This is a genomic window from Streptomyces ruber (assembly GCF_014648075.1).
GTDB classification, from domain to species: domain Bacteria; phylum Actinomycetota; class Actinomycetes; order Streptomycetales; family Streptomycetaceae; genus Streptomyces; species Streptomyces ruber.
Map to the genome: position 1 here is coordinate 619,010 of NZ_BMQK01000001.1, position 54,549 is coordinate 673,558.

Below are 54,549 nucleotides of genomic sequence, written 5' to 3' on the forward strand. Positions count from 1 at the left end.
CGTCGTAGAGGATCTTGTCGTATATCTCGTCCGAGCAGACGAGCAGGTTGTGGCGGCGGGCGATGTCCGTCAGCCCCCGCAGCACCGCCTCGTCGTACACCGCGCCCGTCGGGTTGTTCGGGTTGATGATGACGATCGCCTTGGTGCGGTCGGTGACCTTCCGCTCCACGTCGGCGAGGTCCGGCATCCAGTCGGACTGCTCGTCGCAGGTGTAGTGGACGGCCGTACCGCCGGAGAGCGAGACGGCGGCGGTCCACAGCGGGTAGTCCGGCGCCGGTACGAGGACCTCGTCGCCGTCGTCCAGCAGCCCCTGCATCGCCATGACGATCAGCTCGGAGACGCCGTTGCCGATGTAGACGTGCTCGACGTCCGTCTCGATGCCGAGGGTCTGGTTGTGCATGACGACGGCACGGCGCGCGGCGAGCAGGCCCTTGGCGTCGCCGTACCCGTGGGCCGAGGACACGTTCCGGAGGATGTCCTCCAGGATCTCGGGCGGGCACTCGAACCCGAACGCCGCCGGGTTCCCGGTGTTCAGCTTGAGAATGCGGTGCCCGGCCGCTTCCAGCCGCATCGCCTCCTCGAGCACCGGACCCCGGATCTCGTAACAGACGTTGGAGAGCTTTGTCGACTGGATGACCTGCATGTCCGCGAGCTTACGACCCGGTAGCGGATCAGGCCCCGTGTTTTGCGCCACTGGGACCCCGGGGCCCGGCCGTCACGCCGGTCCGTGACGGCGCACCGCCCGCCCCGCCAGCACGTCCGTCCGGCGCCCGTCCTCGATGACGAAACGGCCGTCGACCAGCACGTACGGGATGCCGGTCGGGAGCGTGCGCGGCGCGGCGAAGGTGGAGCCCGCCGCGACCGTCGCCGGATCGAAGAGCACCAGGTCGGCGCGGTACCCCTCGCGGACCAGCCCGCGGTCCGGCAGCCGCAGCCGGGCCGCAGGACGCCCGGTCAGGTGGGCGACGCACTCCTCCAACGACAGCACGCCCAGCTCCCGGACGTAACGGCCGAGGTAGTGCGGGAATGTGCCGTACGCCCGCGGATGCGGCTTGGCGCCCCGGAGGATGCCGTCGGAGCCGCCCGTGTGCACCCGGTGGCGCATGATCGCCCGGACGTTCTCCTCGTGCCCGACGTGCTGGAGGATCGTCGGGCCGAGCCGGTCGGCCAGCAGCAGCCGGCGGGCGGTGGTCCACGGGGCCTCGCCGCGGGCGTCCGCCGACTCCTGGACCGTACGGCCCACGTACGGGGCCAGGGACGGGTCGGTCACGCCGGAGATCTCGATCGTGTCCCACTCGATGGGCACGCCGTGACAGCCGTCCGCGCCGACGACCTCCAGATGGTGGCGGATCCGCTCGGCGGTGCCCTCGTCGGACAGCCGCCGCAGGGTCTCCTCGGGTCCGCCCTCGCTCGCCCAGCTGGGCAGCATCGCCGCCAGGGTCGTGCTCCCGGGGAGGTAGGGATAGGTGTCCAGGGTGATGTCGGCGCCGGCGGCCAGCGCCTCGTCCAGCAGCGCCAGCAGCTCGGGCGCGCGCCCCTTGTTCACGCCGAAGTTCATGGTGGCGTGGGTGAGATGGAGGGGGCAGCCCGCCTCGCGGGTCACCTCGATCATCTCCCGGTACGCCGCCAGGGCGCCCGCCCCGTACGAGCGGTGGTGCGGGGCGTAGTAGCCCCCGTACCGGGCCACCACCCGGCACAGCTCGGTGAGTTCGGCGTCCTTCGCGTACATGCCGGGCGTGTACGTCAGCCCGGACGACATGCCGACCGCGCCCTGCTCCATCCCCTCGGCGACCAGCCGCCGCATCCGCTCCAGCTCCCCGGCCGTGGCCTCGCGGTCCTCCCAGCCGACGGCGAGCGCGCGGACCGTGCCCTGCGGGACCAGATAGGCCGCGTTGACGGCGATGCCCCGGCCGTCGAAACCGCGGTCGAGCCGGTCGAGGTACTCGCCGACCGACCGCCAGTCGAAGTCGATGTCGTCGCCGTACTCGTTCCAGCCGGTGATCGCCCGGCGGACACTGTCGAGAGTGCGGTCGTCGACGGGCGCGTACGACAGTCCATCCTGGCCGACGACCTCCAGGGTGACCCCCTGGGCGGCCTTCGCGCTGTGGTCCGGGTCGCGGAGGAGGGCGAGGTCGCTGTGGGCGTGCATGTCGATGAAGCCGGGGGAGAGGACCAAGCCCTCGGCGTCCAGCTCCCGCACCGCGGCCGGGCGCTGGCAGCCCGCCGCGGCGGCCTCCTTGACGATCGACACGATCCGCCCGCCGTCGACGACCACGTCGGCGCGGTACGAGGGGGCGCCGGAGCCGTCCACGACGTCGGCGTCCCGGATGACGAGGTCTTCCACAGCTGCCTCCGCTTCCTTGGTGCGCTCAGAAGAACGTACGGATGTAGTCGACCACCGTGCCGTCCGCCTCGACCAGAGGGATCAGCTGCCACTTGTCGAAGGACGTGCACGGGTGCGACAGGCCCAGGGACACCCAGTCGCCCACCTCCAGGTCCGCCTCGGCGGTGGTGGCGAGCCAGGCGTGCTGATCGGACAGGGAGGTCACCGTGATGCCCGTGGCGGGCCGTTCGGGACCGCCGGGGCGACGCACGGTCCGGGCGACCGGCAGGTCCAGGTCGTACGCCGCGTCCCGCTTGCCCGCGTTGACGAAGGCCTGTTCGGGCGAGGGCCGCGACACCACCTGGGTCCACAGGCGGAACGCGGGCTGGAGGGCGCCCTCCTCGGGCACCCGGACGAACGGCGTGACCCGGCCGTAGTAACCCTCGTCGTGCGAGACGTACGCGCCCGAGCGCAGCAGCTTCAGCACGGGCAGGGACAGCTCCGGAAGCCCGGCGAACACCTCGGCCACCGCGTCGAACCAGGCGCTGCCGCCCGCGCTGACCACGATCTCGTCGAGTCCCGTGCCCGCGAACCGGCCCGCCCGGTCGAAGTCCTCCGCCAACGCGGCCAGCCGGCGCAGCCACGCCCGTACCCGCTCCGGGTCGGCCTCCGGCACCTCGCCCTCGTACCCGGCCACGCCCACCAGCCGCAGCGTCTCCGCCGCCGCCACCGCGTCGGCCACCGCCGCGCACTCCGCCTCCGTACGCACCCCGGTGCGCGCCCCCTCGCCCGCGGCCAGTTCCACGACCACGTCCAGCGGGCGGGCGCCCGGCGCGGCGGCGGTGTCCCGCAGCGCCGCGTCCATCAGCTCGACACCGCGCACCGAGTCGACGTAACAGACGAGCCGGAAGTCCGGATCGGCGGCCAGCTCGGCGCCGATCCACCGGAGCGCGGCCGCGTCCACCACCTCGTTGGCGAGGAACACCCGGTCGACGCCGAACTCCCGCGCCACCCGCACCTGATGGGGCACCGCCAGCGTGATCCCCCACGCGCCGCGCTCGATCTGCCGCCGGAACAGCTGCGGGGCCATGGAGGTCTTGCCGTGCGGCGCGAAGGCGAGCCCGTGCCGGGCGGCGTAGCCCTCCATCAGGGCCAGGTTGTGCTCCAGGCGCTCGGCGGAGAGGGCGAGGACCGGGGTGGTGAAGCCGCCGGTGAAGAGGTTGCGGCGCTCGGCCGTCAGCTCGCCGACCGTGAGCCCGGCGGCGTCGGGAGGGAGTCCCTTGAAACGGTGGCCCACGGGCTCGGCGGCCAGTCCCGCGAAGGGGGCGGTTTCCGTAGCCGTACCTGTAGCCGTGCCCATGGAGCCTCCCTGATGCCGTTGCGTGTATCGCAATGGGCGTTGTGCACTGCGCTCACGGCTGTCTAACATCCCCGCTGACACCGGGTCAACGGAAGGGACACACGGCATGAGCCAGAGCGTCGACCGCGCGCTGAGCATCCTGCCGCTGCTCGCCGAGGGGCCCGCCGACCTCGGCCGGGTCGCCGACCGGCTCGGCGTCCACAAGTCGACGGCCCTGCGCCTGCTGCGCACCCTCCACGAGCACGGCCTCGTGTACCGCCAGCCCGACCAGCGCTACCGCCTCGGCGCCCGCCTCTTCGCCCTCGCCCAGGAGGCCGTCGAGAACCTGGACGTCCGCGAGATCGCCCACCCCCATCTCGTACGCCTCAACGAGGAGTGCGGGCACACCGTCCACCTCGCGGTGTACGAGGAGGACGAGGTCCTCTACATCGACAAGGTGGAGAGCCGCTATCCGGTGCGGATGTACTCGCGCATCGGCAGGCCCGTCGCGATCACGGTCGCCGCCGTGGCCAAGCTGCTCCTCGCCGACCTGCCCGAGGACCGCCGCCGCGCCCTCGCGGAACGGCTCGACTACCCGATGTACACCGCCCGTTCGACCCCCGACGCGGCCACCTTCCTGGAGGAACTGGCGAGGGTGCGCGAACAGGGCTGGGCCACCGATCTCGGAGGCCACGAGGAGTCCATCAACTGCGTCGGCGCCCCCATCCGCGGTGCCGACGGCCGGGTGGTCGCCGCGATGTCCCTCTCCGCCCCGAACGTCGTCGTCACCGCCGACGAACTCCTCGCCCTGCTCCCGCTGGTGCGCCGCACCGCCGACGCCATCGGCCGGGAGTACTCGGGCACGACCCCGGCAGACACCCCCCATGACTGAGGAAGCCGCATGACCGACAGGACCGACGTGACCGCCAAGACCGCCCTCACCCCGAAGACCCACACCGTCCCGCCCGCGAAGTTCTCGCACGGTGTGCGGAAGGGGAACATCCTCCAGGTCGCCGGACAGGTCGGCTTCCTGCCGGCCGAGGAGGGCAAGCCCCCGACGCCCGCCGGCCCGACCCTGCGCGAGCAGACCCTCCAGACCCTCGCCAACGTCAAGTCGATCCTGGAGGAGGGCGGCGCGACATGGGACGACGTGATGATGATCCGCGTCTACCTCACGGACGTCGACCACTTCGCGGAGATGAACGCGATCTACAACGAGTACTTCGAGGAACAGCACCTCACCGCTCCGCCCGCCGCCCGCACGACCGTCTACGTGGGCCTGCCCGCGGGCCTCCTCATCGAGATCGACGCGTTGGCCGTACTCGGCTGACTCCCGGACAACACACACGGTGCGGCGCCTCCTCGGCGCCGCACCGCGCCCCTCCCTGCCCGAAAACCCGAAAACCCGAAAGCCCGGAAGCAGCACGGATCCACGCGGAGGACCTCGGATGTCCAGCTCGCCCCGTTCGCTCCACTTGCTCGCCGCCGACACGGCCCCCGAGGCCCCACCCCACACCGGCGGCCTGCTCACCCTGATCGACGGCACCGCAGGTCTCCTCACCGTCGCCGCCCTCGGCATCGTCCTTCTCCTCGTCCTGATCATCAGAGTCAGACTGCAGCCCTTCGTGGCCCTCCTCGCGGTGTCCATAGCCGTGGGCCTCGCGGCCGGCCTGTCCGTCACCGAGCTCTTCGGCACCGTCCAGCGCTCGGACGCCGTCTCCACCATCGAGTCCGGCATGGGCGGCATCCTCGGCCACGTCGCCATCATCATCGGCCTGGGCACGATGCTCGGCGCGATCCTCGAGGTCAGCGGTGGCGCGGAGGTACTGGCCTCCCGGCTGCTGGGCCTGTTCGGGGAGAGGCGCGCACCCCTCGCCATGGGCCTGACCGGCCTGATCTTCGGCATCCCGGTCTTCTTCGACGTCGGCATCTTCGTCCTCGCGCCGATCGTCTACGCGGCGGCGAAACGCTCCGGCAAGTCGGTCCTGCTGTACTGCATGCCGCTCCTGGCGGGCCTGTCCGTCACCCACGCCTTCCTGCCGCCGCACCCCGGCCCGGTCGCCGCGGCCGGACTCCTGCGCGTGGACCTCGGCTGGGTGATCCTCATGGGCATCGTCTGCGGCATCCCTGCGGTGGTGGCCGCCTGGGTGTACTCCGCCTGGATCGGCCGGCGGATCTTCGTCGCCGTACCGCAGGACATGGTGGAGGCGGCGGAGGAGGCCAAGCAGGCGGTCGTGGACGAACAGCGCGCGGCCGGAGTGGAACCCGCCGAGAAGCCGGTGCCGCTCGGCACGGTCCTCGCCATCATCGGTACGCCGCTGCTCCTGATCCTGGCGGCGACGTTCTCCTCGATCGCGCTCGATCCCTCCACCCTCCGCTCGGTCATCGAGTTCTTCGGCAACCCGTTCGTGGCGCTGACGCTCGCCCTCTTCCTCGCCTACTACCTGCTCGGCATCCGCCGTGGCTGGTCCCGCAAGTCGCTGGAGACCGTGTCGACCTCGTCCCTGAAGCCGGTCGGCAACATCCTGCTGGTGGTCGGCGCGGGCGGGGTCTTCGGCGCGGTCCTGAAGGCCAGCGGCATCGCCCAGGCCCTGTCGGACACCTTCAACGACGTCGGCCTGCCGGTGATCGTCCTGTCGTACCTGATCTCGGTGGTCCTCCGGGTGGCCCAGGGCTCGGCGACGGTCGCGATCGTGACGACGGCCGGCATCGTGGCCCCGCTGCTCTCCGAGGGCGACTACTCACAGCCCTTCGTCGCCCTGGTCATCATGGCGATCTCGGCCGGTTCCATCTTCGCCTCGCACGTCAACGACGGCGGCTTCTGGATGGTGGCCAAGTACTTCGGCATCAGTGAGCGCGACACCCTCAAGTCCTGGACGGTGCTGGAGTCGGTGCTGTCGGTGGCGGGGTTCGCGGTGGCGGCGGTGCTGAGTCTGTTCGTGTAGACGTGTGCGGGGTCCGTGTAGGCGTCTGATAACGAAGTCGGGGTTGGCTGTGTACGGCACAGGAACGTCGACCATACTGCCCGCTGTGGAGCAGCGCATAGGTTCGAGCAACCAGCCCCTGGACGCCGCATCGGTCAACGCCGCGTCGGTCAATCCGGCGTACATTCCCGGGCTCACGTCACCCGTGCCCGCGAAGCCGGAGAAGGCCGGGGACGTCGAGGACAAGGGCTCGCCGGAGACGGCGAAGCCCGCCGAGGAGCCGGAGACGAGACCGGACGCGGAACCGGACGAGCAGCCGACCGAGAAGACGGACCGGACCGACGAGGGTCAGGAGGCCTCTGACGGCCCGGTCGACGGTCCGGTCTTCGAGGCCGCCGACCGCCGCGCGAGGATCGTGGCCGACCACACCGGCGTCCGGCTCGCCCTGGACGACCAGGAGTGCGAGTTCGGCTGGGACGAGGTCGGCGCCCTGGAGACGGAGACCTCGCGCTTCGGCAAGTTGTTCACCGTGACCGTGCACACGTCGGACCGCCGCTGGTACCCGATCGAGATCGAGGCGACGTCCCGCGCCCGCTTCAAGGAGTGGGACGCGCAGCTGGACGAGGTCCTGGACGCGTACTTCGAGGACGGCGAGACCGGCGACGACAGCGACGCCGGCACGGAGAAGACCACGGACGGCACGGAGAAGGCCGAGGACGACACCGTGAAGACCACGGACGACACCGTGAAGACCACGGACGACACCGTGAAGACCACGGACGACACCGTGAAGACCACGGACGACACCGAGAAGGCCACCGGAGCCGACAAGTCCGGTGAGTCGGGCCAGGACGACGACCGGAGCCGAGCGGAGCGCTAACGCTCCGCTGCGGCGGTGAAGCGGTTCAGCCCGAGCACGGCGAGGAGCTGCAACTTCTCGTGCCCCTCGGTCCGCGGCGGAGCGGTGAGCACGAGCAGGGTCTGGGACTGGTCCTCGGTGAACAGTGCCTGGCAGTCCAGTTCGATCGCGCCGAGCTCGGGGTGGATCAGCGTCTTGTGGTCCTCGAACCGCTGTGCGACCTCGTGCCGTTCCCACAACGCGGCGAACTCCTCGCTCGCCGCCTGGAGCGTCCGTACGAGCTCACCGGCCCGCGACCGCGGGCCCCGCAGCCCGTGAGCGGCACGCAGGTTCGCGACCTGGGCGCGGCTCTGCCGGTCCCGGTCGGCCTCGGGATAGAGCAACCGCTCCGCCGGATCGGTGAACCAGCGGTAGACCGCGCTGCGGGCCGGACCCGTGTGGCTCGACGCGTCGCCGAAGAGGGCGGCGGCCATGCCGTTCTGCACCAGCGTCTCGCCCAGGTCGGTCAGGACGAGCGCCGGGGTGTCGGTGAGCCGGTCGAGGACCCGCAGCAGGGCGGGGGCGACATGGGCGGAGGCCGACAGCGGCGTCGGCGCGTTGTGCCCGGCGACCCGGTACAGATAGGCGCGCTCGTCGCCCGTCAGCCGCAGTGCCCGGGCGAGCGAGGCCAGCATGTGCTCGCTGGGCTGCGGGCCGCGCCGCTGCTCCAGCCGTGTGTAGTAGTCGGTCGACATCACGGCGAGGGACGCGACCTCCTCGCGTCGCAGACCACGGGTCCGCCGGCGCGCGCCTGTGGGGAGGCCGACGTCCTCCGGCTGGAGCGCCTCGCGGCGGCGGCGCAGGAAGTCGGCCAGTGCTGCACGGTCCATGGAAGCGATTCTGCCCCGGCGCCGGCGGGCGAGCCAGGGATCACCGGTCCCCCGACAAGCGGTCTCTGCACCCGCGGCGGCGGGCCTGTGACGCTCGATCCATGAACATCTCCGGAAACACCATCTTCGTCCCCGGCGCCACCAGCGGCATCGGTCTCGCCCTCGCCCTCGCGCTGCAGGCCAAGGGCAACACGGTCATCGTCGGCGGACGGCGTACCGAGCTGCTGGAGCGGATCGCGGCCGAGCACCCCGGCATCGGCACCGTACGGGTCGACACCACGGACGCCGCGAGCATCGACTCCGCCGCGAAGCAGGTGCTGGCGGACCACCCGGACCTCAACGTACTCGTCACGATGGCCGGCGTGATGCGCGTCGAGGACTGGCGCGATCCCGCGTCGTTCCTCGCCTCCGCCGAGTCCACGGTGACGACGAACCTGCTCGGTCCGATCCGGCTCATCGCCGCGTTCGTCGGGCACCTGCAGGCACAGCCGGACGCCACGATCATGACGGTCTCCTCGGGCCTGGCGTTCACGCCGCTGAAGGCCACGCCGAGCTACAACGCCTCCAAGGCCGCGATCCACATGCTCAGCGAGTCCATCCGGCTCCAGCTCGCCGGCACCTCGGTGAAGGTCGTGGAACTGGAGCCGCCGGCCGTCCGCACCGCGCTGCTGCCCGGGCACGAGGACAACGAGCAGGCCATGCCGCTCGACGAGTTCGTCACGGAGGTGGTCGGCCTGATCGAGTCCCGGCCCGACGCCAGGGAGATCCAGGTCGAGCGCGTGAAGTTCCTGCGCTACGGCGAGGCCCGCGGCGACTACGACCAGGTCGTTGCGGCGGTCAACGGCGCCGACCCGCACGGGAAGTAGCCGGCCCCGCGCCCCTTACCGGAAGGGGCGCGGGGCTGTGTCGGAGCGACCGGCCACGACGCACCCGCGGTCGAACACCGAACCCGGCGGAGCGCTAGGCGCAGTACTGCGCCTCCTTGCCGATCGCCCGGTACATGCAGTCCGCGTTCTCCAGCAGCTGGAGCACCGCCTCCCGGTTCCGCGACGTCTCCCGCTCGATGACCTCGTCGGGCGGGTAGAAACCGCCGCCGGAGGCGGACGACGGGTACATCTCGAAGGTGTAGGCGAAGATCTTCTGGTTGCCCCACAGCCAGTCGTCGATCGTGCCGTCGGTGATGTAGAGGTCGCTGGACTGCTGCGGCGTGTACCCGTTGCTGGCGGCCATCGACCGGCCGACCGTCGCGAAGGCGTTGCGGTCGTCGGCCGTCATGCCGGTGGTGGTGTCGGAGTAGGTGTGACCGAAGGGCCACAGCACCAGCTCGCTGTAGGTGTGCCAGTCGATGCTCGCCCTGATCTGCTGCTTGCCGCCCACGACCCGGCTCCGCACGAAGTCGGCGACGACCTTGGTCTCGGGCGCGGACTCGGCCGCCGCACCGCGGTACGTCTCGGAGGACGCCGACCCGGACGAACCGCCGCAGCAGCCCCACCGGTAGCCCCAGTTGCGGTTGAGGTCGGTGCCTACGTACGACGAACCACTGTTGGGCTGGCGGTTCTTGCGCCACGAGCGGTAGGAGCCGGTGGCGATGTCGTACTCGCCGCCGTCCGGGTTGACGTCGGGGATGACCCAGATCTCGCGGTTGTTCACCATGCTGGTGATCCGGGAGTCGGACCCGTACCCCGCCCCGAACTCGCGGAGGAGGTACAGCGCCATCTCCACGGTGAGGTGTTCGCGGGCGTGCTGGTGGTGGGTGAACATCACCTCGGGCTCGGACTCGTCCGTTCCCACGTTGTCGCTGATCTTCACCGCGATGATGTCCCGGCCCTGGTACGACGTGCCGATCACGCGCTTGCTCATGATGTTCGGGTACGCGGCGATCCGCTGGTTGATCTCCGCCGTCATCTCGGCGTAGTTGTGGTAGCGCGAGTCGGCCGAGGGGAAGTCGAAGGGCCGTACGTCGTCCTCACCGGCCGACGACCGGTCGGGCGCCGCGCCCAGGGGACTGACGTCGTACCCGAGCCGTCGCAGCTGCTTGATCTGGTCGGCGCGCCCGGAGACGACGACGGTCTCCTCGTCGGCCTCGTCGACGGTGACCCCGGCCTGCTGGATCGCCGTGCGCGACGCGGGGCTCGTCCGCGCGTGGATCTCGTACTGGCGGACGTCGTCCGCCGAGGCCGCCGGCCGTCCGGCGCCGGACGCGGTGGCGTCGCCGGCCGTGGTGGCGGCCAGGGGGCCCGCGAGGGCGAGCGCCAGCAGGCTGGCGAGCACGGTGGTGCCGGCTCTGCGGCGCGGGGTCGCGCCGCGCAGGGCTGCGCCGCGGATGCGGAGTCGCATGAAGTCTCCTATAGGAGCGGGGTGGTCGTTCAGGAGCGGGGGTGGTCGTTCCTACGACGTGCGCGGAGCCGCCGCCGGCCGTGGGGGAACCGGCGGCGCCTCCCGTGCGGGTGGCGCTCATGGTGCTGGCGTGCCATGTACAGGTCAAGGGGGTGGGTCCGGCCATCCTGTCCTGTGTGCATTGCGCACTGATCGGCGCACGCCCCCTTGTGCACCCGCGCGGTATGCGCTTTCTTGATCGGCATGGCGGAGACGACCGGAGAAAACGCAGGCAGCACGGGCAGCCGCCCCGGAACGACGACGAGCGGGAACACGGACGTCCGTCCCCGCAAGTCCAGTTGGAAGTACATCGGCCCGGGCATCGTCGTGGCCGCCACGGGCGTCGGCGCGGGCGACCTCGTCGCGACCCTCATCGCGGGCAGCAACTTCGGCTACACGCTCCTCTGGGCCGCGGTCATCGGCTGCGTCGTCAAGATCTCCCTGGCCGAGGCGGCGGGCCGCTGGCACCTGTCCACCGGCCGCACCCTCTTCGACGGCTGGGCGAGCCTCGGCCGCTGGACGACGTACTTCTTCGTGGTCTACGCGGTGATCTGGGGCTTCGTGTACGGCGCGGCGGCGATGTCATCGAGCGCCCTGCCGCTCCAGGCCCTCTTCCCCGGCGTCATGGACCTGGAGTGGTGGGGCATCCTCTGCGCGCTGGTGGGCCTGGTCTTCGTCTGGTTCAACCAGTACGCGGTCTTCGAGAAGGTCATGACGGTCCTGGTGGGCGTCATGTTCGTGGTGACGGTCTACCTGGCGATCCGCGTCACCCCGAACCTGGCCGACGCCTTCGCCGGCCTCCTCCCCGTCCTCCCCGACGAGAAGGACTCGATCCTCAACACGCTCGGCCTGATCGGCGGCGTGGGCGGCACCATCACGCTCGCCGCGTACGGCTACTGGGTCAACGCCAAGGGCTGGACGAACACCGGCTGGATGAAGGTCATGCGGCTGGACAACCGTGTCGCCTACATCACGACCGGCGTCTTCGTGATCGCGATGCTGTTCGTCGGCGCGGAACTCCTGCACTCCGCGAACATCGCCATCGCGAGCGGCGACAAGGGCCTGGTCCAGCTCGGCGACATCCTGGAGGACGAGTACGGCACGGCGACGGCCAAGTTCTTCCTGATCGGCTTCTTCGCCACGTCCTTCACCTCCCTCATCGGCGTCTGGCACGGCGTGAGCCTGATGTGGGCGGACTTCTGGGCCCGCTACCGCCGGGCCGGCGCCGGGACGACGGGCGGGAAGGCCGCCCCGGGCGAGAAGGCCGCCCCGGGCGAGGCGGCCGCCTCGGGCGAGGAGGTCGCCTCGGGCGCGCGGGAACGGTCGTGGCCGTTCCGCGCGTATCTGCTGTGGCTGACCTTCCCGCCCATGGTCCTGCTCTTCCAGGGCCAGCCGTTCCGCCTCGTCATCATCTACGGCGTCCTGGGCGCGGCGTTCATGCCCTTCCTCGCCCTCACCCTCCTCTGGCTCCTCAACTCCGACCGCACACCGAGGGAGTGGCGCAACGGGCTGCTCAGCAACGCCATGCTGGGAATCGCGGGGCTGTTGTTCCTGGTCCTGTGCGTGAAGCAGGTGTGGGACCAGCCGTGGTCGGAGTTCTTCTAGCGGCGGTTCCTAGCGGAGCTGCTCCCACTCTTCGCTGAGTGCGATGTCACGGAGCTGGGCCAGGGTGAGGGCGGGGGTGTCGCGGGTCGGGGCGGTCACCTGGGAACCGGAGTTGAAGGCACTGACCACGACGCGGAGTCCGTCGGTACGCATGGTGTCGACGGTCCACATGATGAGTCCTGTGGCCTTGTCGTCCCCGGGACCCTGCTGGGTGGTCAGCTTCGTCCCGTCGGGCAGGACCTCGGCGCCGGAGCCGAAGAGCTGACGGGAGGTGTCCAGCATCGGGTCCGAGGAGATGATGTCGGGCTGCACGTTGACCTGTACGAGGGTCTCCCCCTTGCCGTCGTCGACCACGACGTAGGCGTACTCGGAGGCCTGACCTCCGTCCGCGACCACCTCCAGACCCCGGGGCATCAGCCTGGCGAGCGTCTCGCCGACGCGGGTGCCGTCGGCGGCCGGAGGCGCCTCGGAGCCGGTGTCCGAAGGGTTCGGAAGGGCGTCCGCGGCCGTACGCCAGGCCGCGTCGGTGACGATTCCCCTCAGCTCGTCCGGGGACAGCGGAGGCTCGGGCCGAGTGATCGGGGAGTCCTTCTCGGCCTCGGCGTTCCACTCGGTCACCGTGATGTGGTGGCCCTCCGGGGTGACCAGGTCGGCGAGCCACCGCTTGGTGTCCACGCGCCGGTCCGGATACTCGTACCCCTGGAACAGCTGGAGCATCGAACCATCGGGCAACCGGGTGGTGGAGCAGCTGTCGTGCGGGACGAGCCGCTCGTCCGGGCAGGTGATCAGCTCGCGGGCGGTGTCGCTGCCCGGTTCCACCCGGCCGAGCCCGACGGAGACCGCTCCGCCGCCCTCGCCGTCGTCGTACACGAGCCGTGCGTACGGATTGTGCTCCGATCCGGTGCCCAGCGCCTCTTCTCCGCTGACCTTCCCGTCGGGCAGCAGCCCCTTCAGCGTACGGAGGAGCTGGTTACCGGAGATCGGCTCGGCCGGAGCGGCGGACGCGGAGGCGGACACGGACGGTGCGGGCGTCGGGTCGGCCGCCACGGACGCACCGCCGCCACCGTCCCACGGCACGAGCAGGGTGCCGCCCACCCCGACGAGCGCGACACCGGCGACACCCCCCGCGACGACGGCCCGGCGCCGCCGCAGGAACTTGCGTCCGCGCACCTCGCCACCGGCGACCAGGGCGACCCGGTCGGCCTCGAAGGTGCCGCCGGCCTGACGCAGGGCGTCGCCGAGCCGGTCCTCGAAGGGGTCTTCGTGCTGTTCTACGGGCATGGCGAACCACCGTTTCCGGAAGAAGCGGACAAGTGTGAAGGGCGAATCGAGTCGTCGTTCAGGGAGCCACGTACACGGCCAGGTCCTCGCCGAGCAGCTCCCGCAGCCGGGCGAGGGCACGGACACACCGCGTCCGTACGGCGGCCGAGCTGGCGTTCATGACGTCCGCGGTCTCCTGGACGGAACGGTCCTCCCAGTAGCGCAGGACGATCACGGCCCGGTCCTTGGCGGGCAGTTGGGCCAGTGCCTGGACGAGGGTGAGCCGCAGGGACGTGTCGGCGTCCGCGCCGCGCCGGTCGGGAACGTCGGGGAACGTGTCGGTGGCCCGCTCGGAGGACCAGCGGCGCCGCCGGTGGGCGAGGAAGGTGCGGGTGAGCACGGTCTGCGCGTACCCGGCGGGGTTCTCGGCCCGCGACACACGCCCCCACTTCACGTACAGCCGTCCGAGGGTCTCCTGCACCAGGTCCTCGGCGAGATGGGTGTCCCCGCCGGTGAGCAGGCAGGCGGACCGGTAGAGATGTGCCGCGCGCGCCGCCGCGAACTCCGGATAGCCGTCCGCGCGGACGTGTCTCATGTGTTCCCCCTGGGGTCGGCCGGGCCTCGTGGTGCCGGCTCCACGTGACGTCACTTGATTGATGCGGTGGGTCCCCGGGAATGTTTCATCGCCGTTCGAGGGATACGGTGCGGGGTGCACCTCCAGGAACACGAGACCACGAGACCACGAGAAAACGAGGGGACGACGATGCAGCAGCCCGGACCCGGCGACCAGCCCCCGGTGGCACCGCCCGGCTTCGGCCCCCCGCCGCAGATGTACGGCGCGCCGCCCGCCCCGCAGTACGCGCCCCCGCCGTACGCCCCGCCTCCCGTTCCCCCCGCTCCCCCCGTTCCCCAGGGCCCGGAGTTCCTGGCTGTGGACCGCCACAACTCGATCGTGGTGGACGCCGCGGGGGTCGCCTTCGAGGATCACGGCCGCGGCATCGAGTTCTCGTGGCACCAGGTCCGCAGCATCCACTACCGCCCGGGAGACGACGGCAGGAGCCTCGTGATGGGCGTCGTCCACGTGGACGGCCCCTTCTACGAGTGCGTGGTCGACGCCAAGGGCCGGGACCGCATGAACGAGTGGATCGGCCGGCTTCTTCCGGTGCTCCAGTTCTACCGCCCGCTGAGCTGACCGTGGCTGTGGCCGCTCGGGGTCAGTTCGAGGCGGTCGGCGTCGAAGTGTCGACGGCCACCGAGAGGGCCAGGAGACCGAGCGCCGTCCCCATCACGTAACGCTGTGCCCGGAGCCAGGAGGGGCGGCGGGCCAGGAAGAGGGCGATGGCGCCGGCCGCCAGCACGATGGCCAGGTTCACGGTGAGCGCCACCACGATCTGGACGGAGCCGAGCAGCAGTCCCTGCATCAGTACGTGACCCCCGTCCAGGTCGATGAACTGCGGGATGAGGGAGAGGTACATGATGGCGATCTTCGGGTTGAGCAGGTTCGTCATCAGCCCCATCACGAAGAGCCTGCCCGGGGTGTCGTGCGGGATGTCCCTGGGCGCGAAGACGGAGACGCCCCCGGGCTTCAGGGCGCTCCAGGCCAGGTACGCCAGGTAGGCCGCGCCGGCCAGTTTCACGGCCACGTACAGCTCGGGTACCGCGATGAAGAGCGCCGTCAGCCCGAGGTTCGTGGCCAGCAGGTAGAACAGGAAGCCCACGGCGACACCGCCGAGGGACACCACTCCGGCACGCCGTCCCTGGGTGATGCTCCGGGAGACGAGGTAGATCATGTTCGGGCCGGGGGTGAGCACCATTCCCAGGGCCACCGTCGCGACGCCCAGCACTCCGCTCAACTCGACCATGGATCCCCACCGTTCGTCGTGTCGTCCCCACCGTGCGCCGCACCGCCATCCCTCGGAGCAATGTGAGTGTAGGGGCACTCAACTCTCGGTTCAATTGCTCATTTGCCCTCGGTGCAATTCTGTGCTGAGATGCCGCCCGCGCAGGTCGTACGGGAGACGTACGGGAGAAGAGAGGAGGCGTCGTGACGGACTACCGGAGCGTCGCCGACGCGGTGGCGGAGGACATCAGGGCGGGCCGGCTCGGGGTGGGCGACCGGCTGCCCACCCAACGGGAGTTCGCCCGCCGGTACGGCATCGCCAACTCCACGGCCACCCGCGTCTACCAGGAACTCGCCCGGCGCGGTCTCACCACCGGTCATGTGGGCCGTGGCACATTCGTGCGGACGGCCGCCGACACGCCCGCCCCCGCGCTCTCCGAGCCCGTGGACAGCCGGGTCGACCTGACGCTCAACCACCCGGTGGTGCCGGAACAGGCCGGACTGCTCGCCGCCGGGCTGGAGCGACTGGTGCGCCCCGACGCGCTGGAACCGGTACTGCGGCCGGTCGGCCCGGACGGCACCGCCACGGCACGCGACGCCGCGGCCGACCTGCTCGCGCGGGGCGGCTGGCGCCCCGACCCGGCACGCGTGCTGTTCGCCGGGAGCGGCCGGCAGGCCATCTCGGCCGTCGTCGCCGCGCTGACCCGCCCGGGTGCGCGCGTCGGCGTCGAGGAGCTGACCTACCCGGTGCTCAAGGCGATCGCCGCCCGGCTCGGCGTCACCCTGGTCCCGCTGGCCATGGACGAGGCCGGGCTGATCCCCGAGGCCGTGGAGGAGGCGCACCGGGCCGGCCCGCTGCATGCCGTCTACGTTCAGCCGACCCTGCACAACCCGCTGTCCCTCACCATGCCCGACGGCCGGCTGGACCAGCTGGCCGACGTCCTGCTGAGGCGGAGCATCCCTGCCGTCGAGGATGCGGTCTGGGCCTTCCTCCGGGACGACAGGCCACCGCTCGCCGCCCGCGCGCCGGAGCGCACGATCCTCGTCGACAGCCTGTCCAAGCGACTGGCCCCGGGGCTGTCCCTCGGCTTCGCGGTCGCCCCGGCCGCCCTCGCGAACGATGTCGCCGCATCGCTGCGCTCGGGCGGCTGGGTGCCCATGCGGTTCCCGCTGGAGGCGATGTCCCGGTGGCAGGCCGACGGCACGGTGCGGAAGCTGGTCGGGGCCAAGCAGCGGCAGGCCGCGGCACGGCAGGAGCTCGCCGAGCTCCACCTCGGCGACTTCGTGACGCGCACCGCCCCCGTCTCGTACTACCGCTGGTGGGAGCTGCCCCGCCCCTGGCGCGCCGACACCTTCGTCGCCGCAGCGGCACGGCACGGCATCGCGGTGACCCCGGCCGCGGCGTTCTCCACAGGACGGCACCGTGCTCCGCACGCGATCCGGCTCGGCCTGGCCACGCCGAGCACGGAGACGCTCACCCGGGCCCTGACGACTCTCACCGACCTCGCCAGGTCGACCCCGGACGACCTGGCCGAGGACTGAGGCGGCGGCTGCCGCCGGGAGAGCGCAGTACGTATGTAGTGCAGCTCAACGAAGCTGAAGAACGTCTCACTCGTCCTTCTTGATCGGGTGCGGCACTGGTGCTCGGGCACCGTGCTTGGCGAGGACCCGACGTGCCGCCTTCGGCGGTCGGCAGAGAGAGGGCGTACGACAGTGACCGCGCGCCGGGGTGGCCGCCCGCGGTCTCGCCGCCACGCGGGAACGGCCGCGCTGGCGCTGCCCGACGAACTGCGCCGATGGGGCGGCCCGGTGAGGTCCGGGTCAGCGTCGGGACACGGCCCGACGGCGAACGCGTGGTCTCCATCACCGGCGAGGCGGCGACGGCGTTCCGGGCAGAGCTGCACGTGTGACGGTCAGAGCAGGTGGTCGGCCTTGCCCGCCTTGATGTCGAGGATGAGGGTGCGGAGGGCTTCGCGGGTGTCGGTGAGGTAGGTGTGTTCGGCGCCGGCTATGGCGATGTAGGCGTTGCCGTGGGGGTCGGTGCCGAGGCGGAAGCAGGAGTTGCCTTCACCGCAGAACGGCTCCTCCCACACGATCGTGTTGTGGTTCACCGGCTGTCTCCTGCGGGCGGGTGCGGTCAGAGCAGGTGGTCGGCCTTGCCCGCCTTGATGTCGAGGATGAGGGTGCGGAGGGCTTCGCGGGTGTCGGTGAGGTAGGTGTGTTCGGCGCCGGCTATGGCGATGTAGGCGTTGCCGTGGGGGTCGGTGCCCAGCCGGAAGCAGCTGGCACCCTCACCGCAGAAGGGCTCTTCCCACGTGATCGTGTGGTGGTTCACCGGATGTGTGCTGTGGACGGGAGCGGTCATAGCAGGTGGTCCGCCTTACCCGCTTTGATGTCGAGGATGAGGGTGCGGAGGGCTTCGCGGGTGTCGGTGAGGTAGGTGTGTTCGGCGCCGGCTATGGCGATGTAGGCGTTGCCGTCGGGGTCGGTGCCGAGGCGGAAACAGTTGTTGCCCTCACCACAGAACGGTTCTTCCCAGACGATGCGGTCGGTCACGGAGTCTCCTACAGTTCACGAGCGATTCTACGGATGACGTCGCGTGACGCTTTCGAGCTCATTGCTGCGGCGTCCATCCAGTCCAGGTGCGCACGGTACTTGTTGAGCTGGGCCTCAGCATGACTGAACTCCGGTCCATGCGCCGAGTCCAGCTGTACGGTGTCGAGCTGGGGTACAGGGCCATCCGCGTAGAGCAACGCGTGCCCGGCGCCGGGGAAGTCGCCTTCGGACGCTGGGATTACGCGGATTTCGACACTCGCCTGTTCGGACTGACTGGCCAGGTGATTGAGCTGTTCCCTGGTCGCGTCGGAACCGCCGTACGGCATGCGTAGCGCGGCTTCGTGGATGTAGGCGACGTATGGCAACGGCTCATGCCTTTCCAATACCCGCTGACGCTCCATGCGGTGGGCGACACGCAGTTCGATCTCCAGGCGGCTCAACGGCGGCAGCACCGCGGTGAAGACAGCGCGGGCATACGCCTCAGTCTGCAGGAGCCCCGGAGCGTGCATGACCTGAGCGGTTCGAATGCGAACGGCGTGCCACTCCAGCTCGGCGATGTCCAGGAGCCCTGACGGCAGTGCACCCCGGTGCCGCTCCCACCATCCCCGCTCTCGTCCGCGCGCCATGTCCGCCAGAGCGTCGACATAACGTTCGTCGGCACAGGCATAGTTGCAGGCCAGTGTGCGAACGCGCTCCGGAGAGAACGGCCGGATGCCCGACTCCATATTGGACAGCCGAGTTCTGTCGATCCCCAGAAGACCGGCGGCGTACTCCGTGGTGACGCCTGCTGCCAGCCGCATCTTCCGTAGCTCGGCGCCGAGTCGCTTCTGTCGTTCGGTTGGAGTCGTTCTGGTGGGCATAGCGACAGTTTGCCCGCGTGGGCGTGAGCCCGCTGGCCCCGTTGGGGGTAATTGTCTCCGAGGTGATGGACACAGTGACTCCCGTGCCCATACGTTCAGTGCCGCACCAGCTACACACAGCAGTTGGCAGTGCATCGCGCGAGCCCGCCCGCAAGCTCCTCCCCTGGGAGGGGTGGGCCCGTGCCAGGGAGACAAGCCACCAACCGCTGCCCACCCCACTCACCGATTCACTCATCGATTCGGAGTACGCCATGTCCGAGCCCCCGACCTGGCAGTGCAACCTCCAGCTCACCAACGACCTCAAAGCCCCCCACATCGCCCGCCACACCGTACGGACCGCACTGCGTGGCCACGCAACCCCACCGGACCTCACCGACACGGCCGAACTCCTCACCTCCGAGCTCGTCTCCAACGCCGTGAAACACTCCGACGGACCGGTCACCGTCCGCCTCCGTTCCCTTCCGGAGGGCATCCGCGTCAACGTCCTGGACAACCACCCGGATCTGCCCGAGCCCTTGCCCCGTACCACCGACCAGTCCTTCGGGCGCGGCCTGTACCTCGTGGAGGCCCTGGCGGACGCGTGGGGGCGGTACCCGGTGACCAGCCACTTCCGTATGCCGGGCTGGAAGGTGGTGTGGTTCGAGCTGGCCGCGCGCGAGTGAGCGGCCACCTGTGGTCACCCGGCCGTCCAGTCAGTTGCCAGGCCGTCGTTACCCTTGGGGTCGTTCCAGGCCAGGGGGGGACTGTGGGATTGAAGCGGCACCGGCACTACGGACAGCACCTGCTCATCGCGGTCGTGGTGCTGCTCATCGTCCTCACCGCCCTGCCGGTGCACCTGCTCCTTCTCGCGGGAGCGCAGGCGCTCGCCAGTGCTCTGATGCTCGTCGCGGGTGTCGCCGTCGTCCGGCACGCCCGGGGCGGGCTGTGCGAGGAGTGCGTCGCCGGGATGCCGCTGAACGCATCCGAACTGGCCGACCGGCGACGCCCACTGCTACGGGCCGTGCACCGGCTGGACAGCCGTTCCGCGTTCGTCCTGTATTGCGCGCTCGTCTGCGTCCCTCCCGCTGCCGTACTGCTGACCGAGCCGGGCGGCATCGCCCACAGGTTCTCCTCCGAGGCCGGCCTGCTGCTCACCCTCCTCACCTACGTGTCCACCCTGACGCACGCGCGGTACGCGCCCTGGTGCCCGTACTGCGACGAGGGCCAGGAGGACGACGACACCGCCCCGGCTGCGGTGCCGCCGGCTCCGCGTACCGTCTGAGAGAGCCCTCACGCCGCCGGCACCTGTCCGGCCTCGTCGACGATGCCGCTGTCGATGAGGGCGACGGAGGTCACGGCGGTGCCGGCCTTCCCCCAGGCGCCGTCCTCCACGAGGACCGTGCGCTCGCCCAGAAGGCGGGCCGTGCTCCTGTCGAAGATCCACTCAGTGCGTTCGCCATCGTGCACTCGGGCGACGGCCACCCCGTGGCGCCCGGCGGCGTCCACGGCGTCGGGGACGACGTCGACTCCGGGAATGAGAGCTGCGGCCCGGTAGAGCGCCGCAGCGGTCTCAGGGGGAGTCACTACGTTGCGCAGAAGATCGCCGATCGTGACGAAGGCCTGCTGGTCCGGTCCCGTCGTGGAGTCCGAACCGGGTCCGTGCTCTTTCTCGGCGGCATCGCGGATCAGCTCGAACAGGGCTTCGGGATCAGTCGGCAGGGCAGCCAGGAAGTCGTACGTCGGTGAGTTGAGACGGCCTCTGCCCGGAGTGCCCGGCAGCAAGCTGTCGACGCCACGCTTGCGCTGCAGGGTCGGCTCACTGCCGTCCACCGACGTCCACTGCTCCACGCTCTCGACCTCGCGCAAGAGGTCCATACCGCCGGCCTTGTTCTCGGACAGCACCGACGTATGGCCGACCGTCTTGACGTACGTGTACTGCCCGGCGTGCACCTCCGCCCGCGGCGTCGTGGCGGCTGCCAGGGCAGCTCTCTCCAACAGCTCGACCGACGCCGCCGAGGCGGGTGGCACGTCGTGCGGAGCGTCGACAGCTCCGGAGCCGAGACCGATGACGACGACGGCCGCGCCGACGGCCACTGCCGCACCCAGCGCCAGAGCGGTACGCCCCCTCAGTCGCAGTGCCGGCCGGGAGGAGCGGGATCGCGTCTGCCGATCGATCTCGCTCAGCAGGTGCTCACGGCGGGCTGCCAGGCGCCTCGGTGCCGGCTCCGGGCAGGGAGCCGGGGGCATGAGCCGGCTCGCCTGCTCGCGTTCGGCCTGTTCCCGCTGCTCCGGACTCATCGTGAACTCCTCCTGTGAACAGCGCGGGCGGCGGCCACCCCGCCCGCCGAGTTGTGTCCGCTGCCGGTCCGCGGTTCCGCGCCGTGCGGGTCCGACGCCAGCTCCTCCTCAGCGAGCCTGCGCAGTCTCTCTCTCGCTCGTGAGAGCCGGGAACGTACGGTGCCCACGGGGATCCCCAGCGCCTCGGCAGCCGCCGCGTACCCGAGACCGGACCAGACGACCAGCGTGAAGACCTCGCGCTCGGTCCGCTTCAGACGGTGCAGCGCCCGGGCCGCCGCGGCCAGCCGCTGAGCGTCAGCCATCTGCCCGACCACCTCGTCCGAGAAGTCGGGCGACGCCTCCGGAGACGGAAGACGGGACATCGCCTCCCGGTGCCGGCGTGCCGCCCGGGCGGTGTTGCGCATCACGTTGGTCGCGATGCCCAGGAGCCACGCCCGGACGCTCCTGACCTCCTCGTGCAGCTTGTCCCGTAGCCGCCAGGCCTCCAGGAAGGTGAGCGACATGACGTCCTCGGCGAGGGCCCAGTCGCCCGTCGTCCGGATCGCATGGGCGTAGACGACGCGCGCGTGCTCGTCGAAGATCTCGGCGAACGCCGCCCGATCGCCCGACCGGACCCGTTCATGCAAGGGGGAGTCCACAGTCATGAGTGTCCGCACGGCTTCAGCGGTTCCACATGTCCGTTACTGAGATGTAGCAGTGCCTGTACGCACACTTCGTCAAGGTGCTCGTCGTTCCAAGCACCCGTGCCCGTAACGCAGTTGAATGATCCCGGACTCACTCTGTGTGGACGCGCTCCGTACCTTCTGTGAGTCGATCAAGAAGATTCGGTGTTGGGCGGGCGGCGCCGTGGATATGGTGCTCGTGCAAGACGATGCGAAAGCTCGTCACAGGGGCGTACAGGGACGTACGAAACTGGGACGGACCCGAGCGAGACCAGGCAAGACCAGGCAAGACCGAGCGCCGCGCGGGCGGAACGTGAGCCCGCGCGAGCGACAGGGGCGATCTGAGGCGGTGGTCGACCACCCCGCCGCGGTGAGAAGTGGGTGGTGTGCACGGTGCCGACCGCGATAGCCGTCACCAGTTCCGATCTGGTGCTTCCGCCCCTGGACCGGCAGACCCCTCCCGCCGTCGTCCAGCCGCAGGACACCCTGGAGGGAACCCTCGTCTCGATGCACGCCCTGGTCGAGCAGCACGGGTACGTCATCGCGCTGTACTCGCCCTCCGCTCAGCGGGAGGCCGGGCGGCGGCTGCACACCGTACGGTCCGTGCTCGAAAGCGACCGGATCGCGCTGGTCGGGATTGATCTGCCACCGCTCGGGATCGCCCTGCTGGCCCAGCAGTTACGGCAGCTGTCCGCCTGTGACTTCAGTCCGGGCGTGCTCGCCTCCTCCGTGCGTCTCCTCGCCCACTACATCTACTCCGGCGCCCTCCTCGGCTCGGTCGCCAAGCTCGACCGCGTGCCGGTGTCCCTCAAGTCCCACGCCAAGTCGTGGATGCCCGGCGCCCAGTTCGCCGTACTCGCCAATCCGCGCCCCCAGCTGGTACGCGTCGGGGAGGGCGAGCTCACCGGCCCCGAGTTCGGTACGCGGCTGTTCGTCGCGTCCGGGCAGGCGCCCTCCGACTGGGTGACCGCGACCCTCGCGCCCGCCTGGAAGGCGCAGGGGGTGGCGAACGTCCCCCTGCCCGACGGATCCGCGCGCTGGTGGGGGACCGGGAAGCTCGTCGAGTTCGCCGCCGGGCTGACCGACGTGGCCGTGCTCTACCAGCTCGTGTCGTCCGTGCGCCGCGAGCGCTGCCACTGGTGCGGCCTCGAACTCATCGGCGACCGCTGCGGGTTCTGCGCGGCGCCGCTGACCGACCTCCCGCCGCCCACGGCGACCTCCACCGCCCCGGCCTCCCGTACGGCGGTACGGGCCCTGCCGCGGGGCGGCACACCATGATCCGCCCGCACCGCACCCCCCGCTCACGTGCCACGACCCGTCCGTCCCCGCTCCCCTCGAGGTTGTCCGCGTCATGAACTCACGCCAGCGCCGCGGCGTCGTCCTGCTGGTCCTCTCGGCCCTGTGCGCCCTCGGAGCCTTCGCCGGGGTGCTCTCGGTGATCCGCGACGTGAACGGGAAGGTCGGGCCGGAGGTGGACGCGTACCGGCTGAAGAGCGACGTCGCGCCGTACGAGGAGCTCACGGCCGCCCGGTTCGAGCGGGTCTCGATGCCGGAGCGGTGGCTGTCCGCGACGGCCGTCACCGACCTCGCCGACATCCGGGGGAAGATCGCCGTGACGGAGCTCAAGAAGGGGTCCCTGCTGCAGCGCGACATGATCGTCGACCGGCCCGAGCTCCAGGCCGGACAGCAGGAGATCGCCATCATGATCGACGCCTCCACCGGTGTGGCGGGGAAGATCAACCCCGGCTCTCGGGTCAACATCTTCGCCACCTTCGCCGCCGACGACAGCACCACCGGCGCCGACCAGTCCAAGCTGATCGTCGCCGGGGCGCGCGTCATCGACGTCGGCGAGCTGACCGCCCTGGAGTCCGGCCGGTCCAGCAGCGAACGGCGCCGTACCGCCACCGAGGCCGTCCCCATCACCTTCGCCCTCGGCACGGCGGACGCCCAGCGCGTCGCCTACGCCGAGTCGTTCGCCGAGCACGTCCGCCTCGCCCTGGTGGCGGGCGGCGACGACACCGCCGTGTCGCCCGGCGACCGCACGTACACCCTCGACGAGGACAAGTAGGAGGCCGCGCATGACGCCTGTCCGTCACGTCGCCGCGGGGATGCGCCCATGACCGTCCGCATCCTCCCCGCCGTCGGGGACATCGATTCCGCCCGCGCGCTGACCACCCTGCTGAGCCAGCTCGCGGACACCGAACCGGCGCCCCCGGTCCCGGACGCGACCGCCCTGCTCGACACCCTCGCGCGCCTCGCCGCCGAGTCCCTGGACGAGCTGCCCGAGGTCGTCCTCGTGCACGAGCGGATCGGCCCCGTGCCCGCGCTGGACCTCATCCGCGACCTCGCCATGCGCTTCCCCGCGGTCGGCGTCGTCCTCATCACCGCCGACACCAGCACGGGCGTGCTGACGGCCGCCATGGACTCCGGCGCCCGCGGCATCGTCACCCTGCCCCTCGGCTACGACGCCCTCGCCGAACGCGTCCAGGCCGCCGCCACCTGGGCCGCCGGCATGCGGCGCCACCTCTCCACCGGTACGCCCGAGCTGTACTCCGGGCCGGGCGGCACCCTCGTCACCGTCACCGGCGCGAAGGGCGGCGTCGGCACCACCGTCACCGCCGTCCACCTGGCCCTCGCGGCCCGCGCCTCCGGCCGTACGGTCGCGCTGCTCGACCTGGACCTCCAGTCCGGCGACGTCGCCTCCTACCTGGACGTCCAGTTCCGCCGGTCCGTCGCCGACCTCGCGGGGATCACGGACATCAACCCGCGCGTCCTCCAGGAGGCGGTCTTCACCCACGACACCGGCCTCGCCCTCCTCCTCGCCCCCGCCGAGGGCGAACGCGGCGAGGAGGTCACCGACCGGGTGACCCGCCAGGTGGTCAGCGCCCTGCGCGCCCGGCACGACATCGTCGTCGTGGACTGCGGCTCCCAGATGAACGCGGCGACCGCGGCGGCCGTCGAGATGGCCGACCAGGCGCTGCTGCTGGTCACCCCGGACGTCGTCGCCGTCCGCGCCGCCAAGCGCATGGTCCGCCTCTGGGAACGGCTCCAGATCCGCAAGGCCGAGGAGACCCTCACCGTCGTCAACCGGCACTCGCGCGGTACGGAGCTCCAGCCCCCGCTGGTGGAGAAGGTCACCGGGACGAAGGTCGCCCGCGTCGCCGTCCCCGCCGCCTTCAAGGAGCTCCAGCCGGTCGTCGACGCGGGACGGCTGCACGATCTGGAGGCCCGGTCCACCGTCAAGCAGGCCCTGTGGTCGCTGGCCGGAGAGCTCGGTCTCGTCAGGACGCAGGAGGGCGGGAGCGGTCACGGCCGGCGCCGCAAGCCGTCCGCGGACCGGGGCGCGCTCGTCCTGCGCCGCCGGGGCGGCGACCGCGGCTCGGTGACCCTGGAGTTCGCGGGCATCTTTCCGCTGATCCTCGTGGTGATGGCGATCCTGTGGCAGTGCGTGCTGTACGGCTACACGTACTCGATCGCGGGCAACGCGGCGGACGAGGCGGCGCGGGCGGCGACGGCGGCGTACGCGGTCGACGGTGACGTGGCGGGCGCCTGCGCGTCCGCCGGGAGCGCGCACCTGCCGGGCGCCTGGACCGCCGACATCGACTGCGGCGCGGAGGGCTCCGTCATGACGGCCACGGTCAGCGCCGACGTCCCGCTCTTCTTCCCCGGCTTCGACCCGGGCTGGCCGCAGGTCGAGGGCCGGGCGGGCGCCGCCCTGGAGGGGAACGCCCGATGAGGGGACTGCTCGAGCGCGCCCGGCGGCGGTCCCGGGACGACCGTGGCGTCTCCATGCTGGAGTTCGCGGGCTTCCTGCCGATCCTGCTCGTGGTCGGCATGGCCGCCATCCAGCTCGGGCTCGTCGGATACGGGATCAACCAGGCCGGCACGGCCGCGCGGGCCGCCGCACGGGCCGAGTCCCTGGAGCCCGGCACGGGCGCCGCGGCGGGCCGGGCGGCGGCCAGCGGTTGGCTGGACCCGGATCCCGCGGTCGCCCCGGGCGGCGGAGGCGGCGACACCACCACCGCCACGGTCACCGTGACCGTCCCCTCGGTCATCCCGCTGTTCGAGGTCCCCGCGATCCAGCGCAGCGCCACCATGCCCAACGACGACTGAGCCCCCGTACGTGAACGTCCGAGAGGAGTTGACGAAGAGATGAGCCTGCGATCCCGCATCGCCGCCCCCGAGAAGGACCGGGGAACCGACCGCGAGGACGGACACCTCGTGCCCGTCTACCGGGCCAAGCTCCTTGAGGAGATCGACCTCGCCGAGATGTCGGGCCTGGCGGCCGGCGAGCGCCGGGCCCGGCTGGAGCGCGTCCTCGGCCACATCATCAGCCGCGAGGGACCGGTCCTCTCCTCCGCCGAGCGCTCGCAGCTCATCCGGCGCGTCGTGGACGAGGCCCTCGGCCTGGGCGTCCTCGAACCCCTCCTCGCCGACGCGTCCATCACCGAGATCATGGTCAACGGCCCCGACTCGATCTTCGTGGAGCGCGCCGGCCGGGTCGAACAGCTGCCGCTCCGCTTCGCCTCCACCGAGCAGCTCATGCAGACCATCGAGCGCATCGTGTCGACCGTGAACCGGCGCGTGGACGAGTCCAACCCCATGGTCGACGCCCGCCTGCCCACCGGCGAGCGCGTCAACGTGATCATCCCGCCGCTCGCCCTCAACGGCCCGACCCTCACGATCCGCCGCTTCCCGCGCGCGTACACGCTGCCGGAGCTGATCGGCCTCGGCTCGCTGGACGAGCAGATGCTGATGCTGCTCGCCGCCTTCGTCCGGGCCCGCTTCAACGTGATCGTCAGCGGCGGTACGGGCACCGGCAAGACCACCCTCCTCAACGCCCTCTCCGGACTGATCCCGTCCCACGAGCGCATCGTCACCATCGAGGACTCCGCCGAGCTCCAGCTCCAGCAGGACCACGTCATCCCGCTGGAGTCCCGGCCCCCGAACGTCGAGGGCAAGGGCCAGGTCACCATCCGCGACCTAGTCCGCAACTCCCTCCGCATGCGCCCCGACCGCATCATCGTCGGCGAGGTCCGCGGCGGCGAGACCCTCGACATGCTCCAGGCCATGTCGACCGGCCACGACGGCTCCCTCGCCACGGTCCACGCGAACTCGGCGGAGGACGCGCTGATGCGCCTCCAGACCCTCGGCTCCATGTCCGAGGTGCTGATCCCCTTCGAGGCGCTCAAGGACCAGATCAACTCCGCGGTCGACGTCGTCGTCCAGCTCACCCGCTTCGCCGACGGCTCCCGCAGGATCACGGAGATCGCGCTGCTCGTCTCCCACGGCCGCGAACAGTTCCGGATAGCGACGGTCTCCCGCTTCGTGCCGCAGCCCCTCGGCCCCGACCGCGTCGTCCACGGCCGCTTCGAGCACCTGCCGGTGCCCCGCCCGGTCGCGGAGAAGCTGTACGTGGCCAACGAACCGCTGCCGCCCGCGTTCGGCGTCGCGGAGGCCATCGACGTACTCGCCACCAGGCAGGCTCTCGGATGACCACGAACACCACGCTCCTCGCCCTGGGCGCCACCGTGCTGTGCCTGACCCTCGCGGTCGCGGGCGTGCACACGTACGCCTCGGGCCGCGCCCACCAGCGGGCGCTCGTCGACCGGCTCGCCGGGACCGCACCGGCCCGCACGGGCGGCGGGCGCGTCCGCCGCTTCCGGGCCGTCGACCGCCGGCTGCGCCGCACCCGCCTCGGCCGTACGGTCCACCTCCGGCTGTCGGCCACGGGCCTGGACCTGACGGCGGGGGAGTTCGTGAGTTACGTCGCCGCGGTCGTCGTCGCCCTGTGGCTGATCGCCGCCGCGGCACTGGCCCCGTTCTTCGGCCCGATCGCCGCGGCGGTCGGTGTCTGGGGCGCGGCGATCTTCCTCAACTGGCAGCGCCAGAAGCGCATCGAGGCCTTCATCAACCAGCTCCCGGACGTGGCCCGCCTCCTCGCCAACGCCACGGCCGCCGGTCTCGCCCTGCGCACGGCCCTGGCGATGGCGGCCGAGGAACTGGAGGCCCCGGCGGGCGAGGAGCTCGCGCGCGTGGCCGACCAGCTCACCCTGGGCCGCTCGGTGGACGACGCGCTCGGCGAGCTGGCCGAGCGCCTGCCCTCCCGCGAACTGGCCGTCCTCGTGACGACACTCGTCCTGTCCAACCGGGCGGGCGGCTCGGTGGTCGGCTCCCTGCGCAACCTGACCCAGACCCTGGAGGACAGGAAGGAGACCAGGCGCGAGGTCCGCACGATGCTCTCCGAGGTCAACGCCACGGCCTTCACGGTCCCGCTGCTCGGCCTCGGCTCCCTCCTGCTGATCAACACCTCGAACGAGGGCGCGCTCTCCCGGGTCACCGGCTCTCCGCTCGGTCAGGCGCTGGTGCTGCTCGCCCTCGGCCTCTACACGGTCGGCTTCTTCGTCATCCGCCGCCTCGGCAAGATCGAAGTGTGAGAGGGGAGGCCGGAATGGACCTGCTGCCCGTACTCCTCGCCCTGCTGACGGCCGTCTCGGTCGCGGGCGTCCTGCTCGGCATCCGCATGATCCGGGCCGAGGCCAAGCTCCCCGGCGACCTGGCCCTCGCGCTGGAGGTCGGCGCGACCCGCGTCTCCAAGGCGGACTCGGCCGTCGACCGCCTCGGCATGCGCTTCGCGCCGTACGTCCTCCGCCTGATGGGCCCGCGCCGCGTCGAGGCCAAGCGCCGCCGCATCGACATGGCGGGCAACCCGGGCGGCCTGACCCTGAACCGCTACGCGGCCCGCCGCGCGGTCTACGGCTTCTTCGGCGTTTTCATGGCCCTGGTCTTCCTCACCAACGACTCACCCCTCCTCGCGGCCCTCACGCTCGCCTTCGGCCTGCTGGCCGCCGACGCCGCGATCCTCCAGGCCATGCGCGAACGCAAGGACGTCATCGACCGCACCCTCCCGGACTTCCTGGACGTCCTCGCGGTCGTCGTCTCGGCGGGCCTCGGCTTCCGCCAGGCCCTGGACCGGGTGGCGGAGAAGTACGAGGGCCCCTGGGCCGACGAGCTGCGCATCACCCTGCGCCAGATGGACATGGGCGTCAGCCGCCGCCAGGCCTTCGACGAACTGCGCAAACGCAACTCGTCCGAACAGGTCGCCCAGTTCGTCTCCGCCCTCCAGCAGGGCGAGGAGCTCGGCTCCCCGATCGCCGAGACCCTCATCCAGCTCGCCACGGACATGCGCCGCACGGACGCCCAGAACGCCAGGCGCCGCGCGGCCAAGACCGTCCCCAAGGCGACGATGGTGACCCTGGTCTTCATGCTCCCCGCGACGATGATCCTCATCGCGACGGGCATGTTCCTGGGCTCGGGCACGAACTTCGGCGACATCCTGGGCCGATGATGAGGGGCTTCCGGCGCGTGTGCCGTCACGGGACCCGGCTGCGGGGAGTGCCCTCCGGCTACCTCGCGGACGACGTCCCCGCCCCCGCGAGCCTCCGCCTCCAGCTCAACGCCCTCCAGTCGCTCTGCCGCCAGACGATCGCCGTCCGGCTGGCGGCGCTCGTCGTCGGCACCCCGTTCGCGATGGCGGGCGCGGCGGACGGCGCCCCGAGGCACGCCGTACTGATCGCCGCGGTGCTCGCCATCACGGGCTCGTACGCCATGCTCCGGGACTGGGACCGCTTCGGCCCCCGCCTCCTCGCGCACCCGACCCTGATGGCCCTGGACCTCGTCCTCGGCGCGGTCCTCCTCCTCACGGCGTCCCCGGCCTCGCCGCTCGCCTACGCGACGGTCTGCACCCCGCTCCTCGCGGGCCTCCTGTACGGCTGGCGCGGCTCGGGCGTCTTCACCGGCCTCCAGCTGACGGTCCTGCTGACGGTGTACCGCGCCTGGGAGCACCGCCCCGGCGCGGGCACCAACACGGTCCTGATCCTGGGCTTCTGCGCGGGGGCGGGCATCATCGGCGTCACCCTCCGCAACCTCCTCTTCCGCTTCGGCGCGGCGACGGAGGCGCTGGCGGAGGCGACCTCCCGCCTCGCCGTGGCCGAAGCCGTGGAGACGGAACGCGCCCGCCTGGCCCGCGAACTGCACGACTCGGTGGCCAAGACCCTGCACGGCCTGGCCCTGACGGCGGACGCCCTGTCGGCCTCGGCGGCCCGCTCGGCCGACCCGGCCGTCCTCCAGCGGCAGGCGGAGCTGGTGGCGTCGGCGGCGCGGCGGGCGGCGGGGGAGTCCCGCGACCTGCTGTCGGACCTGCGCCGGCACACGGACCTGACGGGAACACCGGGAGTATCGGGAGCAACGGGTACGGACCTCGGCACCGCGCTGTCCCGGCTGACCGAGGACTTCACGGCCCGTACGGCGGCGCAGGTGCGCCTGGGCCGCACGCATCCGTCACCGAGCGCCCCGTCGCCCCCGCTGCCCACGGAGACGGGGGACCACCTCCTGGCGATCGTCGCGGAGGCCCTGGAGAACGCGCACCGCCACGCGCGGGCGACGGAGGTGGTGGTCGAGGCATGGACCCACGCCGGCACGCTCCACCTCACCGTCACGGACGACGGCGTGGGCCTGCCCCCCGGTCTCACCCCGCTCACGGCGGCCCGCGCCGGACACTTCGGACTCCTGGGCATGACGGAACGGGCCCGCACGATCGGCGCCCGCCTGTCCTTCCCCCACCCGCCCACCGGAGGCACCTCGATCGAGGTGACCCTCCCCCTCCCGCTGCCGAACGCCCCCCGAGAGGAGGCGGCCCATGCCTGACGAGACCGCTCCGGCCGATCCCCTTCGCGTACTCGTCGCCGACGACAACCCGGTCGTCCGCGCCGGCCTCGCCGCCCTGCTCGGCGACCACCCCGACATCGAGGTGGTCGCACAGGCGGTGGACGGCGAGGAGGCGGTACGGCTGGCCGGCGCCCACCGCCCCGACGTGATCCTGCTGGACGTCCGCATGCCGGGCACGGACGGCCTGACGGCGCTGCCCGCGCTCGTCGCTCTGGCCCCCGTGATGATGCTGACGTACAGCCGCGAACCGGAGGTCGTGGCGGAGGCGCTGCGCCGGGGCGCGTCCGGCTATCTGGTGCACGGGGAGTTCACGGCGGCCCAGCTGATCGACGCGGTACGGGACGTGACGACGGGCCATCGCCCCCTCTCGCCCTCGCTCGGTGCTCCCTCGCTTGGCGCTTCATACGAACCCGTACACGAATTCCAAGAAGCCTCTTCGCGAGTGCAACCGTTTATGGCACAGTCGTCGTCACGGTCGCCATTACGGCGCCCGCGCGCATCCGGCATGCCCAACCGCCGGTCTTTCGGCCTGAGTTCGAGGGAGGTGGAGGTGATGGACCTCATCGCGTCCGGCATGAACAACCGCCAGATCGCCGCCGCCTGCTTCATCAGCGAAAAGACCGTGAAGAACCACATCAACCGCATCTTCGCGAAACTGCACAGCTCCTCACGCAGCGAAGCGATCGCCCACTGGCTCGGGACCGCACGGGAGGGGTGGACCCGGTGAGTGCGGACGTACGGACGGGTGTACGGGTGGCGCGAAGAAGTTGGGCCCTGGGACCCACTCGCGGTAGGCGAACTCTCACGTACGGTGCTGCGGTCGACAGTGGCAGGGTGCGGGAGGGCAGACGTCGTGAGCAGGTTCGGCAGTTGGAAGCGGGTTGTCGCCTCTCGGATGCGGGGGGAGAAGCGGGACGCCGGGGCCGGTTTCGTGGAGTACGCGGGGCTGCTGATCATCATTGCGGGGATCTTCGTGCTGATCGACGGACTCGGGCTGGACGGGATGATCTCCGGAGCCATCCGCGACGCCGTCCAGGACGTCATCGGCGGTGGCTGACGCCCAGGGGCGTCCGTGACGACCGGGGGCAGACCCTCCCCATCTACATCTGGCTGACGGCGATCGTGCTCTTCGCGGCCCTGGCGGTCTTTGTGTTCGCCCAGGCGGCGTCGGCTCGCAACGGTGCCCAGTCGGCGGCGGACGCCGCGGCGCTGGCCGCGGCGCAGCAGGCCCGGGACGAGCTGGTGCTCGATCTGGGGGACGTCATCGGCGAGGACGCCGACTGGCTCGACTGGCTGGACCTGCCCGGCGAGGCGCTGACCGTCGGCGACGCCGAAGCGGCGGCCCGGCAGCTGGCCGCCGACAACGACTCGGCCGTCGAGGCGTTCCAGCAGCGGCAGGTGGACGGTCGTCCCGGTTTCCAGGTCGATGTCCGGACGAACTACGCCGTCGGCGAGTCGATCATCCCCGGTACGGAGAACATGCGGGCCCGCGCCAGCGCCACGGCCGTCATCCAGCCGCGCTGCGACTTCTCCCTCGACGCGGATCCCGCGCAGCCCGTGGAACTGAATTGCGACGGCGAGCCCGTGAACATCGACCCCGAAGACTTCGATCCGGACGACCTCCCCGACGCGTCCGTGATGTTCTCCGTGCATCTGGCCGAGTGAGAGGAAGCCGTACCCATGACATCCCGGTACACGGTGAGGGGCCGTATGGCTCTCACTTCACTGTCGATCGCCGCCGGTCTCGTTCTCACGGTGACGGGCTGCGGTGGGGGCGGGGACGATGACAAGTCCGGCTCCGCCTCGTCCACCGCTCCCTCCGACGAGGCCGACGGCGGCGACGAGCGCGACTCCGAAGCCCCCGCCGCCGAGCCGGCGCTGGCCGAGGTGTCCAACGGCGACATCAGGCTCAGCGTCACCTCGGCCCACCGCGATCAGGGCGGCTACGTGACCGTGAGCGGCACGGTCACCAACAGCGGCGGTGACTTCTTCCCTGCCGCGGACTGGCGGGGCGACGAGCGCGAACTGAACAAGAACGGCGCGTCCCTGGCGGGTGCCTCCCTGGTCGACGGCCAGGGCAAGAAGAAGTACCTGGTGCTCCGTGACACGCAGGGACGCTGCCTGTGCACGAAGTTCGAAGGGGGCGGCGTCGAGTCCGGGGCCACCACGGAGTGGTACGCCCAGTTCCCCGCACCCCCCGAAGGCACCACCGCCGTCGACTTCCAGGTCGGCACCATGCCCCCCGCCCCCATCGAACTCTCCACGGGCGGCGAGTGACATGGCCCCCCTCATCCCCCGCACCGCCACCGCGACCGGCCTGACGGGCATCCTCGCCCTGGCCACCCTCGTCTGGCTCACCCCCGCCCCCGCCCTGGCGGACGACGAGCCGAGCGAACCCCCGGGCACCGTCACCACCTCCCCGCCCCCCGAGGTCGACGCCAACAGTCCCGGACTCAAGCTCGCCGAAGGCGCCACCCTGGCGTCGGCCAAGGTGCTGGACATCAAGTCGGTCGTCGAGGACCTCGGCGGCGAGGAGCGCCGCGAGGACACCAACACGAACGTGACGTTCGCGCTCCAGGCGGAGGTGCTGTTCGCCAAGGACAGCGCGAAGCTCAATCCGGAGGCGAACGCCCGTATAGAGGCGATCGCGCAGGAGATCGAGGGACAGAACCCCTCCACGGTCCGCGTCTTCGGCTTCACCGACGACCTGGGCACGTACGAACACGGCGTCACCCTGTCCAAGAACCGCGCCGAAGCCGTCCACAACAGGCTGGCGAGCTCCCTCGGCCCGAACGTCACCTTCGAGGTGCGCGGCTACAGCGAGGACTACCCCATCGCCGACAACTCCACGGAGGAGGGCCGCCGCAAGAACCGTCGGGTGGAGGTTTCGTTCCCGCGGGACGGCGGAGGCGGCCAGAACTAGGGTCGTCCGCGCCTCTCCGCTGCGGCGTGCCACCAGCCGGGCGGAGACGGACCGGTGACCCTGGCGGTGGGCTGGTCGGGATGGAGCCCGAGCTGTCGTAACGCGTGCGCACGGACGCGGACGTCGAACCGGCCGTGCCAGTGGCCGTCAGAACCGATGCCGCAGGCCAGGTCCCACCGGATGTCGTCCGGGGCGAAGGGCATCCAGTCGATGCCCCGGTCGCGCAGTCAACCGCGTACGGCCGCCATCGGCTGCGGCCGCCCCGGCACGTTCTCGTAGACCGCGACGGTGACCCAACCCAGGTCCGTGCTCGGTGCGTCCATGGCGTCCATGGCGTCCATGATGCCGCAGCCGGCGGCTACTCGGCCGGGGCGGTCGAGTCCCCTTCCTCCCGCGGATAGGCGATGAAGGAGCCCCTCGCGGGGAGGGTGACCACGAGACCGTGTTCGCGGAGTTCGCGAATGGCGCGTCGGGCGGTCAGATACGCGACCCCGTACTCCGCCCCGAGGTCACGTTCCCCCGGCAGTCGGGCTCCGGGGCGTAGTTCACCGGAGGCGATCCGGGTCGCGATGTGGTCGGCCACCTGCATATAGACGTACGCGATTTCGTTGGGGTCGATTGGTGACCGACCTGATCCCGCTGTCATGGCGAGCACGGTATGACCGGGTCGCCGTAGGCAGTGCAATACCGCTTTATGCCACACATTCGAGTCATAGCGCGCGCTGGCGGGCGACCGGGAGAAGCGGCGGGGCTGTACGACCCTCGCCGGGCAGTCAGCCGCTCGTGGGGAGGAGAGGAGCTGCGGGGTCTACTCTTCGCTCTGGCCGTCGGTCGGGTTCCCGGGAAGCGGGTCGGCCACGAACGTGCCTTTACCGTGCACGGTGACGATGAGCCCCCGGTCGCGGAGGACCTGTGCGGCGCGGCGAACCGTCAGGTAGGCGACTCCGTACTCGACGGCAAGATCCCGTTCGGCGGGCAGTCGGGCTCCGGGGCTCAGCTCACCCGCTGCGATGCGAGCCGCCACGTGATCCGCCAGGGCGACGTACACGAGCTGCGGCCCTCGCGGGTTGAAGTCCGGGACCTCGTTCATGTCACTCACATGGCTACCGTAAGCGCTTCTGACCTGCGAATACCCTCGTTAAGCTATTCAGAGCTATACATGCGTTGCCAGGGTCGACAGCGGTAACGAAGGCCCCGGCGACGGTTCGCGGCCGTCCCGGGGCGTGGCCGAACGCTTAGAAGGAGCGTCGACATGCTGGACCTTACCGTTCGACTGCTCGCCTGGGTGCTGAACATCTGCATGCCCAGCCCGCGAGGCCGACACCGCGCCGCAACCGCCGTCCCCGCCCCTGTTCCAGCTCCCCGCATCCTGCCGCCCCCCTGCCGCTTCACCGAACGCCTCGACGGCGAAGCGCGCCGTCTGATCCGCCCCTACGTGCTCACTCCCGATGAGCGCCGCAGGCAACGCGAACGCCGCCGCGCCCTCTGCCTGGCGACCGTCGGCATCGGCACCGGCCCGCGCCGCATCCACGGCGTCCGGGTGGGGGCGGCCCGATGAGGAAGAGCATCCGCCTGTGCGCCCGCTGCGGATGCGTGACCGAGCACCCGGTCCTCGTCCACGAGGTCCCCGCCGCCGTCGGCCCCGGCTTCAACGTCTACGCCTGCCCGGACTGTGCCACGTACTACCCGTCCCCGCAGCCGTCCCCGCCCCCACCTCGGTCCCGCATGACGATCCGCGTCTACAGGATCGGGCGTGACGGGAGCACCGACCGCGACCGGGCAAAACTCCGTACCCGTACCGGCGATCACACCGACCCGATCCCCCAGGTAGCTGCCTTCCCGCCCTGCGCCTGCACCCGCTGCAGAACGCCTTCACGACCCCGCTGACGATCGCGTACCACTGCGCCCCCGGGTGCTCGCGAGGCATCCGGGGCTCGCGCCCGAGCCGCCTCCGGATACGGCTTCGCGCCCGTATGCCGACCGGCCAACCACCTGTCCAGGTCACAGGAATGAGTGCCGTCGTCGATCACACCGGGCCATGGACTGCCGCAGACGTCCTGGCGCCTTCTGGCGGCTCGAGTTCGACCCGGCCCCCATGCTCGTCGTCCACGAACTGGAAGGCGGCCGGTACATGGAGCGGACGACCGCACTCGCGGGCGCCACCACCCACCTGGACACCCCGTTCCCCGTCGCCCCATCGATCCTGCCGATCTCTCCCGGCAGCAGTAAGGCGCCGCGCGCGTAAAACCGTTGTGCCCAGCCCGCAACCGCCGGTAGGAAGACCCCATGACCACCCTCGGCGCCGTCTTCCGCCCCCAACTGCCCCCCGAGCGCCTGCGGGCGATCGCCCGGCTGGCCGACGAGACCGGGCTGGAGGAGCTCTGGCTCTGGGAGGACTGCTTCCGTGAGGCGGGCATCTCCGCCGCGGCCGCCGCGCTCGCCTGGACGGAGCGGGTGCACGTCGGCGTCGGCCTGCTGCCTGTCCCCCTGCGCAACGTCGCCCTCACCGCCATGGAGGCGGCGACCCTGCACCGTATGTTCCCCGGCCGCGCCACCCTCGCCGTCGGACACGGAGTGCAGGACTGGATGGGGCAGGTCGGGGCGCGCGCCGCGTCCCCGCTGACCCTGCTGCGGGAGCACCTGCTCGCCCTGCGCGCCCTGCTCGGCGGGGAGCGCGTGACCACCGACGGGCGGTACGTGAAGCTGGACGACGTGGCGCTCGACTGGCCCCCGGACACAGGCACGAACGTGCAGGTCCTCACCGGGGCCACCGGCCCCCGTACCCTCCGCCTCTCCGGCGAGGCGGCGGACGGCACCGTACTGACCGCGGGGACGCCCCCGGAGGGCGTACGGGACGCGCGCCGGCTCATCGACGAGGGGCGGGAGGCGGCGGCCCGTACCGATCCGCACGAGGTCGTCGTCTACCTCCTCGCCGCCACGGGTGCCGACGCCCCCGCCCGGCTCCGGGCCGAGCTGGCGGCCGAGGGGTTCGGTTCCGTGCCCGAGCTGGGCGTCGCCGGTGACGCGGACGCGGTCGCGAAGGCCGTGCAGCGGCTGGCGGACGCGGGCGCCGACACGGTGATCCTCCAGCCGACCGCGGACGAACCCGACCCCGAGGGCTTCGTACGGTTCGTGGCGCGGGACGTACGCCCCCTCGTGGCATGACCGGCCACCCGCTGTCATGACCAGTTACGAAGAACTCGTCGCCGAGGCCGCCGCCGTCCCCACCGACGGCTGGGACTTCTCCTGGTTCGAGGGACGGGCCACGGAGGAGCGGCCTTCGTGGGGGTACGCGCGCGCGATGGCCGGACGGCTCGCCCGGGCCCGTGCCGCGCTGGACATCCAGACCGGGGGCGGCGAGGTCCTCGCGTCCGCCCCGCGCCTCGCCCCGCTCACCGTCGCCACCGAGGGCTGGCCGCCGAACGTGGCGAGGGCCACCGCCCTGCTCCACCCGCGCGGCGCCGTGGTCGTCGCCTCGCCCGAGGACGCGCCGCTGCCCTTCGCGGACGCGGCGTTCGACCTCGTCACCAGCCGGCATCCGGTGCGCCCGCACTGGGCGGAGATCGCGCGGGTGCTCCAGCCCGGTGGTACGTACTTCGCCCAGCACGTGGGGCCCGCCAGCGTCTACGAACTGGTGGAGTACTTCCTCGGGCCGCAGCCGGCGGAGTCGCGCAACGCCCGCCGTCCCGACCGCGAACGCGCGGACGCCGAGGCCGCCGGCCTGGAGGTCGTCGACCTGCGGGCGGAGCGGCTGCGGATCGAGTTCCTCGACATCGGCGCCGTCGTGCACTTCCTGCGCAAGGTCGTCTGGATGGTGCCCGGCTTCACCGTCGACGCGTACGAACCGCGGCTCCGTGCCCTCCACGAGCGGATCGAGGCGGAGGGCCCCTTCGTGGCCCACAGCACCCGCCACCTCTTCGACGTCCACAAGCCCGTCGGCCGGCCCGCCCGCTGACCCCGGCCACTCGTGCACCGGCAGGCCCTTCACGCGCGAAGTCACGGGTGGCGTCAAGCGGGCGTTGCGGCGCGGCTCACCCCTGCGGGGGTGCGCCGGGGTGTGTCGCCGTCTGTCCCACGAATGGACGCACACCCCCTGAATCCCTCCGGATCTTTGCAAATATCGCCTGATCGCCTTGGATTCCGCCGCCATTCAGCCATGATCACATCAGGAATGCGCCCTTCCGCGACCACCGCCGTGTCGTCGGGCGGTTTCGGAGAGTAGTTGTTTCCCGCCGATGCACGCAGCATCACTTACAAAGGGTTATGGTGGAACCCCCCCCTCGGGCCGGTCCGTCTCCCCCCCACGGACCGGCCCGTTTTTCTTGCCCGGCGCACGCGCCCGGCGCGGCACGCGTTCCGACCCTCGACCCGCCCCGCTCCGGCTCTCCGGCCGCGGGCCGGCGCGCGCGGCTCCTGACCCCGCCGCCCCTTCCGTGTCACGGCTCCCATCCCACCCTGGGGCGGCACTTGGCGGACTCGGCGGTAGGCTTCGCCCCTGGGGACCGCCACCCGGAGACCGTCACACGGGCACGGAGCGCGCCGCATCGCCGCGCCCGCCCGATCCGCTACGGAGGGGCTGACAATCACGTGAACCTGCGCGACAACCTGCGCCGCCTGCTGGTCAGGTTCTACGCCCGCAGGGTGGAGGGCCACCTGGACCACACCGAGGTGCCCAAGCACATCGGCGTGATCATGGACGGCAACCGGCGCTGGGCGAAGGCGGCGGGCAGCACCACGGCCCAGGGGCACCGCGCCGGGGCGGACAAGATCGAGGAGTTCCTCGGCTGGTGCACCGAGACCGACGTCGAGGTCGTCACCCTCTGGCTGCTGTCGACGGACAACTTCGACCGGCCGCAGGAGGAGCTCGGCCCGCTGCTCGGGATCATCGAGAACGTCGTACGGTCCCTCGCCGCGGACGGCCGCTGGCGCGTGCACCACGTGGGCACCCCCGACCTGCTGCCCGCGCAGATGCAGACGGTGCTGAAGGAGGCCGAGGAGTCCACCGCCCATGTGGACGGGATACTGGTCAACGTCGCGATCGGGTACGGCGGCCGTCAGGAGATCGCCGACGCCGTCCGTTCGATGCTGCACGACGCCCACGACAAGGGCATCTCGCTGGAGGAGCTCGCCGAGTCGGTCGACATCGACATGATCGGCCGGCACCTCTACACCAGCGACCAGCCCGATCCGGACCTCGTCATCCGCACCAGCGGCGAGCAGCGGCTGTCCGGTTTCATGCTGTGGCAGACCGCTCACTCGGAGTACTACTTCTGTGAGGTCTTCTGGCCGGCCTTCCGCAAGGTCGACTTCCTCCGCGCGATGCGTGACTACGCCGCGCGCCACCGCCGTTACGGCGGCTGAACCCGTCGGGCCGTACTTCCCTGATGTCCCCCGGTGAACATCCTGTGCGGTGTACAGGAGCCTCACCGGGGCAGACGTAACGAGCAGTTCATCATCGCGCCGTCGTACGGTCTGGCATGGCGGCGCGTGTTCGAGGGCATAGTCCCAGCAGGTCGACATCCGAACCACGGATGTCGCATCCTCAGCGGGCGGCACGGGGCCGTCCGCCCGGGAGGCCCTTTGCACCAGCCCGACCGTGCTGTCGCTGCGCGGAACGAGGAGGCGGAAGGGCCGGTTTCCGGCCCGTGCATCGTGGCCGACGACCGGTCCACTTCTCTTCGTCGCTCCCCGACCTCATCCGAGGGGGTACGTCCTTCCGTGGTGACCAGCGCACAGCGCCACAAGCCAGACCGGCGCACCTACGTTCTCGACACCAGCGTCCTGCTGGCCGATCCCAACGCCCTGAGCCGCTTCGACGAGCACGAGGTCGTGCTGCCGATCGTCGTGGTCACGGAGTTGGAGGCCAAGAGGCACCATCCCGAACTCGGGTACTTCGCCCGGCAGGCACTCCGCCTGCTCGACGATCTCCGGGTGCGCTTCGGCCGCCTCGACGCCCCGATCCCGACCGGGGACCTGGGCGGGACGATCCGTGTCGAGCTCAACCACTCGGACCCCAGCGTGCTGCCCAGCGGCTACCGCCTGGGCGACAACGATTCCCGCATCCTCGCCGTCGCCCGCAACCTGCAGGCCGAGGGGTACGACGTCACCGTCGTCTCCAAGGACCTGCCGCTGAGGATCAAGGCGTCGTCCGTCGGCCTGCTCGCCGAGGAGTACCGGGCCGAGCTCGCCATCACGGACTCCTCCGGCTGGACCGGGATGTCCGAGGTGACCCTGCCGGGCGAACAGGTGGACGTCCTCTTCGAGGCGGGACACGTGTACGTGCCCGAGGCGGCGGACCTGCCCGTGCACACCGGTCTGACGATCCAGTCCGAGCGGGGGAAGGCGCTGGGCCGTGTCACGCCCGAGGGCAACGTCCGTCTCGTGCGCGGCGACCGGGAGGCGTTCGGCCTCAAGGGCCGCAGCGCCGAGCAGCGGATCGCGCTCGACCTGCTGCTCGACCCGGACGTGGGGATCGTGTCGATGGGCGGCCGGGCCGGCACCGGCAAGTCGGCGCTCGCGCTGTGCGCGGGTCTGGAGGCCGTGCTGGAGCGGCGCCAGCACCAGAAGGTGATGGTCTTCCGGCCGCTGTACGCGGTGGGCGGGCAGGAGCTCGGCTATCTGCCCGGCACCGAGGCCGAGAAGATGAGCCCCTGGGCGCAGGCGGTCTTCGACACGCTGTCCGCGGTCACCAGCCGGGAGGTCATCGAGGAGGTCACCGCGCGCGGGATGCTGGAGGTGCTCCCGCTCACCCACATCCGCGGCCGTTCGCTGCACGACGCGTTCGTGATCGTGGACGAGGCGCAGTCGCTGGAGAAGAACGTCCTGCTGACCGTGCTCTCCCGGATCGGGGCCAACTCGAGGGTGGTGCTCACCCATGACGTGGCGCAGCGGGACAACCTGCGGGTGGGGCGGTACGACGGTGTCGTCGCCGTCGTGGAGAAGCTGAAGGGGCATCCGCTCTTCGCCCATGTGACCCTGACCAGGTCAGAGCGGTCGCAGATCGCGGCACTGGTGACCGAGATGCTGGAGGACGGGCAGATCTGAGGCCGCCCACGGGCCCGTAAGGGGCCCCGGACGCGGTGAGTTGTGCGGTGAGTCGGCGCCGTTCGGCAAAGGCGAAGAGCCTAGCCGGGCGGCGCCTTCGCGTGCAGTGGTTTCTGTGAATCCCCTGGGACGTACGAGGTGTGAGCTTTCACACGCATCCCGGAATTGCCTTGCGGCGTTGGCGTACGGCAGAGTCTCGTTCCTGTCAGGCCCCGCATACGACACATCCGTATCCCCAGCGGTATGGAACAGCACACGAACCAGAACTCCATAGCGTCGTCGTATGCCGCCCGAGCACCACGCGGCGCTCCCCGTGCGGGAGTTGCCCACCGGGTCCGTGCCTCCCGTGACCCCGCAGTTGGGAGGCCAGAGCCAGGGGCACGATTGCGTCCGTGAGGGTCACCGGAGCGGGCGATGCTGGAAGGAAACCGTGTGAGCCGGATCTCGGTCCGGGGATTCGCAGTGGCCTCGGCCACCGCGGTCACCGCCGTCGGTAGTGTCGTCGGAGTCGCCTCGGGCAGCACCGCCCAGGACAACGACCTGGAGCTGACGGCCAGCGACGCGACGCTCCTCGCTGACATCCCCGCCGGTCAGCAGGCGCAGGTACAGACCGCCTCCCTGACGCAGCAGGCTGACGTCCAGGCCATCGCCGCGGACAACAGCGCCAGGAAGGCGGCCGAGGAGGCCGCCCGCAAGAAGGCCGCGGACGACGCGGTCAACAAGCAGAAGGCCGCGGAGAAGGCCGAGGCGGCCGCACAGGCCGAGAAGGAGCGCAAGGAGAAGGAAGAGGCCGCCAGCCGCTCCGCCGCGCGCGCCGACGCCTCCGACTTCGTGGTCCAGAGCTCGTACACCGTCGCGCAGGTCCAGGCGATGGCCCAGCAGATGATCCCGGGCGACCAGTTCACCTGCTTCAGCAACATCGTGAACCACGAGTCCAGCTGGAACTACCGGGCGGTCAACGCCTCCTCCGGCGCCTACGGCCTCGTCCAGGCGCTGCCGGGCTCCAAGATGGCGTCCGCCGGTGCCGACTGGCAGACCAACCCGGCCACCCAGATCAAGTGGGGCCTCAACTACATGAACGAGCGCTACGGCAGCCCCTGCGGCGCCTGGTCGTTCTGGCAGGCCAACAACTGGTACTAGGCTCCGCCGCTCAACCTCCGCGAGCCCCTCACCGTCCTTCGGTGAGGGGCTTTCGCCCTGTACGGTCGGAGCCGGCGACCTCGGGGGGCGTGGTCGGGAAAAACGGGGGAAGAGGACGGTTCATGTCGCGAGTACCGAGGTGGCTCAACCGGGTCGGCACCGGAGTCACCGGCTGGGGTGAGCGGCTGGAGCAGCGCCGCAGGGAAGTGGACTCCGAGAACGGCCACGACCCTGCGGCGCACGCGCCACAGCAGGACGGTGTCCCCGTACCGTCCGTCCACGCCCCCGCGGTCCGCCCCGATCCCGCGGCGGCCGTCCCCTGGGGCATGCGGGTCGCGGCCGAGGCCGGCTGGCGGCTGCTCGTCCTCGCGGGCACCCTCTGGGTGCTGATGCGCGTCATCAGCGCCGTCCAGCTCGTGGTGCTGGCCTTCGCGGCGGCGCTGCTCATCACGGCACTGCTGCAGCCGACGGTGGCGCGGCTGCGGCTGCACGGCGTACCGCGCGGACTGGCGACGGCCCTGACCGCGATCCTCGGCTTCGTCGTCATGGGCCTCATCGGCTGGTTCGTGACCTGGCAGGTCATGGAGAACATCGACAACCTCTCCGGCCAGGTGCAGAGCGGCATCGACGAGTTGCGCGGCTGGCTCCTCAACAGCCCGTTCCACGTCACCGAGGACCAGATCAACGACATCGCCAAGAGCCTGCGCGAGGCGGTCGGGTCGAACACCGAGGAGATAACGTCGGCGGGCATCCAGGGCGTGACGGTCATCGTCGAGGCCCTGACGGGCCTGCTGCTGGCGGTGTTCTGCACGCTGTTCCTGCTGTACGACGGCGACCGCATCTGGCAGTGGACGCTGAAGCTGGTGCCGGCGGCGGCCCGGCCGGGTGTCGCCGGGGCGGGCCCGCGGGCGTGGCGGACGCTGACCGCGTACGTGCGCGGCACGGTGATCGTGGCGCTGATCGACGCGATCTTCATCGGGATCGGCATCTACTTCCTCAACGTGCCCATGGCGGTCCCGCTGGCCGTCTTCATCTTCCTCGGCGCCTTCGTCCCGCTGGTGGGCGCCGTGGTGTCGGGCGCGCTGGCCGTGGTCGTCGCGCTGGTCACCCAGGGAGTGTTCACCGCCGTCATGACGCTGGTCGTGGTGCTGGCGGTGCAGCAGATCGAGGGCCACATCCTCCAGCCGTTCATCCTGGGCCGCGCCGTCCGCGTCCACCCGCTGGCGGTCGTCCTCGCGGTGGCGACCGGAGGCCTGGTCGCGGGCATCGGCGGCGCGGTGGTCGCGGTGCCGCTGGTCGCGGTGACGAACACGGTGGTGGCCTCGCTGCACGCGTACTCCCGGCGGCAGGCGCTGCGGAAGGCGCCGCCCTCGCCCGAACCCGCACCTGAAGCCGCGCCCGCGCAGGCACCGGCGCCCACCGACTGACGGCGCCGCCGCGCCCCTCAGGGGCGCGGGGAACTGCGCGGCCGGCCACGACGAACCCGCAGCCGTGCACCGGATCGCCGGCGGAGCCTACTCCGCCAGCACCGCCTCCGCGTCCAGCGTGACACCCGCCGCGTGCACCACCGAGGCGATCCGGAACGCCTCCTGGACGGTCTCCCGGGCGACGCCCGCCCGGCGCAGGGCCTGCTCGTGGGAGTCGAGGCACACCCCGCACCCGTTGAGGGCGGAGACCGCGAGCGCCCAGAGCTCGAAGTCCACCCGGTCGACGCCCGGGTCGCGGGTGACGTTCATCCGCAGCCCGGACCGCAGCGCGCCGTACTCGTGGTCCGACAACAGGTGCCGGGTGCGGAAGAAGACGTTGTTCATCGCCATCACCGAGGCGGCGGCCCGCGCGGCCCCGTACGCCTGTGGTGAGAGGCGCTCCCGCGCCTCCGGTCCCAGTGCGCGCAGGACGGCGGGCGAGCGGGAGGCGACCGCCGTCGCCAGCACCGTGCCCCACAGCTGCTGCGCGGGCAGCGGTGAGCCGCCGACGACCGCCCTCAGGTTGCGCCGCAGATCCTCGGCGTAGTCCGGGAGGGAAGCGACGAGCGCGTCGAGGGACATGAACGGTCATCCAATCGGTCAAATGAGCACCGAACACATTCTGTTCGCACCGCCGGACACTCCATCTGCTGTCAGGTGGCGGCAGGTGAGAAGAGACCGTACGCGGCGCCCTTCCCCGCTGCTACACATACCCCCTCGGAACCACGCGTCAGGCGCACTGCGGACAGGGGGAGCGATGTCGGACCGTCGGATTTCCCTCGACCGGGCCGGTTACGGCCTCCTGTCGCGCACCCTCGCGGAGTGCGGACGGGACGAGGCCACGGGAGAGTTGCGGGTCGGTGGAAGACCCGGCGGCGCCTTCCACCTGCGGGGCGGACTCGTCGTCGCCGTGGAGAGCCCGGGCGCGCCCGGCCCCGAGGCCCTGCTCCTGCGTTCGGGAAGGGTCAGCGGTGAGCAGTGGGACGGACTGCTGCGCGAGCCCGGTGCCGGGCGCTGGCCGGAGGCGGGGCTGATCGCCCACGGGTACGCGGGCGCCGCGCAGCTGCGGGTGGTCCGTGTGTCGGCGCTCCAGGACGCGGTGTTCGCCGTCGTCGTGGGCCGCGTGGAGACGGTCGAACCGCTCGCGGCGCCCTCCGGGGCCGGCCCCGTGGCGCCGGTGGCCGTCGGCGAGAGCCCGCTGCGGCTGCTCCAGGAGGCGACCCGCAAGCTCACCGCCCTGGCCGCGCTGCCGTGCCCGGTCCTGCCCGACCGTGAACGTCCCGTCCCCGCCTCCGGGGCCGACCCGGACGACTCCCGGCTGCCGCCCGTCCGACGGGACCTCCTCACCCGGGCCGACGGCCGCCGCACCGCCCGCGACCTCGCCTTCCTCACCGGGCGCGGGGTCTACCCGGTGACCGTCGAGGTCGCCCGCATGCTCGCCGAGGGCCTGCTGGCGTGCGCCGACGTCCCGCCCGTCCCGGTGCACATCCCGCCGACGGGGGTGCTGCCCCTGGGACGGGAGGCACCGGCCGAGGAACCGACCGCGAGACCGGCCGAGGAACCGGCCGAGGAACCGGCCGAGGAACCGGCCGGGAAGCCCGTCGCCGACGAACAGCCCGTACGCCTCGGCGAACTGGTACGGCTCGGCGCCCCCGAGCCGCCGCCGGAGCGGACCGTACGGCCCGACCGCCCCCCGCCCCCCGCACCGCCCGCCGCCCCACCGCGCAGACAGCTTCCCCGGCGCAGCCCGGGGGCCAGCGGCATCACCGAGACCCTCGCCGCCGCGCACCGCGAGGCGAGCTGGAAAGGGTTCTTCCGCCTGCGGAACCGAATCTGAAGGAGAGCAAGCTCATGGACCACGAGGCTTTGGCCAGGGAGATGCGGGGCCTGCGCGAGCAGGTCACCGGCGTCACCGACACCGCGGTGGCCGCCGCCGACGGACTCCTCATAGCCGCCGACACGGCCGACGACATCGACCCGGAGGGGCTCGCCGCCATCGCCGCCGCGGGACTCGGACTCGCCCGCCGTACGGCGGCGGCGACCGGACGCGGCACCCTGCACCAGACGGTCACCCACGGCAGCCTCGGCTGCGCCGCCGTCTACGCGGTGGGGGAGAGCGCGCTGATGGTGGTCCTCGGCGACGAGGGCGTCGACCTGGACCGGCTGCACGAGCGGACCCGCCCGGCCCTCACCCGTATCGGCTCGATCCTGACGGCACCGCGGACGGTGCCGCCGGTGGGAGCCGTGCCGGGGGCCGGGGCCGAGGCGGTGTGAGGAGGTGGCGACCAAGCGTATGAACGCGAACTTCTCCGACCAGGTGATGAGCCTGGTCAAGATGCTGCGCACCGAGGCCCCCGACTGCGTCGCCTCGGGGGTGGTCGACATGTCCACCGGCATGCTGCTGTCGTACGAGACCGTCGACAACCATCCGCCGGAGGTCCTCGACCTGCTGGCCGGCGCCACGCTCGACCTGTTCCAGGGCCGTACGGTCCAGATGATCGAGGACGTGTTCAAGGAGCGCCGCGGCATCAGCGGCGACCAGCACTTCTTCCAGGAGATCCTGGTCAACAGCGAGAACCTCACCCACCTGTTCATCCGCATGAACGACCAGCAGGACGTCGTCGCCGTGGTGGTCTGCCGCAAGTCGGTGAACGTGGGCATGCTGTTCGCCCAGGCCAGGAGGGCGGTGCAGAACCACAGCCTCTGAGGGCGCACACACGCGCGCGGGCCCCCTCCGGTCGCGGGAGGGGGCCCGTGTCATGCGGCGCGGTCACTCCGTGCGCAGTCCGTCCGGCCGCATCAGCCTCAGCAGCGGCGGCAGGCTGAGCAGGGTGACCGCCAGCACCACGGCCGCGCCGAAGCCGGTCATCGACCACACGCTCACCCAGTCGACGACCACCGGGACGGCCGTCATCTTCAGCAGGACCGCACCCAGGGCCAGCCCGACGGTCATGGACAGCGCCAGCCCGAGCGCGATCGGCACCGCGGTCTGCCACAGCACCGACAGGCTCAGGGTGCGGCGCCGGGTACCGAAGGCGACCAGCGCGGACAGCAGCTTCCTCCGCTCGCGCAGCTGCTCCAGCTGGGAGACCAGCAGGCTCGCTCCGATCAGGAACAGCACACAGGCGGCGCCCACGAACAGACCGGTGCGGATGGAGTCGAAGCGTTCGCTCCGCTCGACGGACGCCCACTGCGAGGGCTCGCTGTACGGGTCGACGGCCGCCGCCGTGTTCCGGACGTGCTCGGGCGCGTCCGGCACGGACCGGTCGATGCCGAGGAACACCTCGTGGGAGACCGCCCCTTCGGCCCCCTCGGGCAGGGCGCTCGGCGTGAAGAGGAAGCCGCCGCGACGCATACCGGTCGGGTCGTCCACCGACTGCGCCTCCTTCAGGGTTCCCGGGACGGTCCACCCGGTCGGCTCCCCCGGGGAGTCCTGAGCCGCGTCGAACCACAGGGTCCGGCCGGCCTTCGCCAGCTCGGGCGTGGCCTCGTCGTACGCGGCGCCGTTCACCACGAAGACGTCGCCGTCCTGGCAGGAGGGCAGAGCCGCCACCTCGCGCAGGGTCCGGCAGTCGCCGACGGTCACCTCGGAGATGAGTTCGGCCTCGTCGCCCGGCCGGTCGTTCGCATAGGTCGAGGAGAGGGCGTACACCGCGTCGACGCCCTCGGTCGCGCGGAACTCCTCCGCGACCGTGTCGAGTGCGGTCCCCTCGGGAACCCGCACGGACATCTGCGCCCGGCTCAGGTCCTTCCCCGAGTCCCGCGTGTACTGGCTCTCGGCGCCGGCGAACAGCATCTGCAGGGCGATCGCGCCCGCCACCGCCACCGCGATGCCGTTGACCATGCGGGCCGCCGAGCCACTGCTCACCTGGAGCCTGCGGACGGCGAGCTGCCAGGAGACCGGTCCGGCGCCGAGGCGCGCGACGACCGTCTCGACGACCCACGGCAGCAGCGCGGTGACGCCGACGAGCAGCAGGACGACACCGCCGGTCACGAGGTACTGGTTGAAGTTCCCGTCGTCGCCGCCCTGGCCGATCATCGGGGCGAGCATCGCGAGTCCGACCACCGGCAGCAGCAGCCGCCACCACAGCCGGCGCCGGGCGGGCCGGGACAGGCGCACCACGCCGAGCGGCTCGATCACCACACCGCGCAGCGCGAGCAGGGTGACCAGCACCGCCGCGGCGGGAACCGCGACGGCGACCAGCACGGCCAGCAGGGGCGAGGGGCTCAGGTAGCTCGGGTACACGCTGATCTCGAGCAGTTCCACCGACCCCGCCAGCTGACGTGCCAGCAGGAAGAAGACCGCGCCGAAGAGAAGGCCGAGCAGGGCACCCGCGAGGGCCTCGCCGGCGGCGATCCGCCGGGTCATCCGGCTGTCGGAGCCGATCAGCCGGAGCGCCGCGAGCCGCCGGTCGCGCCGCTCGCCCCCGAACCGCACCGCGGTGGCGATGAAGACGCCCACCGGCATCAGCAGGACCACGAAGACGACCAGGACCATCAGGAGCAGGACGGGGTCCCACGGCTCGGACGGCTGGGGCTCGCGGTCACCGAAGCCGTCGATCCGGGCCACCGCAGCGGCGGTGTCGATCCGGGACTCCAGGTCCTCGCCGCCCCGGACGAAGACGAGCTCCGCGGGGCCGACCAGCCCGCTCTCCCCGATGGTGCCGACGATCCGTTCCGGCAGCCGCTCCCGGAGCAGCCGGCCCTCGCCGGACGCCAGCAGCTCCTCCAGCGCGGGGGACACCACCATCTCGCCGGGGGCGGGCAGCTTCGACACGCCCGGCGGCGCCGGTGCGTGGGGGCCGTCGGGCTCCACCTCCCGGCCACGGATGTTCGCGCCGTGGTAGGTGGTGCTCACGTTCGCGACCAGGATCGTGTCGTCCCCCTTCGGGACGTCCTCCCAGGAGAAGGTGATGTCGGTGCGGGCGTCCTCCCGCGCGTCACGCGCCGCCAGCGCGTTCGGTATCGCCGTGGTGAGCAGCAGCAGCGCCACCCCCAGCCCGACGCCGACGCCGGTGAGCAGCAGCCGCACCCACCCCTCACGGCCGCCCGTCAACGCGAATCTGACGCCCAGGGCCAGGTCCCGCGACCACTGCCGCACGTTCATACGATCCGCTCCATGTCCCGCGACTTCCCGTCCCGTACGACGACCTCCCGGTCGGAGTACGCGGCGACCCGTGCCTCGTGGGTGACCAGGACGACGGCCGCGTTGGTGGACCGGGCGGCCTCCGTGAGCAGCTCCATCACGCGCTCGCCGTTGAGCGAGTCCAGGGCGCCGGTCGGCTCGTCGGCGAAGAGCACGCGCGGGTTCGTCACCAGCGCGCGGGCCACGGCGACGCGCTGTCCCTGGCCGCCGGAGACCTCACCGGGCCGCTTGCCCTTCAGGCCGTCGACCTCCAGGCGCTCCATCCAGGTGAGGGCGGCGCGCTCGGCCTCCTTGCGGGAGGTGCCGTTCAGCCGCAGCGGCAGGGCGACGTTCTCCACGCAGGTCAGCTCGGGCACGAGCTGGCCGAACTGGAAGACGAAGCCGAACTCCGAGCGCCGCAGGGCGCTGCGCTGCGAGTCGTTCATGGTCGCCATCTCGCGGCCGCTGTAGGTGATCGAGCCGGAGTCGGGGGTGACGATCCCGGCGAGGCAGTGCAGCAGGGTCGACTTGCCGGAGCCGGAGGGGCCCATCACGGCGACGACCTCGCCGGGGTGGATGGAGAAGGAGGCGCCGTCCAGGGCGGTGGTCGGGCCGTACGCCTTGCGCAGGTCGTGGGCGGTGAGCAGGGAGCCGGCGGGGGGCGTCGCGGTGGCGGTCATCGGGTCACCGCCTCGGCGAGCCGGTCCAGCCGGGCGGCGGTCAGCTCCAGCCAGCGCAGGTCGGCCTCCAGGTGGAACAGGGCGTGGTCGCAGATCAGCTGGTCGGCGAGGTCGCCCTGGCGCTTGCGGTCGGTGAGGATGCGCATCAGGCGCAGGTGCTCGGAGCGCTGGGTGTCGAGGAGCTCGGCGGCGTTCCGGTGGGTGAGGAGGGCCAGGACGACCTTGGTGTAGAGGGTCGACTGGAGGTACGGCTCCGGCTTCTCGGGCGTGGCGAGCCATTGCTGGACGTCCGTGACGCCTGCGTCGGTGATCGCGTACCGCTTCCGCTCGGGCCCGCCGCCCGGCTCGATGCCGTCGACCTCGACGAGGCCGTTCTTCAGCAGCCGCGACATCGTCGAGTAGACCTGGCCGTAGTGCAGCGGCCGGTCGTGACCGAACTTCTCGTCGAAGGCCCGCTTCAGGTCGTAACCGTGGCGGGGTCCGGACTCCAGGAGTCCCAGGAGGGTGTGACCAATGGACATGCCGAGGACTCTACACAGTGCGTATACCTGCCGTGTATACGTCCTGTGCATACATCGTGAGCCGAGTGCCGAATCCGCAGGTCAACGGCGATTGTCACGGTTCCGCCACGAAGGCGGTCCCGGCTCGCGAGCCCGCGGGGGCAACCTTTCGCCCTTCCCCGACGTCGGTTCGGTAGGGCGCGCGTGCTGATTCTCACGCCTTGAAAAGCCGGTATGACAAGCCTTTGTCACAGCCCGCGGTGTTAGCTTTCTGGGTCGACCGACGACACACGGGTGACAGGCGAGAAGGACGAGCAGGAAGCGAGCGGACCACCACCATGGGACGAGCGGAAGAGAGACGAGCGCGGCAGCGCCGGGGCCGCCGCGCGGCGCCCAGGCGCTCGTCCGGGGGAGCCGGCGGCAAGGGCGGGATAGGCCGCTTCTTCACCTTCAGGAAGCTCCTCGGCGCGTTCTTCACCCTCTGCCTGCTCGGGATGCTCGGCTTCGTCGCGCTGTACCTGCTCATCGGCGTCCCCGCGGGGAACGCGGCCGCACAGCAGCAGTCCAACGTCTACAAGTACAGCGACGGCAGCACGCTCGCCCGCAGCGGCGAAGGCGTCAACCGGCAGATCGTCGACCTCGCCGAGGTCCCCAAGGACGTCCAGCGCACGTTCGTGGCCGCCGAGAACAAGTCGTTCTACGACGACGCGGGCGTCGACTTCAAGGGCACGGCCCGCGGTCTGATCAACACGCTCTCCGGCAAGGGCAAGCAGGGTGGCTCGACGATCACCCAGCAGTACGTGAAGAACTACTACCTCACCTCCGACCAGACGATCAGCCGCAAGCTCAAGGAGCTGGTCATCTCGCTGAAGGTGGACCGCGAGAAGAGCAAGGACGAGATCCTCGCGGGCTACATCAACACCAGCTACTACGGCCGCGGCGCCTACGGCATCCAGGCCGCCGCCCAGGCGTACTACCGCGTGGACGCCGACAGGCTGACCGTCGAGCAGGGCGCCTACCTCGCCGCGCTGCTCCAGGCCCCGAGCCAGTACGACTGGGCCGTCGCCTCCGACACGAGCAAGAAGCTCGTCCGGGAGCGCTGGGACTACGTGCTGAACAACATGGTCGAGATGAAGTGGCTGGACAAGGCCCAGCGCGACGCCATGGAGTTCCCCGTCCCGCAGGAGCCGCAGGGCGCGCCGGGCCTGGAGGGCCAGACCGGATACCTGGTGGAGGCGGCCAACAAGGAACTGGCGCGGCAGCTCGTCGCCCAGGGTTCGGCCACCGACACCGACGAGGCCCTGGCGATGGTCGACAAGGGCGGCTGGACCGTCACGCTGAACGTCGACAAGAAGAAGCAGACGCAGCTGGAGGAGTCCGTCAAGGACACCCTCACCAGCAAGCTGGACCCGGAGAAGCGGGACGTCGACGGCGACGTGCAGGCCGGCGCCGTCTCGGTCGACCCGAAGACCGGCAAGGTCCTCGCGATGTACGGCGGGGTGGACTACGTCCAGCACTTCACCAACAACGCCACGCGCGCCGACTACCAGCCCGCCTCCACCTTCAAGCCCGTCATCCTCGCCGCCGCCGTCGAGGAGGAGGCGACGACGCAGGAGGGGCAGCCGATCACCGCGAGCACCGTCTACGACGGTGACAGCGAGCGGCCGGTCGTCGACGCGAACGGTGAGGAGGTCGGGTTCGCCCCGCCGAACGAGGACGACGTCGACTACGGGCCCGTCACCGTGCAGTCCGCCATGAACAAGTCCGTCAACTCCGTGTTCGCGCAGATGGGCGTCGACGTCGGCATGGAGAAGGTGATGGAGGTCGCGGGCAAGCTCGGCATGGACGTCGAGGACGAGCAGGCGGTGCCCGCCCAGACCCTCGGCTCCATGGGCGCGAGCCCGCTGGAGATGGCCGGCGTCTACGCCACCCTCGACAACCACGGCCGTAAGGTCACCCCGGCGATCGTGGCCTCCGCCGAGCACAAGGACGGCTCGGTCGAGATGCCCGACGCGATCGGCGAGCAGGTCATCAGCCGCACGGCCGCCGACACGGTCACCTCGGTGCTCACCGGCGTGGTCGACGACGGTACGGCCCAGAAGTCGGTGCGCGACAACCCGCAGCGCCGCGGCCAGCAGGTGGCCGGCAAGACCGGTACCTCCGACGACAACAAGTCGGCGTGGTTCACCGGCTACACCCCGAACCTGGTCACCTCGGTCGGCCTGTTCGGCGAGGACTCCGAGACGCACGCCCAGGTCACCCTCCAGGGCGCGACCGGCACCCTGCCGGGCAAGGGCCGCGTCGCCGGCGGTGGCTTCCCGGCGAAGATCTGGGCCGAGTACACCTTCGGCGCGATGGGCGACGTGTCCCGGTTCGACCTGGAGACCAACCAGGGCGCCGCGGTCCAGCCGACCGAGACGGCCACGGTCGAGGAGACGCCGACGCAGACCCCGTCCGAGACGCCGACCAGCGAGGAGCCGTCCTCGTCACCGCCCCCGTCGGAGACCCCGACCGACGAGACGACGACGTCGGAGCCCCCGGACACCGGCGAGAGCGGTTCGGGCAGCCCGTCCGTCAGCCCGCCGGCGAGCTCGGCGAGCGAGTCGCCCCCGGCCGGGGAGGAGGACGGGAACGGGAGCGGCAACGGGTGGTGGCAGGGGAACGGCCAGTAGGCGGTGACGGGGTGGCCCGTGAGGCCACCCCGTCGACGTGACTACATGCCGTTCACGTTCTTCGCGATCCGGTCGCCGAGCTCCTTGTCGATGTTGCGCCAGTACTGCAGCGCGCGGTCCAGCACCGGCCGGGAGACCCCCTGCCGCAGGTGCCCGGTGACGTTGGAGACCAGCCGGTCCCGCGCCGCGTCGTCGAGGACCTGCCGGACCTGTGTGCCCGCCTGCCCGAAGTCGTCGTCCTCGCGGTGCAGCCGGTACGCCTCGCGCACCATCTCGCCCGCCGTCCGCCAGCCCGCGACGTCGCCGAACTGCGTCACGGCCGCGGCCGGCCCGCCGTAGGAGTTGGGCGCGTACGGCATCGCCGTGTCGGCGGGCTTGTAGCGCATCGGGCCGTCCTTGGCGTACGAGTGCACCTGCGAGCGCGGCCGGTTGGGCGGCAGCTGCGTGTAGTTCGGGCCGATGCGGTAGCGGTGCGTGTCCGGGTACGAGAAGAGCCGGCCGAGCAGCATCTTGTCCGGGGACGGGCCGATGCCGGGCACCATGTTGGACGGCTCGAACGCGGCCTGCTCGATATGGACGAAATGGTCCGGCGGGTTCTTGTCCAGGGTCATCCGGCCGACCTCGATCAGCGGGTAGTCGCCGTGCGGCCACACCTTCGTCAGGTCGAACGGGTTGAACCGGTAGTCGGGTGCGTCGTCGAACGGCATCACCTGCACATGGACCGTCCAGGACGGGTGCTCGCCGCGCTCGATCGCCTCGTACAGGTCGCGGCGGTGCACGTCGGCGTCCCGGCCGGCGAGGTCGTCGGCCTCGGCCTGGGTGAGGAACTCGATGCCCTGGTCGGTCTTGATGTGGTATTTGACCCAGAACCGCTCGCCACCGGCGTTGACCCACATGTAGGTGTGGGACGAGTAGCCGTTCATGTGGCGGTACGTCCGCGGAATGCCCCGGTCGCCCATGAGCCACGTCACCTGGTGCGCGGACTCGGGCGAGAGGGTCCAGAAGTCCCACTGCATGTCGTTGTTCCGCAGCCCGGTGACCGGGTGGCGCTTCTGCGAGCGGATGAAGTCCTGGAACTTCATCGGGTCGCGGACGAAGAAGACCGGGGTGTTGTTGCCGACCAGGTCGTAGTTGCCGTGCTCGGTGTAGAACTTGAGCGCGAAGCCGCGCGGGTCGCGCCAGGTGTCGGGGGAGCCGAGCTCGCCCGCCACGGTGGAGAACCGGGCGAGCATCTCGGTGCGTTTGCCCGGCTGGAAGAGGTCCGCCTTGGTGAACTGGCTGACGTCGTTGGTGATCTCGAGGAAGCCGTACGCGCCACTGCCCTTGGCGTGCACCACTCGCTCGGGGACCCGTTCCCGGTTGAACTGGGCCATCTTCTCGATCAGATAGTGGTCCTGGAGCAGGATCGGGCCGTTGGAACCCACGGTGAGCGAGTGCTCGTCGCTCTCCACCGGTATGCCCGCGTTGGTCGTGCTGTACGGAACCGACTGCGGTACCTGGGACACGAGCGTCCTCCTGTCGGGACGAGGGTGAGGGTGTGCGAAGGTCGCTCCGTTCGGTTGGTTCAGCTCAGCAGTCAACTCCGCCGACAGGGTGTCGGCAAGATTTGGACGGGGTCTAATTCCGGTTCTCTTCTGCGACGCCTTCTGCGACCCTTTCCGCGGCGTCTTCCGGTACGACGTGAGGGGCGGCCCGCTGCGGGCCGCCCCTCACGTCGTGCGCCTCGTACGGGCGCCGGCCGTCAGGCCGGGTTCAGCTCGAACCACACCACCTTGCCCGCACTGAGCCGGGTCGCGCCCCACCGTCTGGCCAGTTTGTTGACCAGATACAGTCCGCGCCCGCCCTCGTCGGTGGCGCGTGCGTTGCGCAGCCGCGGCAGCTGCGGGACGTCGTCGGTGACCTCGCAGCGCAGCACGTCCGTGCGCAGCAGTCGCAGGGTGACCGGCCGGGAGGCGTACCGCACCGCGTTGGTGACGACCTCGCTGATCAGCAGCTCCACCGAGTCGGACAGCTCCTCCAGGCCCCAGCGCGACAGCGCCTGCCGGGCGAACCGCCGGGCCCGGCCCGGGGCCATCTCCTCCGGCTCCAGGAACCAGTACGCGACGTCACTGGGCGCGATCCCGTCGAAGCGGGCGGCGAGCAGTGCGATGTCGTCGTCCCGGTCGCCCGGGCCGAGCATGTCGAGCACCTCGTCGCACAGCGCCTCCAGCGGCGGCGGGTGGTCCGGGCCGGTCAGCTGCGCGGTCGCGGCGAGCTTCTCGCGCAGCTGCTCTATGCCGGTCCACACGTCCCGCAGCCGGGACTCCACCAGGCCGTCGGTGTAGAGCAGCAGCGTGGCCCCGGCGGGCGCGTCCAGTTCGACGGCCTCGAAGTCCACGCCGCCCACACCGATCGGGGCGCCCGGCGGCACCCGCAGCACCTCGGCCCGGCCGCCCAGGTGCAGCAGCACGGGCGGCGGATGGCCGGCGTTGGCGATGGTGATGCGGTGCGAGACCGGGTCGTACACCGCGTACAGGCAGGTC

General features: G+C 71.2%; 58 protein-coding genes (2 of these 58 only partly in view). 35 read left to right on the forward strand and 23 right to left on the reverse strand.

Annotation, left to right across the window (positions count from 1 at the left end):
* The 3 genes from IEZ04_RS02880 to IEZ04_RS02890 form a co-directional block, all read right to left on the reverse strand.
* Positions 1-643: the 5' portion of a pyridoxal phosphate-dependent aminotransferase gene (locus tag IEZ04_RS02880; RefSeq protein ID WP_189214978.1), read on the reverse strand. The gene continues 569 nt to the left of window position 1, outside the view; the window shows 643 of its 1,212 coding nt (coding positions 1-643); its start codon is at positions 641-643; its stop codon lies off the left edge, out of view.
* A 72-nt stretch (positions 644-715) separates the two neighbouring features.
* Positions 716-2,344 (reverse strand): N-acyl-D-amino-acid deacylase family protein, encoded by a 1,629-nt coding sequence (locus IEZ04_RS02885; RefSeq protein ID WP_189214979.1) that lies wholly within the window; start codon positions 2,342-2,344, stop codon positions 716-718.
* Between the two features lie 25 nt (positions 2,345-2,369).
* Positions 2,370-3,683: an amino acid deaminase gene (locus IEZ04_RS02890; protein ID WP_189214980.1), complete on the reverse strand. Its 1,314-nt coding sequence runs from the start codon at positions 3,681-3,683 to the stop codon at positions 2,370-2,372.
* A gap of 106 nt (positions 3,684-3,789) precedes the next feature.
* Here IEZ04_RS02890 and IEZ04_RS02895 point away from each other — a divergent pair, with 106 nt between their 5' ends.
* The 4 genes from IEZ04_RS02895 to IEZ04_RS02910 all read left to right on the forward strand — a co-directional run bounded on the left by IEZ04_RS02895 (position 3,790) and on the right by IEZ04_RS02910 (position 7,466).
* Positions 3,790-4,554 carry an IclR family transcriptional regulator gene (locus IEZ04_RS02895; RefSeq protein ID WP_189214981.1) on the forward strand — a complete coding sequence of 255 codons (765 nt, stop codon included), beginning with the start codon at positions 3,790-3,792 and terminating at the stop codon, positions 4,552-4,554.
* A 27-nt stretch (positions 4,555-4,581) separates the two neighbouring features.
* The gene (locus IEZ04_RS02900; protein ID WP_189215380.1) at positions 4,582-4,992 is read left to right on the forward strand and encodes a RidA family protein; all 411 of its coding nucleotides are present in this window, start codon (positions 4,582-4,584) and stop codon (positions 4,990-4,992) included.
* Between the two features lie 118 nt (positions 4,993-5,110).
* Complete coding sequence (locus IEZ04_RS02905; protein WP_189214982.1) at positions 5,111-6,607, forward strand: GntP family permease; 1,497 nt, start codon at positions 5,111-5,113, stop codon at positions 6,605-6,607.
* A gap of 85 nt (positions 6,608-6,692) precedes the next feature.
* Entirely contained in the window at positions 6,693-7,466 is a 774-nt protein-coding gene (locus tag IEZ04_RS02910) for a hypothetical protein (RefSeq protein ID WP_229820798.1), read from the forward strand.
* Here IEZ04_RS02910 and IEZ04_RS02915 read toward each other — a convergent pair.
* Positions 7,463-8,314 carry a helix-turn-helix transcriptional regulator gene (locus IEZ04_RS02915; RefSeq protein ID WP_189214983.1) on the reverse strand — a complete coding sequence of 284 codons (852 nt, stop codon included), beginning with the start codon at positions 8,312-8,314 and terminating at the stop codon, positions 7,463-7,465. The two genes, IEZ04_RS02910 and IEZ04_RS02915, sit on opposite strands and share 4 nt — an antisense overlap.
* 101 nt (positions 8,315-8,415) lie before the next feature.
* Between IEZ04_RS02915 and IEZ04_RS02920 the strand changes: the two genes are divergently transcribed.
* Complete coding sequence (locus IEZ04_RS02920; protein WP_189214984.1) at positions 8,416-9,180, forward strand: SDR family oxidoreductase; 765 nt, start codon at positions 8,416-8,418, stop codon at positions 9,178-9,180.
* A 94-nt stretch (positions 9,181-9,274) separates the two neighbouring features.
* On the opposite strand, the gene IEZ04_RS02925 is transcribed toward IEZ04_RS02920, so the two are convergent.
* Complete coding sequence (locus IEZ04_RS02925) at positions 9,275-10,651, reverse strand: M14 family metallopeptidase (RefSeq protein WP_189214985.1); 1,377 nt, start codon at positions 10,649-10,651, stop codon at positions 9,275-9,277.
* 243 nt (positions 10,652-10,894) lie between these two features.
* Between IEZ04_RS02925 and IEZ04_RS02930 the strand changes: the two genes are divergently transcribed.
* The gene (locus IEZ04_RS02930; protein WP_189214986.1) at positions 10,895-12,295 is read left to right on the forward strand and encodes an Nramp family divalent metal transporter; all 1,401 of its coding nucleotides are present in this window, start codon (positions 10,895-10,897) and stop codon (positions 12,293-12,295) included.
* Between the two features lie 9 nt (positions 12,296-12,304).
* On the opposite strand, the gene IEZ04_RS02935 is transcribed toward IEZ04_RS02930, so the two are convergent.
* Positions 12,305-13,576, reverse strand: coding sequence for a hypothetical protein (locus tag IEZ04_RS02935; protein WP_189214987.1), 1,272 nt, complete (start codon positions 13,574-13,576; stop codon positions 12,305-12,307).
* Between the two features lie 58 nt (positions 13,577-13,634).
* The gene (locus IEZ04_RS02940) at positions 13,635-14,150 is read right to left on the reverse strand and encodes a SigE family RNA polymerase sigma factor (RefSeq protein ID WP_189214988.1); all 516 of its coding nucleotides are present in this window, start codon (positions 14,148-14,150) and stop codon (positions 13,635-13,637) included.
* Positions 14,151-14,318: 168 nt separating this feature from the next.
* Between IEZ04_RS02940 and IEZ04_RS02945 the strand changes: the two genes are divergently transcribed.
* Positions 14,319-14,747 (forward strand): hypothetical protein, encoded by a 429-nt coding sequence (locus tag IEZ04_RS02945; RefSeq protein ID WP_189214989.1) that lies wholly within the window; start codon positions 14,319-14,321, stop codon positions 14,745-14,747.
* 22 nt (positions 14,748-14,769) lie between these two features.
* On the opposite strand, the gene IEZ04_RS02950 is transcribed toward IEZ04_RS02945, so the two are convergent.
* Positions 14,770-15,417, reverse strand: a complete 648-nt coding sequence (locus IEZ04_RS02950) for a LysE family translocator (RefSeq protein WP_189214990.1) — start codon at positions 15,415-15,417, stop codon at positions 14,770-14,772.
* A 182-nt stretch (positions 15,418-15,599) separates the two neighbouring features.
* On the opposite strand from IEZ04_RS02950, the gene IEZ04_RS02955 reads away from it, so the two are divergent.
* On the forward strand, positions 15,600-16,937 hold the full coding sequence (locus tag IEZ04_RS02955) for an aminotransferase-like domain-containing protein (RefSeq protein WP_189214991.1): 1,338 nt from the start codon (positions 15,600-15,602) through the stop codon (positions 16,935-16,937).
* A gap of 371 nt (positions 16,938-17,308) precedes the next feature.
* Here IEZ04_RS02955 and IEZ04_RS02960 read toward each other — a convergent pair whose 3' ends face one another.
* From IEZ04_RS02960 to IEZ04_RS02975, 4 genes are read right to left on the reverse strand one after another with little or no spacing between them, the layout of a single operon-like run.
* On the reverse strand, positions 17,309-17,506 hold the full coding sequence (locus IEZ04_RS02960; protein WP_229820799.1) for a hypothetical protein: 198 nt from the start codon (positions 17,504-17,506) through the stop codon (positions 17,309-17,311).
* A 26-nt stretch (positions 17,507-17,532) separates the two neighbouring features.
* Positions 17,533-17,760: a hypothetical protein gene (locus IEZ04_RS02965; protein WP_189214992.1), complete on the reverse strand. Its 228-nt coding sequence runs from the start codon at positions 17,758-17,760 to the stop codon at positions 17,533-17,535.
* On the reverse strand, positions 17,757-17,951 hold the full coding sequence (locus IEZ04_RS02970) for a hypothetical protein (RefSeq protein WP_189214993.1): 195 nt from the start codon (positions 17,949-17,951) through the stop codon (positions 17,757-17,759). The genes IEZ04_RS02965 and IEZ04_RS02970 overlap by 4 nt, the downstream gene beginning before the upstream one ends.
* Positions 17,952-17,959: 8 nt before the next feature.
* Positions 17,960-18,811, reverse strand: coding sequence for a helix-turn-helix domain-containing protein (locus tag IEZ04_RS02975; RefSeq protein WP_189214994.1), 852 nt, complete (start codon positions 18,809-18,811; stop codon positions 17,960-17,962).
* 251 nt (positions 18,812-19,062) lie between these two features.
* Here IEZ04_RS02975 and IEZ04_RS02980 point away from each other — a divergent pair, with 251 nt between their 5' ends.
* Together IEZ04_RS02980 and IEZ04_RS02985 are read left to right on the forward strand one after the other, a co-directional pair.
* Complete coding sequence (locus tag IEZ04_RS02980; RefSeq protein ID WP_189214995.1) at positions 19,063-19,473, forward strand: ATP-binding protein; 411 nt, start codon at positions 19,063-19,065, stop codon at positions 19,471-19,473.
* Positions 19,474-19,556: 83 nt separating this feature from the next.
* On the forward strand, positions 19,557-20,072 hold the full coding sequence (locus IEZ04_RS02985) for a hypothetical protein (RefSeq protein WP_189214996.1): 516 nt from the start codon (positions 19,557-19,559) through the stop codon (positions 20,070-20,072).
* Between the two features lie 8 nt (positions 20,073-20,080).
* Here IEZ04_RS02985 and IEZ04_RS02990 read toward each other — a convergent pair whose 3' ends face one another.
* Together IEZ04_RS02990 and IEZ04_RS02995 are read right to left on the reverse strand one after the other, a co-directional pair.
* Entirely contained in the window at positions 20,081-21,088 is a 1,008-nt protein-coding gene (locus tag IEZ04_RS02990; RefSeq protein WP_189214997.1) for a CU044_5270 family protein, read from the reverse strand.
* Positions 21,085-21,732: an RNA polymerase sigma factor gene (locus IEZ04_RS02995; protein ID WP_189214998.1), complete on the reverse strand. Its 648-nt coding sequence runs from the start codon at positions 21,730-21,732 to the stop codon at positions 21,085-21,087. Before IEZ04_RS02995 ends, IEZ04_RS02990 begins: the two co-directional genes overlap by 4 nt.
* Before the next feature lie 411 nt (positions 21,733-22,143).
* On the opposite strand from IEZ04_RS02995, the gene IEZ04_RS03000 reads away from it, so the two are divergent.
* The 13 genes from IEZ04_RS03000 (at position 22,144) to IEZ04_RS03060 (ending at position 33,400) form a co-directional block, all read left to right on the forward strand.
* Positions 22,144-23,028 (forward strand): hypothetical protein, encoded by an 885-nt coding sequence (locus tag IEZ04_RS03000; RefSeq protein WP_229820800.1) that lies wholly within the window; start codon positions 22,144-22,146, stop codon positions 23,026-23,028.
* Between the two features lie 73 nt (positions 23,029-23,101).
* Entirely contained in the window at positions 23,102-23,818 is a 717-nt protein-coding gene (gene cpaB, locus IEZ04_RS03005; protein WP_189215000.1) for a Flp pilus assembly protein CpaB, read from the forward strand.
* Between the two features lie 48 nt (positions 23,819-23,866).
* Positions 23,867-25,486, forward strand: a complete 1,620-nt coding sequence (locus IEZ04_RS03010) for a CpaE/TadZ family protein (protein ID WP_189215001.1) — start codon at positions 23,867-23,869, stop codon at positions 25,484-25,486.
* On the forward strand, positions 25,483-25,863 hold the full coding sequence (locus tag IEZ04_RS03015) for a TadE/TadG family type IV pilus assembly protein (RefSeq protein ID WP_229820801.1): 381 nt from the start codon (positions 25,483-25,485) through the stop codon (positions 25,861-25,863). The genes IEZ04_RS03010 and IEZ04_RS03015 overlap by 4 nt, the downstream gene beginning before the upstream one ends.
* Before the next feature lie 39 nt (positions 25,864-25,902).
* Positions 25,903-27,246 (forward strand): TadA family conjugal transfer-associated ATPase, encoded by a 1,344-nt coding sequence (locus IEZ04_RS03020; RefSeq protein WP_189215002.1) that lies wholly within the window; start codon positions 25,903-25,905, stop codon positions 27,244-27,246.
* Positions 27,243-28,187, forward strand: coding sequence for a type II secretion system F family protein (locus IEZ04_RS03025; RefSeq protein ID WP_189215003.1), 945 nt, complete (start codon positions 27,243-27,245; stop codon positions 28,185-28,187). The genes IEZ04_RS03020 and IEZ04_RS03025 overlap by 4 nt, the downstream gene beginning before the upstream one ends.
* 14 nt (positions 28,188-28,201) lie before the next feature.
* On the forward strand, positions 28,202-29,098 hold the full coding sequence (locus IEZ04_RS03030) for a DUF5936 domain-containing protein (protein ID WP_189215004.1): 897 nt from the start codon (positions 28,202-28,204) through the stop codon (positions 29,096-29,098).
* Positions 29,095-30,456 carry a sensor histidine kinase gene (locus IEZ04_RS03035; protein ID WP_189215005.1) on the forward strand — a complete coding sequence of 454 codons (1,362 nt, stop codon included), beginning with the start codon at positions 29,095-29,097 and terminating at the stop codon, positions 30,454-30,456. The genes IEZ04_RS03030 and IEZ04_RS03035 overlap by 4 nt, the downstream gene beginning before the upstream one ends.
* The gene (locus IEZ04_RS03040; protein ID WP_189215006.1) at positions 30,449-31,204 is read left to right on the forward strand and encodes a response regulator; all 756 of its coding nucleotides are present in this window, start codon (positions 30,449-30,451) and stop codon (positions 31,202-31,204) included. The genes IEZ04_RS03035 and IEZ04_RS03040 overlap by 8 nt, the downstream gene beginning before the upstream one ends.
* Before the next feature lie 126 nt (positions 31,205-31,330).
* On the forward strand, positions 31,331-31,534 hold the full coding sequence (locus IEZ04_RS03045) for a hypothetical protein (protein WP_189215421.1): 204 nt from the start codon (positions 31,331-31,333) through the stop codon (positions 31,532-31,534).
* A complete protein-coding gene (locus IEZ04_RS03050) occupies positions 31,531-32,142 on the forward strand; it encodes a pilus assembly protein TadG-related protein (RefSeq protein ID WP_189215383.1) in 612 nt (203 codons plus the stop codon). Before IEZ04_RS03045 ends, IEZ04_RS03050 begins: the two co-directional genes overlap by 4 nt.
* A 15-nt stretch (positions 32,143-32,157) precedes the next feature.
* The gene (locus IEZ04_RS03055; protein ID WP_189215007.1) at positions 32,158-32,754 is read left to right on the forward strand and encodes a hypothetical protein; all 597 of its coding nucleotides are present in this window, start codon (positions 32,158-32,160) and stop codon (positions 32,752-32,754) included.
* A 1-nt stretch (position 32,755) separates the two neighbouring features.
* Entirely contained in the window at positions 32,756-33,400 is a 645-nt protein-coding gene (locus IEZ04_RS03060) for an OmpA family protein (RefSeq protein WP_189215008.1), read from the forward strand.
* Here IEZ04_RS03060 and IEZ04_RS34575 read toward each other — a convergent pair.
* The 3 genes from IEZ04_RS34575 to IEZ04_RS03070 all read right to left on the reverse strand — a co-directional run bounded on the left by IEZ04_RS34575 (position 33,397) and on the right by IEZ04_RS03070 (position 34,490).
* Positions 33,397-33,603: a hypothetical protein gene (locus IEZ04_RS34575; protein WP_229820803.1), complete on the reverse strand. Its 207-nt coding sequence runs from the start codon at positions 33,601-33,603 to the stop codon at positions 33,397-33,399. The two genes, IEZ04_RS03060 and IEZ04_RS34575, sit on opposite strands and share 4 nt — an antisense overlap.
* Before the next feature lie 155 nt (positions 33,604-33,758).
* A complete protein-coding gene (locus IEZ04_RS03065) occupies positions 33,759-34,046 on the reverse strand; it encodes a winged helix-turn-helix domain-containing protein (protein WP_189215009.1) in 288 nt (95 codons plus the stop codon).
* 162 nt (positions 34,047-34,208) lie between these two features.
* A complete protein-coding gene (locus IEZ04_RS03070) occupies positions 34,209-34,490 on the reverse strand; it encodes a GntR family transcriptional regulator (protein ID WP_189215384.1) in 282 nt (93 codons plus the stop codon).
* Positions 34,491-34,652: 162 nt separating this feature from the next.
* Here IEZ04_RS03070 and IEZ04_RS03075 point away from each other — a divergent pair, with 162 nt between their 5' ends.
* From IEZ04_RS03075 to IEZ04_RS03110, 8 genes are all read left to right on the forward strand, one after another.
* Positions 34,653-34,958 carry a hypothetical protein gene (locus IEZ04_RS03075; RefSeq protein ID WP_189215422.1) on the forward strand — a complete coding sequence of 102 codons (306 nt, stop codon included), beginning with the start codon at positions 34,653-34,655 and terminating at the stop codon, positions 34,956-34,958.
* A gap of 480 nt (positions 34,959-35,438) precedes the next feature.
* A complete protein-coding gene (locus IEZ04_RS03080) occupies positions 35,439-35,645 on the forward strand; it encodes a hypothetical protein (RefSeq protein ID WP_229820804.1) in 207 nt (68 codons plus the stop codon).
* A gap of 41 nt (positions 35,646-35,686) precedes the next feature.
* Positions 35,687-36,565, forward strand: coding sequence for an LLM class flavin-dependent oxidoreductase (locus IEZ04_RS03085; RefSeq protein WP_189215010.1), 879 nt, complete (start codon positions 35,687-35,689; stop codon positions 36,563-36,565).
* Between the two features lie 16 nt (positions 36,566-36,581).
* Positions 36,582-37,355 (forward strand): class I SAM-dependent methyltransferase, encoded by a 774-nt coding sequence (locus IEZ04_RS03090; RefSeq protein ID WP_189215011.1) that lies wholly within the window; start codon positions 36,582-36,584, stop codon positions 37,353-37,355.
* 632 nt (positions 37,356-37,987) lie between these two features.
* Positions 37,988-38,761 carry an isoprenyl transferase gene (locus tag IEZ04_RS03095; RefSeq protein WP_189215012.1) on the forward strand — a complete coding sequence of 258 codons (774 nt, stop codon included), beginning with the start codon at positions 37,988-37,990 and terminating at the stop codon, positions 38,759-38,761.
* A 357-nt stretch (positions 38,762-39,118) separates the two neighbouring features.
* A complete protein-coding gene (phoH2, locus tag IEZ04_RS03100) occupies positions 39,119-40,444 on the forward strand; it encodes an RNA 5'-3' helicase PhoH2 (protein ID WP_189215013.1) in 1,326 nt (441 codons plus the stop codon).
* A 432-nt stretch (positions 40,445-40,876) separates the two neighbouring features.
* Positions 40,877-41,584, forward strand: coding sequence for an aggregation-promoting factor C-terminal-like domain-containing protein (locus IEZ04_RS03105; RefSeq protein ID WP_428838039.1), 708 nt, complete (start codon positions 40,877-40,879; stop codon positions 41,582-41,584).
* 122 nt (positions 41,585-41,706) lie between these two features.
* Positions 41,707-43,011, forward strand: coding sequence for an AI-2E family transporter (locus IEZ04_RS03110; RefSeq protein ID WP_189215015.1), 1,305 nt, complete (start codon positions 41,707-41,709; stop codon positions 43,009-43,011).
* Between the two features lie 87 nt (positions 43,012-43,098).
* Here the strand turns inward: IEZ04_RS03110 and ahpD are convergent, their stop codons facing one another.
* Positions 43,099-43,632 (reverse strand): alkylhydroperoxidase, AhpD family, encoded by a 534-nt coding sequence (gene ahpD, locus IEZ04_RS03115; protein WP_189215016.1) that lies wholly within the window; start codon positions 43,630-43,632, stop codon positions 43,099-43,101.
* Between the two features lie 175 nt (positions 43,633-43,807).
* Between ahpD and IEZ04_RS03120 the strand changes: the two genes are divergently transcribed.
* Genes IEZ04_RS03120 through IEZ04_RS03130 form a run of 3 tightly spaced genes read left to right on the forward strand, consistent with a single transcriptional unit; the run spans position 43,808 to position 45,757 of the window.
* Positions 43,808-44,887, forward strand: coding sequence for a MarR family transcriptional regulator (locus IEZ04_RS03120; RefSeq protein WP_189215017.1), 1,080 nt, complete (start codon positions 43,808-43,810; stop codon positions 44,885-44,887).
* A gap of 14 nt (positions 44,888-44,901) precedes the next feature.
* The gene (locus tag IEZ04_RS03125) at positions 44,902-45,324 is read left to right on the forward strand and encodes a roadblock/LC7 domain-containing protein (protein WP_189215018.1); all 423 of its coding nucleotides are present in this window, start codon (positions 44,902-44,904) and stop codon (positions 45,322-45,324) included.
* A 4-nt stretch (positions 45,325-45,328) separates the two neighbouring features.
* The gene (locus tag IEZ04_RS03130) at positions 45,329-45,757 is read left to right on the forward strand and encodes a hypothetical protein (protein WP_229820805.1); all 429 of its coding nucleotides are present in this window, start codon (positions 45,329-45,331) and stop codon (positions 45,755-45,757) included.
* Between the two features lie 63 nt (positions 45,758-45,820).
* On the opposite strand, the gene IEZ04_RS03135 is transcribed toward IEZ04_RS03130, so the two are convergent.
* From IEZ04_RS03135 to IEZ04_RS03145, 3 genes are read right to left on the reverse strand one after another with little or no spacing between them, the layout of a single operon-like run.
* Positions 45,821-48,157: an ABC transporter permease gene (locus IEZ04_RS03135; protein WP_189215019.1), complete on the reverse strand. Its 2,337-nt coding sequence runs from the start codon at positions 48,155-48,157 to the stop codon at positions 45,821-45,823.
* Positions 48,154-48,855, reverse strand: coding sequence for an ABC transporter ATP-binding protein (locus IEZ04_RS03140; RefSeq protein WP_189215020.1), 702 nt, complete (start codon positions 48,853-48,855; stop codon positions 48,154-48,156). The genes IEZ04_RS03135 and IEZ04_RS03140 overlap by 4 nt, the downstream gene beginning before the upstream one ends.
* The gene (locus IEZ04_RS03145; RefSeq protein ID WP_189215021.1) at positions 48,852-49,376 is read right to left on the reverse strand and encodes a PadR family transcriptional regulator; all 525 of its coding nucleotides are present in this window, start codon (positions 49,374-49,376) and stop codon (positions 48,852-48,854) included. Before IEZ04_RS03145 ends, IEZ04_RS03140 begins: the two co-directional genes overlap by 4 nt.
* A gap of 317 nt (positions 49,377-49,693) precedes the next feature.
* Here IEZ04_RS03145 and IEZ04_RS03150 point away from each other — a divergent pair, with 317 nt between their 5' ends.
* Positions 49,694-52,027: a transglycosylase domain-containing protein gene (locus tag IEZ04_RS03150; RefSeq protein WP_189215022.1), complete on the forward strand. Its 2,334-nt coding sequence runs from the start codon at positions 49,694-49,696 to the stop codon at positions 52,025-52,027.
* A 41-nt stretch (positions 52,028-52,068) separates the two neighbouring features.
* Here IEZ04_RS03150 and IEZ04_RS03155 read toward each other — a convergent pair whose 3' ends face one another.
* Together IEZ04_RS03155 and IEZ04_RS03160 are read right to left on the reverse strand one after the other, a co-directional pair.
* Positions 52,069-53,532 carry a catalase gene (locus IEZ04_RS03155; RefSeq protein WP_189215023.1) on the reverse strand — a complete coding sequence of 488 codons (1,464 nt, stop codon included), beginning with the start codon at positions 53,530-53,532 and terminating at the stop codon, positions 52,069-52,071.
* A 236-nt stretch (positions 53,533-53,768) separates the two neighbouring features.
* Positions 53,769-54,549 carry the end of an ATP-binding SpoIIE family protein phosphatase gene (locus tag IEZ04_RS03160; RefSeq protein WP_189215024.1) on the reverse strand. Its footprint extends 1,397 nt past the window's final position, so only the last 781 of its 2,178 coding nucleotides appear in the window; its start codon lies off the right edge, out of view — the gene reads right to left on this strand; the stop codon is at positions 53,769-53,771.

What these genes read in the sequence shown, in the direction of transcription:
- IEZ04_RS02965 (WP_189214992.1), bottom strand. Translation starts at nt 17,760, where the DNA reads ATGACCGCTCCCGTCCACAGCACACATCCGGTGAACCACCACACGATC.
- IEZ04_RS02950 (WP_189214990.1), bottom strand. Translation starts at nt 15,417, where the DNA reads ATGGTCGAGTTGAGCGGAGTGCTGGGCGTCGCGACGGTGGCCCTGGGA.
- IEZ04_RS02980 (WP_189214995.1), top strand. Translation starts at nt 19,063, where the DNA reads ATGTCCGAGCCCCCGACCTGGCAGTGCAACCTCCAGCTCACCAACGAC.
- IEZ04_RS03030 (WP_189215004.1), top strand. Translation starts at nt 28,202, where the DNA reads ATGGACCTGCTGCCCGTACTCCTCGCCCTGCTGACGGCCGTCTCGGTC.
- IEZ04_RS03080 (WP_229820804.1), top strand. Translation starts at nt 35,439, where the DNA reads ATGGACTGCCGCAGACGTCCTGGCGCCTTCTGGCGGCTCGAGTTCGAC.
- IEZ04_RS03125 (WP_189215018.1), top strand. Translation starts at nt 44,902, where the DNA reads ATGGACCACGAGGCTTTGGCCAGGGAGATGCGGGGCCTGCGCGAGCAG.
- IEZ04_RS02930 (WP_189214986.1), top strand. Translation starts at nt 10,895, where the DNA reads ATGGCGGAGACGACCGGAGAAAACGCAGGCAGCACGGGCAGCCGCCCC.
- ahpD (WP_189215016.1), bottom strand. Translation starts at nt 43,632, where the DNA reads ATGTCCCTCGACGCGCTCGTCGCTTCCCTCCCGGACTACGCCGAGGAT.
- IEZ04_RS03075 (WP_189215422.1), top strand. Translation starts at nt 34,653, where the DNA reads ATGCTGGACCTTACCGTTCGACTGCTCGCCTGGGTGCTGAACATCTGC.
- IEZ04_RS02995 (WP_189214998.1), bottom strand. Translation starts at nt 21,732, where the DNA reads ATGACTGTGGACTCCCCCTTGCATGAACGGGTCCGGTCGGGCGATCGG.
- IEZ04_RS02915 (WP_189214983.1), bottom strand. Translation starts at nt 8,314, where the DNA reads ATGGACCGTGCAGCACTGGCCGACTTCCTGCGCCGCCGCCGCGAGGCG.
- IEZ04_RS02925 (WP_189214985.1), bottom strand. Translation starts at nt 10,651, where the DNA reads ATGCGACTCCGCATCCGCGGCGCAGCCCTGCGCGGCGCGACCCCGCGC.
- IEZ04_RS03120 (WP_189215017.1), top strand. Translation starts at nt 43,808, where the DNA reads ATGTCGGACCGTCGGATTTCCCTCGACCGGGCCGGTTACGGCCTCCTG.
- IEZ04_RS03145 (WP_189215021.1), bottom strand. Translation starts at nt 49,376, where the DNA reads ATGTCCATTGGTCACACCCTCCTGGGACTCCTGGAGTCCGGACCCCGC.
- IEZ04_RS03135 (WP_189215019.1), bottom strand. Translation starts at nt 48,157, where the DNA reads ATGAACGTGCGGCAGTGGTCGCGGGACCTGGCCCTGGGCGTCAGATTC.
- IEZ04_RS03085 (WP_189215010.1), top strand. Translation starts at nt 35,687, where the DNA reads ATGACCACCCTCGGCGCCGTCTTCCGCCCCCAACTGCCCCCCGAGCGC.
- IEZ04_RS03090 (WP_189215011.1), top strand. Translation starts at nt 36,582, where the DNA reads ATGACCAGTTACGAAGAACTCGTCGCCGAGGCCGCCGCCGTCCCCACC.
- IEZ04_RS02940 (WP_189214988.1), bottom strand. Translation starts at nt 14,150, where the DNA reads ATGAGACACGTCCGCGCGGACGGCTATCCGGAGTTCGCGGCGGCGCGC.
- IEZ04_RS34575 (WP_229820803.1), bottom strand. Translation starts at nt 33,603, where the DNA reads ATGCCCTTCGCCCCGGACGACATCCGGTGGGACCTGGCCTGCGGCATC.
- IEZ04_RS03025 (WP_189215003.1), top strand. Translation starts at nt 27,243, where the DNA reads ATGACCACGAACACCACGCTCCTCGCCCTGGGCGCCACCGTGCTGTGC.
- IEZ04_RS02905 (WP_189214982.1), top strand. Translation starts at nt 5,111, where the DNA reads ATGTCCAGCTCGCCCCGTTCGCTCCACTTGCTCGCCGCCGACACGGCC.
- IEZ04_RS03035 (WP_189215005.1), top strand. Translation starts at nt 29,095, where the DNA reads ATGATGAGGGGCTTCCGGCGCGTGTGCCGTCACGGGACCCGGCTGCGG.
- IEZ04_RS03020 (WP_189215002.1), top strand. Translation starts at nt 25,903, where the DNA reads ATGAGCCTGCGATCCCGCATCGCCGCCCCCGAGAAGGACCGGGGAACC.
- IEZ04_RS03010 (WP_189215001.1), top strand. Translation starts at nt 23,867, where the DNA reads ATGACCGTCCGCATCCTCCCCGCCGTCGGGGACATCGATTCCGCCCGC.
- IEZ04_RS02895 (WP_189214981.1), top strand. Translation starts at nt 3,790, where the DNA reads ATGAGCCAGAGCGTCGACCGCGCGCTGAGCATCCTGCCGCTGCTCGCC.
- IEZ04_RS02890 (WP_189214980.1), bottom strand. Translation starts at nt 3,683, where the DNA reads ATGGGCACGGCTACAGGTACGGCTACGGAAACCGCCCCCTTCGCGGGA.
- IEZ04_RS03065 (WP_189215009.1), bottom strand. Translation starts at nt 34,046, where the DNA reads ATGACAGCGGGATCAGGTCGGTCACCAATCGACCCCAACGAAATCGCG.
- IEZ04_RS02945 (WP_189214989.1), top strand. Translation starts at nt 14,319, where the DNA reads ATGCAGCAGCCCGGACCCGGCGACCAGCCCCCGGTGGCACCGCCCGGC.
- IEZ04_RS03015 (WP_229820801.1), top strand. Translation starts at nt 25,483, where the DNA reads ATGAGGGGACTGCTCGAGCGCGCCCGGCGGCGGTCCCGGGACGACCGT.
- cpaB (WP_189215000.1), top strand. Translation starts at nt 23,102, where the DNA reads ATGAACTCACGCCAGCGCCGCGGCGTCGTCCTGCTGGTCCTCTCGGCC.
- IEZ04_RS03150 (WP_189215022.1), top strand. Translation starts at nt 49,694, where the DNA reads ATGGGACGAGCGGAAGAGAGACGAGCGCGGCAGCGCCGGGGCCGCCGC.
- IEZ04_RS02920 (WP_189214984.1), top strand. Translation starts at nt 8,416, where the DNA reads ATGAACATCTCCGGAAACACCATCTTCGTCCCCGGCGCCACCAGCGGC.
- IEZ04_RS03060 (WP_189215008.1), top strand. Translation starts at nt 32,756, where the DNA reads ATGGCCCCCCTCATCCCCCGCACCGCCACCGCGACCGGCCTGACGGGC.
- IEZ04_RS02990 (WP_189214997.1), bottom strand. Translation starts at nt 21,088, where the DNA reads ATGAGTCCGGAGCAGCGGGAACAGGCCGAACGCGAGCAGGCGAGCCGG.
- IEZ04_RS02935 (WP_189214987.1), bottom strand. Translation starts at nt 13,576, where the DNA reads ATGCCCGTAGAACAGCACGAAGACCCCTTCGAGGACCGGCTCGGCGAC.
- IEZ04_RS03140 (WP_189215020.1), bottom strand. Translation starts at nt 48,855, where the DNA reads ATGACCGCCACCGCGACGCCCCCCGCCGGCTCCCTGCTCACCGCCCAC.
- IEZ04_RS03055 (WP_189215007.1), top strand. Translation starts at nt 32,158, where the DNA reads ATGACATCCCGGTACACGGTGAGGGGCCGTATGGCTCTCACTTCACTG.
- IEZ04_RS03110 (WP_189215015.1), top strand. Translation starts at nt 41,707, where the DNA reads ATGTCGCGAGTACCGAGGTGGCTCAACCGGGTCGGCACCGGAGTCACC.
- IEZ04_RS03070 (WP_189215384.1), bottom strand. Translation starts at nt 34,490, where the DNA reads ATGAACGAGGTCCCGGACTTCAACCCGCGAGGGCCGCAGCTCGTGTAC.
- IEZ04_RS02975 (WP_189214994.1), bottom strand. Translation starts at nt 18,811, where the DNA reads ATGCCCACCAGAACGACTCCAACCGAACGACAGAAGCGACTCGGCGCC.
- IEZ04_RS03040 (WP_189215006.1), top strand. Translation starts at nt 30,449, where the DNA reads ATGCCTGACGAGACCGCTCCGGCCGATCCCCTTCGCGTACTCGTCGCC.